This is a genomic window from Corynebacterium tuberculostearicum (genome assembly GCF_046097255.1).
GTDB lineage: Bacteria > Actinomycetota > Actinomycetes > Mycobacteriales > Mycobacteriaceae > Corynebacterium > Corynebacterium tuberculostearicum_J.
In genome coordinates, this window is record NZ_CP175770.1 from 1,417,349 (window position 1) to 1,475,019 (window position 57,671).

Sequence of the window (57,671 nt, forward strand, 5' to 3'; positions counted from 1 at the left end):
AAGATGGCGGCAAGGTTCCACCGCTGTCCCACGTTCCGCGCACCAAGCGTGGTGTGGTGTCCTATTCCGCCCGCGATATTGCCGAGCGCCTCAATGCAAAGGCCATCGTAGCCTTTACTACCTCCGGCGATACCGCTAAGCGCGTGGCTCGCCTGCACTCCCAGCTGCCACTGCTGGCATTTACGCCGGACCCAGCGGTTCGTTCCCAGCTGGCTTTGACGTGGGGTGCTGAGACCTTCTTGAGCCCGCACGTTAAGTCCACCGATGACATGATGGAAGCTATCGATGATGCATTGCTGGAGATGGACAGGTACGAGGAAGGCGACATGATTGTCGTCATTGCTGGTACTCCTCCAGGAATTGCTGGCAACACCAACATGATTCAGTGTCACTTGTTGGGTGAAACCAAGAAGTAGATTTTTGGCACGAGCGCCGCGACCCACCCTTTAACACGTTCCACGGCTCGCGGCGCTTTTCTATATACATTTATACAAATGTAGATTTATATTTACCTCGAGTACACTCAGCGGTTGCTTTCCTGACATGCGGCTGCAGTACTTTTTGGTTGTTCATGTTTCAGCTTCTCTACACATTCAAAGGACAACTGCACAATGACCTAAATCAGGCCGACTTGGCCTCAGTGGCTGCGCTTACCCCCATCCATTTTCATTTAATTGTCAATAAGCGTCGACGGGGATAGGCTGAGTGCATGGCACACGAGCACCACGACCACGATCACTCCAGCACGCCGCTGCGCGCACTCTTGATTGCGCTAGGCATTACCGGCACCGTCTTCTTCGCGGAGCTGATCGGCGGCTGGTTGGCGGGTTCGATGGCGCTGATGGCGGATGCGATGCACATGCTTTCCGACGCTGCGGGGTTGATCATCGCGGTGTTAGCGGTGTTGGTTGGGCGCCGACAAGCATCGGCTCAGGCCACGTACGGCTACCGACGAGTGGAGGTGCTTGCTGCACTGGCGAACGCAGTGATGGTGCTGGCGATCTCGGTGTGGATTGTCGTCGAGGCGGTGCGCCGCCTGCAGAGCCCGGCCGAAGTGCAGGGAAAAACGATGCTGATCATCGCGGTGATCGGCCTGGTGGCGAATGCGCTATCGGCGTGGGTTCTGCACCGGCACCGCAAATCCTCGATCAACGTGGAGGGCGCGTTCTTGCACGTGTTAGTGGATATGCTCGGCTCGATCGCAGTAATCGTGGCCGGCATCGTGGTACTGACCACGGGGTTTGTGGCGGCGGACGTGATCGCCTCCCTAGCGATCGCGGCGATGGTGCTGCCGCGCGCTTGGCAGCTCATGCGGCTTTCGGCGAGCGTGCTGCTCGAGCAAGTCCCGGCGGACTTCGACGCCAGTGCGATCGAGCCCGCGCTGCGGCAGGTCGAGGGCGTTGCTGACATCCACGACCTGCACCTGTGGAGCCTGGACGGCGTGAACGTGCTCACGACCGTGCATATCGTGCGCGACGGCACCGTCGGCACCGGCCCGCTGTTGGATGCCGCCCAGCAGGCCCTGCGCGAACACGGTATCGAGCACTCCACCATCCAGATTGAGCACCCAGAGCACGAATCCCACGAGACGGTGTGCTGATTCCCTTCTAACCTGACTTAGGCCAATTTTGTGCGGAAGTTCGCGGCCGGTGATTACTTGGATGGTGGCAGTGAGGTCGGGCGGGAATGGTACGGCGGCGTGAATGGTTTCGCCGCCAACGACGAGTTGAAAGCTGCGGTATTTCTTGAGTGTTCTCACGAGGCGTTTGATGAAGTGACCACTGCGGGTCTCCATCAGGTGGGTCACGGCTAGTGCTGCCATCACAATATTGAGATGTGCTGTGATCGAGTTTTGTTTCCTCGCATAGATTGGGCGTGCTTTCAGGTCTGATTTCGACATCCGATACGACATTTTCAATGTGGAATAGCCTGCGGTAATGCCCGATAACCTCCTGGGCGGGAAGAGCGGTCAGGTCGGTTTCATAGCTGTCGATTTGGGGTAGTTGGTACCGCGAGTCTGCGTAGTTGGTACCGGTGTTCCGCGTACCCGGTACTGCAAGGGGTTTTCTTTCATAGTTGATGTTGGCGACACCACAATCCGCTGGTGTTGCGTCAACTTCTACTTGGAAGGAGCCGGTCCTTGTGGCTAACTTCAAACAGATCATCGCGATGTGCCTTGATGGTGCTAGCTACGCGCAGATCACACATGCATTGGGATGTTCACGACGAGAAGTATCCCGAGCAAAGAAAGTCATCAACGATGAGGCACTAACTCCAGAGCGTTTCCGTCAGCTCCCACCGGGATGGTTCGATGATCGATTCAGTGATGGCCGGAGTAAGCGGTCGTTGCCCTACGACCAGCCTGATTTTCATGCTCTTGCACGCAAGCTGAAAGGTACGAAGCATGTGACCAGGCATAAGCTGTGGATGGACTACGTGTCGAAGCCTTGTCCGACGGATAAGACAAAGTACCAGTACTCCCAGTTCTGCAGTGGGCTCAATGAGTTTCTGCGTGCCAACGATCTCGTCGAAGTTATCACCCATGAGCCAGGGCAAGAGCTTTATGTCGACTGGGCCGGTGACAAAGTGCCTGTAGTAGATCAGGCCAGTGGTGATACCGTGTTCAAGGCGTCATTGTTTGTCTCGGTCAGCCCGTACTCAGGGCTGATGTACGTTACTGCTGCTGCGAATGAGAAGATGTCGGCGTGGATTGAGTGCCATGTTAAGGCGTTGAATTATCTTGGCAAAGTACCAGCAATCATCGTGCCAGATAATGCTTCTACGGCGACTTATCGGCCGAAGAAGACCTCTACATACCGGATGGTCACTGACCGCTACGCAGCGTTTGCTGACTATTACGGGGTCACGATTGTGCCGACTAGGCCCGGCAGGCCTCGTGACAAGGCAGCGGTAGAGCGTGCCGTGAAAATCGCCTACACCAAAATCCTGGGTTACTTTAGCAACGAGGTCTTCTATAACCTTGATGAGCTTAATGAGGCGATCGCTTGCCGTCTTGCTGTTATCAACGGCGCAATGACGCGGCCTGATGGCTCAACACGGCAGATGCGCTTTGATAAAGAAGAGGCACCAATGATGCGGGATCTTCCGCCGACGCCGTTTACGGAAGTGTCTTATAAGCGGCTTAAAGTCGATCGCAACTGGCACATCACCTGTGACTACCAGTACTACTCAGTGCCATTTCAGCTGGTAGGAGAGTCGGTAACAGTCAGGCTCACCCCGCAACTGGTGAGCGTCTTCAACGGGGAGCAGCTTGTTGCTGAACACACGCGCCTTCACGGATTCAAATACCGGTATTCCACCAACCCTCAGCATGGGCCGCGTGGCGATGATGAAGGCCACAAGGCGCTTACCCGTGATGAGCTTTTGGCCTGGGCCTCGTCGTTTGGGGCAGCAACGCACGCAGTCATAGCGATGATCCTCGACCGCAATAGTGCCGCCGTACCCCGCGGACTCATCCAGGCACGCAACGTGTTGGCCAACCTGGGCAAAAAGCACAACAAAGCCACCCTGGAACCTGCCTGCCAGCAGGTCGTGGACAAGAAGCTGGCCCCAACGATGGCAGTGATCAAACGCCTCCAGACTGACATTGCCCACGCCCAACAACATCCCGGGGAACCAGGGCCAAAAACACAGCCTGTGGCCAAGCGCCAACCACGCCCAAGTACCCCGCTTACCGGCGACGTGGCCGATGCCGTCTTTATCCGGCCTGCTGACCACTACGAAAACTAGAAGGAGTGTGAAAAATCATGAGCAGCATCGACGACGAGATTGTGCGGGCAAAAATGCGCAAGCTTCGTGTATCAACCTTCGCTGACATCTTCTACGAGGTTGTCAACGACGAGGCCTATGCGGATGCGCTACCAGAAGACATCGGGCCTGACCCCCGGAAAGTGGACACGTCGGGGGTTAGCTATGCTGCTCTAGTCAGTGTAGCTGAATTCTCGGCTTCAAAGACGTCAGGAGCTGAAAGATTGCACCAGGAGTGCCGTCGGCGTGTGTTGTAGCGCATGCACCACCGGAAGACTTCTTGGCGGCAGGAGATCGGATTGTCAAAGACTTTCCTGTCACGCAAGATTTCCCGCTTGAGCGTGGCGTTAAACGATTCTGCTAGGGCGTTATCAGCACTCGTTCCTACCGCTCCCATAGACTGGCGCACACCCAACGACGAGCAATAGTTCCTAAAGGCTTGTGAGGTGTACACGCTGCCGTGATCAGAATGGAAAATTGCCCCTTTAAGGCTTCCGCGGACTTTCCTGGCATGGGACAAAGCTTCGATAACCAGTGATACCCGCATGTGATCGGCGAGTGCATGTCCGACAAGTTTGCGCGAGTAGACGTCGATGACCGTGGCCAGGTACATGTTCTTGCCGCCCTTACACGGCAGGTACGTAATGTCGCCTACATAGACGTGGTTTGGCCTGTCAGCTGTGAATCTGCGGCCTACTAGATCTGGCATGACGCGGTGACCAGGCTTACGCCTGGTAGTGACGCATCGGCGGCGTTTGGTAAAGCCTTTAAGTCCCATGGATTTCATGATTCGTGCGACTTTCTTGTGATTTATCGGGCCAAAGCTCGTATCGGCTTTAAGGCTTGCAGCGATGCGTTTAGCACCATAAAGCCCGTATTCATCATCGAAGATGGTCTTGATTCTTGCACCAATAAGAGCATCCGAACACGTCTTTAACCTGCGTTCTTCGCGGGTTTGCACCCATTTGTAGAACGAGGAGCGATTGAGCTTTAACACCTGGCACATCCGCTTAACCGAGAATTCGGTTCGGTGGTCATAGACAAACTGGAAGCGGATCACCAGTGAGTCTCTTCGGCAAAATATTTCGCGGCCTTGCGCAGGATGTCACGTTCTTCGCGCAGCTTTGCGTTCTCTTTTTCTAACTGGCGGATCCGTTCGGAATCATTCGCTGCTTGGACCTTGTCGCGCATGCTTTTTGTGCGGGCACGTTTGCCGGTGCCGTACTTCTTGATCCAAGAATGCAGCGAGGCACGGTTGATACCGAGCTCTGCTGATGCTGAGTTCAGTGAGAGGTCCTCATTGTTTTCGTAGAGGGCCACGGCATCGCGTTTGAACTGTTCGGAGTACCTGGACATGGTGGTAGATTACCTTTCTTCCAGCCCGACTGGGCTGGATATCAGGTGTCCACCAAACAGGGGTCAGGTCCATCTTCCTCGCCGCAGTCGAAGAAGCCTACACACAACGCCAACAGCGCAATATCGCCAAGGCCATCACCCAGGCACAATTCCGATACCCGGATGCAAGCCTGGCTGAAATCACCCGGGCAGAACAACGTGGTATCAACATGCGCCAGCTGAAACGAATCGCAGCAACCAACTGGCGGGAAAACCCGACCAACATACACATCCTCGCACCGACCGGAACAGGCAAGACATACATTGCCTGCGCCATCGGCATCGCCGCATGCAAAGCCGGATATTCCGTGGCGTACTACCGGCTGGATCAACTTGTAGACATGCTGGCGGTCTTCTCACCGACTGACCAAAACTACCTCGATAAGATGCGGAAACTGATCAACGTCGATGTCCTTATCATCGACGACTTTATGACCATCAGCATCAACCAGCGCGGGCAAGAAGACCTAGCCAAGATCATATTCGACCGCGACGGAAGGCTCCCAACACTGATCTCTTCCCAATCAGCTGCCGCCTACTGGGTTGAAACACTGCCAGACAGAGTCGGAGCCGATTCACTCGTAAGCCGCCTCAACAACGGCCACCGAATCCATATCGGAGACTTCGACATGCGTAAAGCCACCGCCCCGACCACCCCAGACGACTAAGACTAACGGCCCGGGCCGACGTACCCCTCGGCCCGGTACCAACTACCCGGAACACGACAGTACCGAGTCCCCAGAACACCGGTACCAAAAACTCGCATCTGACATCATAGCCTTTAATTCCGGCTAGGGCTCGGTGTTTGGCAGCAAGAGCGTAGTTGACCTTCTTGTTCGGGGTGGAAAGATCGAAATAGCGGTTGCGCTTAATGGCGATTTCGCCGTCAACAGCGCGTTTGGCTTTTGCGACTTGCTCTTTGATTCCGCGCAGGCCGCGTCTGGCCCGATCATAGGAGTACTGGAAGTGGGTCACCGTATTCGGGGTTGTGTGTTTGCGCGCATCGCTTGCCGAGGCTTGTGTCCAGATCTGGCCGTGGGCGTAGGCTTCACCAGGGATTTCCCGCCGCCAGGTTTCAATCACCTCAGGCACGGTGGGGTTTCACCGACAAAATGTAGTGCAGACCTGCATCTATCAATGCTTGCTTGTTCGGAGGGTATCAAGTTGTTTGTGTGTGGGGCTAGGTTTATAGGTATTTGTCGAAGCTGTCGGGGTAGGCCACGGCCATTTGGTTAATGGCTTGTTTCCAGCCGGAAACTCGGGCTCCTTCCATGAGTCTGCCGGCTGTTGCTGAGACTCGTTTGCCTTGCTTTGCCCTCTTTGCGGCTCGTTTGTCTTCGATGTTGCAGATCATCAACCATAGCGTCTTGAGCGCTGATTCATTGTTAGTGAACTGCACCCTGTTGTGGGTAGCTTTCCGCAGTTCATTGTTGAATGATTCAATCGAATTCTTCGTGTAAATGACCTTGCTGGCTGCTGGTGGGAACTGGAGAAACGGTACGAAACGCGCCCATGCATCTCGCCAGACTTTGACTGAGCGTGGATACTTTTCTGCCAATTCAGAGGCTTCAAATTCGTCTAAGGCAGCCTTAGCTGTGGACTCGTCCGTGGCGGTGTAAATCTTTTTCAACGCGGCCGATACGCCCCGGCGATCCCCGTAGGCTACCCACCGGTTAGCGGCACGAATCAGGTGCACGATACAGGTTTGCACCATAGAGTTCGGCCACGTTGCCTCAACTGCTTCAGGCAGACCTTTAAGCCCGTCACAGCAGACGATAAAGACGTCCTTGACCCCACGATTGGAAAGATTGGCACATACCTGCGCCCAAAATGAAGCGCCTTCTTCTTTGGCAATCCACAATCCTAAAATGTGTTTGATACCGTCCAGGTCCACGCCGATTGCCATGTACGCAGATTTGTTGACTACTCGGCCGCCGTCGCGGACTTTAATGCGCAGCGCATCCAGGAAAATGACTGGGTAGAACTCATCTAACTGGCGGTTTTGCCAGACCATGACCTCATCGAGGACGGCGTCAGTAACCGCTGAAATCGTCTCATGGGAAATATCAACACGCATCGCCGTTGCCATATGATGCTGGATATCCCTAATTGTCATCCCACCGGCGTACAAGCTAACGATCATGTCATCGACATCAGTCAATCTCCTCGAGCCTTTAGGGACCATAGTTGGCAAGAATGTTCCAGCCCGATCTCTTGGCACATCAACGGTGACTGGCCCGTAGTTAGAATCCACGGTCTTTGGATACGACCCGTTGCGGTGATTGTCTGTTCCAGCAGCAGCTTTAGCGCTCCTGTCGCCAGACTCGTAGCCCAGGTGGGCATCCATTTCAGCGTTGAGTCCCCTGGTAATCGAGGCTTGCAACATGCCGCGAACCAGGTCATTGGCATCCGTTGTGGATGTGCCTAGGTCATCAATCAGCTTCGCGATTTCAGGGTTAGCAAGCAGCTTCTTTTCAATCGCATCAATCTTGGCCTTATCAGCCGGATCTCGTCTCGCCACAGTAGTCATTCTGGTCCATCTCCTTATGCGGGTTAGGTACCCACACACAAACCATCAGACACTCTTTATTCCGAAGCCACTCCGGCGGCGTGGGCCGCGCACAACATGGACCGCAATAAGTTGCCGGACATCAGCCGCGAGATGCTTGGCAGCGACCTTGACGTTGTCATGGCAGCTGGTCACCCGTTCTACGACAATGACCACCAAAAGGTCGATACTCCGGACTACAGCTTTATGTACGAGGAGGACTACGCCAAGCTTTCCGCCGGCGAGACCGACTGGAACTACTTTGAGTCCAACGATGACTTCAAGAAACTGGCGGAAGGCGACGTCAAGCCGGGCCAGAAGTACTGGGGTATCGCACAGGTAGGATCCACCTTGCAGAACTCCCGCTCTGGCGAGACGAAGGAGCCGTACTCTGACCCGCTTAACGACGTCGTGGATCTCCCCACCATGACCACCGGCGCACTCAACGCACTGGGGCAGGATGAGGATGGATTCTCCGTCATGATCGAGGGCGGTGCCATCGACTGGGCTGGACACGGCAATAACCCGGTGCGCGACATCGAAGAGACCCAGGACTTCAACAAATCGGTCGATGCCGCCATCAAGTGGGTAGAGGAGAACTCTTCGTGGGAGGAGACCCTGCTGGTTGTTACCGCAGACCACGAAACCGGCTATCTCTCCGGTGCGAACGAGGCTCCGACTGAGGATAACCCTGAGGCGGATAACCGCTTCAACGCTATGGAAGGTGAGAAGGGCAAGGTTGCTCGCCACGGTTGGTACTCCGGTCAGCACACCAACCAGTTGGTGCCGTTCTTCTTCAAGGGCGCCGGCTCCGAGGACATCATGGCCCGTACCTCTGGAACCGATTCGGTCCGCGGTGACTACATCGATAACACCCTGGTAGCCAACTTGACCTTTGATGAGTGGTGGAACGATGGCACCGGCCAAGCAGAAGAGCCAGAGCAGCCAGAAGACGCTGCCAACCCGTCCGATGACGCTGATGCCGGCAAGGAAGGCAGCAGCAAGGGCTTTGCTGCTGGTCTAGCTACGGGTCTGGGGATTCTGGGCGCAGTTGTCGGCGCCTCGGCTTCCTAGCTACGCAGATGGGCGTGCTTAACATTGACTTGAAGCCCATCTATGAGCAGCTCAAGCGCGTGGGCCTGCGCTAAACAGCATCAGGCACACCGCCTACATAAAGGTCCTGCCCTTTGCCGTGGAAGCGAAGGACAGGACCTTTTCTTAGCGCTGGGAAATCGGGGTCGGCTGGATCTTCCACACCTCGTTCGCGTAGTCCGCGATGGTTCGGTCCGAGGAGAAGCGACCCGAATAGCAGATATTCAGCCAGGCCTTCTTGGCCCATGCAAGATCGTCCTCTTGATACTCCGCGGCCATGCGGTCGCGGGTCTCGCGGTAGTCGGCGAAGTCACCGAGGACGTAGTACTGGTCTTGGGCGTGCTCCCCGAAGCCGTCGAGAAGCGAGGAACGCAAATCGCCGAAGATGCCGGCATTGTCGGCGCCCAGGGTGCCGTCGACTAGCGCATCCAGCGCGCGGGCCAAGCCTGGCACGCTCTGGTAAAGCTCGCCCGGGTTGTACTCGGCGCGCAGCTGCGGCAACTCCTCATTGCGGGCGCCGAAGATATAAGCGTTGTCCTCGCCAACCGCCTCGACGATTTCTACGTTTGCTCCATCCATGGTGCCCAAGGTCAGTGCGCCATTCATCATGAACTTCATATTGGACGTGCCGGAGGCTTCCTTGCCAGCCACGGAAATCTGCTCGGAGATATCAGCGGCCGGGATGATGTGCTCGGCGGGGGAGACGTTGTAGTTCTCTACGAAGACGACGCGGATGATGTCTTTGGTCGCCGGGTCGTTATTGACCAGATCCGCGATGGTGTTGATGAGCTTAATAATCGCCTTGGCGCGGTCGTAGCCTGGCGCGGCCTTGGCACCAAAGATGAAAGTGCGCTTCGGCACGGTTTCGCCCTCGTCCTTGATGCGGAAGTAGAGGTCGAGGACGTAGAGGGCGTTCATCAGCTGGCGCTTGTACTCGTGCAGGCGTTTAATCTGCACGTCAAAGATGGAATCGGGGTCGATTTCAGCGCCTTGGTGGTCGTTTACCCACTGCGCAAAGTCGCGCTTATTGGCCTGCTTGATGGCGATGAGCTGGTGCAGCAGGTCCCCGTCGTCGGCCTTATCGGCGAGTTTGGCCAGCTGGGTGAGGTCAGTAACCCACGCATCGGAACCAGCCTGCTGTGTGAGCAGTTCTGCCAGGCGGGGGTTGCACATCTTTAGCCAGCGGCGCGGGGTGACGCCATTGGTCTTATTGTTGAATTTTTCTGGCCAGAGATCGTGCCATTCGGATAACGTATCGGCCTTGATGATCTCGGTATGCAGGGCGGCGACACCGTTAATGGAGTAGGCGGCGTAGCAGGCGATCCAGGCCATGTGCACGTGTCCGTTGGATACCGGCGCCATGTAGTCAATGCGGCCCTGATCTAGGCTGCGGCGGGCCATATCTTCGCGGAAGCGGCGGTCGATTTCCTCCACCAACTGCCAGATGCGCCAAAACAGCTTTTGGAAGATGGACACTTCCCAGCTCTCCAGGGCCTCTGCGAGCACGGTGTGGTTGGTGTAGGCAAAGGTCTCGGTGACGATCTTCCACGCCGCATCCCAGCTCAGACCATGGTCATCGAGCAAAATGCGCAGGAGCTCTGGGATGGCGAGCACTGGGTGGGTGTCATTGAGCTGGATGGAGTTGTACTGCGCAAAACCGGTGAGGTCCTCGCCGTGCTGGGCAATGTAGTTATCCACCATGGTCTGCAGGGATGCGGAGACAAAGAAGTACTGTTGGCGAACGCGCAGTACCTTGCCCTCATAGGTGGTGTCGTTGGGGTAGAGCACGCGGCAGATATCCATGACGCGTTCGCGATCGACAATGGCCTCCGTAAAGCGCTGGGAGTTGAAGGCATCATAATCGAATTCAGCGATGGGCTCGGACTTCCACAGGCGTAGCGTGCCTACGTTATCGGTTCCGTAGCCGGTGATAGGCATGTCATAGGGAATGGCGCGCACGTCCATGTCATCAAAGTGGACGCGGCGCTGCTCGGAGGCGCGGCGGATGATGAAGTCATAGCCGTTTTCCATCCACGCATCAGGCTGTTCCTTCTGGAAGCCATTCTCAAAGGACTGGCGGAACAGGCCGTAGCGGTAGAGCAGGCCATAACCGGTAACGGGGTAGTCCTGGGTGACAGCGGAATCGAGGAAGCAGGCGGCGAGGCGGCCGAGGCCACCGTTGCCGAGCGCGGCATCGTGCTCGGCTTCGAGAACATCGCTCAGCTCGTGGTCGGCGGCGGTGGCGGCAGCCTTGGCATCGTCAACCAAGCCCAGGTTGGTGAGGTTATTGAGCAGCGCGCGGCCCTGCAGGAACTCCGCGGAAAAGTAGTGCTGCTGGCGGGTCGCAGCATAGGCGGAACGGGTGCGCTCCCAATTATCGGCAATCTGCTCCATGACGGCACCAGATAGGCCCGACCAGAACTTGCGGTAGGAAGCGCTGTGCGGGCTTACACCGGAGGCCGCACGAACATGGGAGGGAACGGTGGATTCGAAAACAGAGTGCCGTGGCTGGCTCATGTGAAACCTTAAGGTAGTGGGAAGTCACGAAACGCCTGCCAGCTTAATAGGATTGGCGCCGCCTTGCAGGGAGGAAATAGGTAAAGGCGCACCGGGTACTTAGGGCTTTGCCAAGTAGGTCAATGCCGCACCATACGCTGCCCGGGTGGAGGCATAGACGGTCGGGGCATAGTCCGGCAGGAAGGTTGCTTGGTGGTTGACCGGTGGGTCTTGCAACTCGTCTTCCGGGGTGCAGCCGATATGCCAGAAGACATAAGGCACGCCCCATGCCTGGGGTAGGTAGCAAAAGTCCTCAGAGGCGGTAGAAGGGGCGGCGATGACCGAATCGGAGCCGAAGGCGGCATCGAAAACCTCGGCCACTGGTGCGTGGGCCGTGGCGTCGTTATCGGTGACCTCGCCGTGAGCGTAGTACTCAAAGGTCGGGTCTTGCTCGCTTCCGGACGCCGCACACTCGGCCTTGACCATGCGCTCGAGGGAGGCATAGACCTTTTCCGCGAGTGCGGGATTGTAGTAGCGCGTATTGAGTACCAACTCGGCGGATTCGGGAATGATGTTGTTTTTATCGCCGGAGTGTAGCTCGCCTACCGAGATGACAAAGAACTCGTGTGGGGCAACTTCGCGGCTCACAATAGCTTGGAGGCGGGTGACGATCATGGCCGCGATATAGGTGGGGTCGATGGAGTTATGGGGCATGGAAGCGTGGGCCGATTTTCCGAAGACGCGGATGTGCAAGGAATCGCAGCCGGCCATGATGGGGCCTGCGGTGTGGCGTACAGTACCGGCGCGGCCGGGCATGATGTGTTGGCCTAGGCAAATATCGGGACGAGGCACTCGCTCGATGAGGTTATCGGCCAACATGTCCTTTGCTCCCACGGAGGATTCTTCGGCCGGTTGGAAAAGGGCGAGGAAGGTGCCGGACCAGGTGCTCCGGGAGGCGTCGAGAAGCGCGCAGGCACCCAGCAGCGCCGTGGTGTGCATATCGTGCCCGCAGGCGTGCATCTTTCCATTAGTGGCGGAATAGGACACGCCGGTGGCCTCTTCCACGGGTAGGCCGTCAAAGTCCGCACGCAGCAAAGCAGTGGGGCCATCGCCGTTGCGGAAGATAGCGACCATACCAAAGCCGCCGATGTTTTCTACTACCTCGCAGTCAAAATCGGCGAGTTTGGCGCGGATGCGACTGGCGGTGCGCTCCTCTTCATGCGAAAGCTCGGGGTGGCGGTGCAGGTCCTCATAAAAGTCCTGCTGCCACCCCAGATCGGCCTCCTGGGAAGTGACGAGCTGGGCGATGCGGGCAGAATCAGACATGGTTTCACACCTTAGGGATTGGGTAGGGTTGGCGCTATGCCGGTTATTCAATTTGATGTTTTGGTTCCCAACGCGCAAGCAGAGCGCGTCGCGGACATCTTTACCACCGCCACCGACAAGCTGGTGGAGAGCGGTTCGCTTTCCTCAGCTGACGTTACCCGCCCAGAGGCACCGCAGTTTCCAGAGGGGTTGGAAGAGCAGCTGCGGCAAAATTATCGCGACGAGCATGAGGACCGCGACCTTGCGGACGCGAGCGTGCACCGCTATGACATCGCGGTGGCGGGCGTGAGTGGCTCGGTTAACCAGCTGGGCATGGTGCTCTCGCGCCTTCTCACCCCGCATGCGGTGCTGCCCAAGGACCACGTATTGCTAGAAGATGAGCTGGCGCATGAGCGGCCCGCAATCTTCCCGTGGTCGCTGTCCATTCGGCCTTAGAGCTGCTTGACGATGTCCCCGGCGGCCGCCGCCAGCTGCTGGGCCAGCGTGCCTTCTTGGCTCAGGGGAGCGCAGTAGGCGTCGGTGTCATGCTCGAAGGAGCCGGCGATAATGCCCACCGGTGTTCCGGATTGTTGCGCGAGATCCGTGATGGTTCCGACTGCCTTGCCGGTCAGAGACTGTTCATCAAAGCGGCCCTCGCCGGTAATGACAAGATCGGCCGAGGCGATCTTTTCCGGAAGCCCCAGTGCTGCGGCCACATGCGTGCCGCCGGACAGGACGCGCACGTGTTCGTCTGAACCCCAGAGGGTGCGCGAGAGCCAGGACAGGCCGATGGGAAGGCCGCCCGCGGCGCCAAAATATGCAGAATCTGCATCGGTGTCGGTAACTTCGCATGCTTGGAGCATGGCGCCGGCCAGCAGCGCTACTTGTTCGCCTTTCGCTCCCTTTTGGGGACCGTACATGGTCGCCGCCTGCACTGGGGTAGCGCGGGTATCTGCCAACAGGGTGAAGTCGAGCATGCCCGCCTTGATATTGAGCTGCGCGGTATCGATGTGGTCGAGCTGAACTAGGGGAGCGCCGCCCTTGGGCAGGGCATAGCCGCGGGCGTCGTGCGCGGCGGCACCGAGTGCGGTGAGGATGCCCATCCCGGCGTCAATGCTGGCGGTGCCGCCTAATCCCAGCACGATCGAGGTAGCGCCACGTGTTTCTGCGTCCGCGATCAGCACGCCGGTGCCATAGGAATCGGCGTGGAGCGGATCAAGGCTGTCCTGCACGGCTGGCAGCCCAGTGGCAGAGGCGACGTCAATGAACGCAGTGGCTCCTGCGAGAACATAGCTTGCCTGAGTCAAGCGGCCAATGGCGTCGGTAGTGGGCAGGGTAATGGTCTCGGCGGATTGTCCGCCGGCCGCTGCTGCCTGCGCGAGGACGGCAGCGGTGCCCTCGCCGCCATCGGCCATGGGCAGGGTGGTCACCGTGGCGTCGGGAAGCGCTTGGCGCACCCCCATAGCAATGCTGGCTGCGGCCTCGGGCGCGGAGGCGGTGCCTTTAAATGAGTCTGGGGCGACAACAATATGCATGCCCGTGATTATAAAGCCCGCCCGCGCTGGGGCACGGTGCGACTTAAGATTCGAACGGTCTACAGAAAATAGTTAACTTTATTGTCGCTGGTAAAAGGCGTTGTATGTCTCCCTAAAGCCTCGAACCTGCTTGCATTATCGGTAGTTTGATAGGAAACTGGTATCTGTTCTTACAAGCCCACAGAATGGAATGCACACCATGTCAGTAGATAGCCAAATCTCTGAGTACTACGACAAATTGCTCAAGCGCAATGCGGGAGAACCGGAATTCCACCAAGCGGTTTCTGAGGTCCTGGATTCGCTGAAAATTGTCCTAGAAAAAGACCCGCAGTACGCGGACTACGGCCTGGTGGAGCGCCTGTGCGAGCCTGAACGCCAGCTCATCTTCCGCGTGCCATGGATCGACGATAGTGGCGACATCCAGGTCAACCGCGGCTTCCGCGTTCAGTTCAACTCCGCGCTCGGCCCCTACAAGGGTGGCCTGCGATTCCACCCCTCGGTCAACCTGGGCATCATCAAGTTCCTTGGCTTTGAGCAGATTTTCAAAAACTCCCTGACCGGCCTGCCCATTGGCGGCGGCAAGGGCGGTTCTGACTTTGATCCCAAGGGCAAGTCCGAGGTAGAGGTCATGCGCTTTTGCCAGTCCTTCATGACGGAGCTGCACCGCCATATTGGCGAATACCGCGACGTGCCGGCCGGTGACATCGGCGTCGGCGGCCGCGAGATCGGCTTCCTCTTTGGCCAGTACCGCCGACTGACCACGCAGCACGAATCCGGCGTCCTCACCGGCAAGGGATTGACCTGGGGTGGCTCCCTGGTTCGTACTGAGGCCACGGGCTTTGGCACGGTCTACCTCACCAATGAGATGATGAAGACGCACGGCGAGTCTTTCGACGGCGCCAAGGTTATCGTCTCCGGTTCTGGCAACGTGGCCATCTACGCCGCAGCCAAGGCCCAAGAGCTTGGCGCTACTGTAGTGGCCATGTCCGATTCCTCCGGCTACATCACCACCCCTAACGGCGTGGACATTGAGCTGCTCAAGGACGTCAAGGAAACCCGCCGTGAACGTATTTCCACCTACGCCGAAGAAGCTGGAAACGGCGTGGAATTCCACAAGGGGGGAAATATCTGGGAAGTGCAGGCAGACGTAGCTCTGCCGTGTGCCACCCAAAATGAGCTCGATGGCGATTCTGCCAAGAAGCTCGTTGACGGCGGCGTGCGTTACGTAGCCGAAGGTGCCAATATGCCGTCTACCCCAGAGGCGGTCCACGTCTTCCAAGAATCCAAGATCAACTTCGCGCCGGGCAAGGCAGCCAACGCTGGTGGCGTTGCTACCTCCGCGCTGGAAATGCAGCAAAACGCATCCCGCGACTCCTGGTCGTTTGATTACACCGATGATCGCCTCCACGCGATCATGTCCAATATCTTTAAAAACATCGATAGTACGGCCAAGGAATATGACCGTGAAGGCGATTACGTTGCCGGTGCAAATATTGCTGGCTTCAAGAAGGTAGCGGACGCCATGTTGGCACAGGGCGTTATCTAGCTGCTCACTTCTTCTTTCAAGCTCCCTTTCTGTGCTGCCTTTGTGTAGTGGAGAAGGGGAGTTTGTGCTGTAAATACGCGCCATAGATTGTGTGAGTGGGTGGGTGGAAGGCGATTGTTTGCACTGGAGGGGAAATCCGCAGTACACACTCGGTGCGTGGCCTCCACGTCTGGCACGTGAGGGCATGTAAAATTCGCAGCATGTACCGTGTCTTTGAGTCCCTAGATGAACTAGTCCAGCACTTGGAAGAGGCCCATAGCCTCCCCATGACCTCTAATTGCATGGTTCCGCGCCATGAAATGCTCGCGCTTCTCGACGACCTCCGAAACGCCCTGCCCGTTGAGATTGATGACGCGCAGGATGTCTTGGATAAGCAGGATGAAATCCTGCACGGCGCCGAAGAGCGTGCGGACCAGACCATCAATGACGCTAATGCGCAGGCTGATGACATCGTGGGCCATGCTCGCGAGGAGGCGGATGCCACGGTCTCCCACGCAGAACAGCATGCCGCCAAGTTGGTAGCTGATGCTGAAGCTCGCGCTCAGTCCATGGTGGAACAGGCCCGCGCGGAAGCAGACCGCACCATCGCTCAGGCCAACGATGAATATGAGCGTTCCGTGGCAGAAGGCCGTGCCGAGCAAGAGCGTATGGTTTCGGAATCTGAAGTTGTGCGCCGCGCTGATGAGGAAGCACACCGCATCGTGGAGTCCGCCCACACTGAGTCCAACCGTCTGCGCAGTGAATGCGATGAGTTTGTAGACGGCAAGCTAAGCGAATTTGAAACCACCCTCAATGGGCTGCTGCGCACCGTAAGCTCCGACCGCTCTGCACTGCGCGGCGGTGCCGGGGTCCGTTCCCGCGGCGGCGACTACCAGCCCTCGGGACGTGCCGGCGGCGTTGCGGGCGGCTCCCGCTACGCAGAAGGCGAGGCCTACGAGCGTCGCTATAACGAGCGCTAAACCTTTAAATTCTTTCTGCCCTTAAGCTTCATTTCCCGGAGGCACCCGGGCTAAGGAGCTTAAGGGGTGAGGGGTGGTTTAGCCCCTTATATCAGGCACGGCCAAAGGCTCTGGTGGGTGGGCAGACGGTTTGTCGTACACCGTCTGCCCACCCACCAGAGCCTTTATGTTTTCCTACCAGCGCAGGCAGTTCAGGAGGTTGCGCGGGAGCGAGGCTGTGTGGTGGGCACTGCCGTATTCGGTGCATGGGGAGCAGCTGTTAACGGCGTGTGTGTGGACGTGGCGCTGCTTTCCTTCCTCGATGTGAGACGCGCAGGCGCGGCGGATTGGACGGCCATACATGCTGCAATGATTGTGGTCACTAATCCAGGGAAAAGGAATGCAACGAGTGCGGTAAAGAAATAGGAAGACAGTGACGTCAAAGAACTATCACTAAAGTTCTGCGGAAAGCACACGGCGCACATACTCACTAGCGCACCTGTGGCAACCAGCATGGTGCCTACAGAAATAAGCGCCGTGGGAATGGTCTCCCGAGAAAACCAGGTAATGGCGCCTGCGCTTAGGGAAAAGATGAGTGCGCCGGTGAGCACCGAAAGGTCCATGCCAGTGGGCAATACCAGGATGGTGCCAGCTATCAAACCAGCAATGATGCTGCAGATGAGTGCAGTAAAGAGGCGAATCCCACTAGCGCCATAGATTCCTGAACGGTCCGGCCGTGGAGTCGCGTGCACGAGCGTGCCGGCAATGGTTAATACCGCGGCAGGAAGGCAGCTAAACACGGCGAATCCGAGTGCGATGCTGCGTGGATCCGTGGAGGCTAGCGCCAAGTGGTAAGTCATGCCTCCACACTAAAGACGGCATTGGCTTGGGCAAAGGCTAATCCGGAAAGGCATAGGCCCTTTTACTTTAAACGACAGACTCTTGACAGAAAGTTTGCCTGTGCTGGCCGCTAGGCGGAGTTTGCGGGGCAAGGTAGACTACCTAGTGTTATGACATCACCATTGAAGTTCGATGTGGGCGAATTGTTGAACGCCCAAGGCGCTGACGCACTGCCGGAGCAACGCACCCAGACCGGCCCCGCACCTGAGAGGATTGGCGTCGAGATGATCGCCATTCCGAAGGGCGAAGAGCTTACCGTAGACGCCACCTTGACCCCACTTGGTGCAGGTGTCTTGGTGGACGCCAACGTATCCGGCCGGCTAACCGGGGAATGCTCCCGGTGCTTGAAGGAACTGCACCCGGAGCTGGACCTGCATGTCACGCAGGTCTTTGCCGCCGATGAATCCTTCGTCTCCGGCGATGATCCTGCAGCCGATGATGAAGGCTCCGGAGATGAGATTCCGGAGATCGAGGATGATGAGCTGAACCTTTTGCAGGCCGTGATCGATGAGGCAGGACTCAACCTTCCCTTTGCGCCGGTATGTGAAGATGGCTGTGAGATTGACACGCCTGAAGGGGTGACCACCGGTATCTCTGGCGAAGAAGAGGAAGACAAGGTCGATCCCCGCTGGGCTGGTTTGGAGAAGTTCCTATGAGCCGCAAAAAGAAGCTAACCGGGGAAGAAGCGCTGGCAGCCGAGTTTGCTGCCGTAGACCACACCCCATTGTTGGAATCGCTTGGCGTGGATTTGCAGCCAGAACACCTGCGCCTAGCGCTTACTCACCGCTCTTTTGCCAATGAGAATGGGCATTTGCCTAATAACGAGCGCTTAGAGTTTTTGGGCGATGCGGTGCTGGGCCTGTCGGTGGCCTCCCAGCTCTACATCACTTATCCCTCTCGTCCGGAATCGGATATTTCCAAGATGCGTGCCTCGATCGTCTCGCGCTACGGACTATCGGATATCGCCCGTGAGATAAACCTCGGCCCGCACATTTTGCTGGGCAAGGGAGAGCAGTCCACTGGTGGCCGCGATAAGGATTCCATTCTTGCCGATACCACCGAGGCAATCTTTGGTGCCATCTACCGCGAGCATGGATTCGAAACCGCGCGAGATGTCATCTTGCGCTTGTTTGCAGAAAAGATCGACAACGCCACTGTGAGTGGTCGCCACCTGGATTGGAAGACCACCTTGCAGGAGCTGTGCGCCGAGCTTAAGGCACCGATGCCGGTCTATTCGGCTACCTCCACTGGCCCAGAACATGATCAGACCTTTAACGCGGTAGCTACCGTCGCTGGTCTGACCGTGGGCAATGGAGTGGGACACAATAAGAAGTTGGCCGAGCAGCAAGCGGCTCAGGAAGCCTGCCAGACTTTGCGCGAGACTCCTCTCTTGGTGCAGGGCACTGCGCATAAAGAAGGCTAAGCATGCCGGAACTGCCGGAAGTCGAGTCCGTCCGCCGGGGTCTTGAGCCCCATGTGGTGGGGCGGACTTTTGAGTCTGTGCACGTCCTGCACCCGCGTGCCAACCGTGGCCAAGATGAGCCGCTCTCCGGTCTTCTTGTCGGTAAAGAGATCGCTGCTGTGGCTCGGCGGGGAAAGTTTATGTGGCTGGAATTTGTGGGCGAAGATTCCATGGATCCTCACCGCGACGTCCTTTTCATCCACTTAGGTATGTCGGGTCAGGTGCGAATCGGCACGACCGATTCGCCGCATCTGCGCATTCGCGCCCAGCTAAGCGGTGGGGTAGAGCTTAGCTTTGTAGACCAGCGCACCTTTGGCTATTGGCTCTATGCACCGTGGGCGAAGATCTCGCACATTGGCATTGACCCGTTGGAACCAGACTTCGACATTGTGGCAACCGCACGGCGCTTGCGGGCCAAGAAGACTGCAGTAAAGACTGCACTATTGGATCAAACCTTGGCTTCTGGAATCGGCAATATCTATGCCGATGAATCCCTGTGGGCGGCACAGATTCCGCCCCGCAAAAGGGCATCGACGTTGCGACAAAAGGATGCCGTGGCTTTGCTCGAGGCGGCCCAAGAGGTCATGACCGCCGCCCTAAAAGTGGGTGGCACGAGCTTCGATTCCTTGTACGTCAACGTGAATGGTGAATCGGGGTACTTTTCGCGGTCTTTGGCCGCGTATGGGCGGGCTGGCCAGCCCTGTCGGCGGTGTGGTACTCCCTTGGAGCGCTGCGTAATTTCAGGACGATCCACCCATTTCTGCCCCCATTGTCAATAAGTTATGGCGCATGGGGTTCACGTTGTGAACCTCAAGGCAGTAAATTATTCTGCATGGATTTTCTTGAAAATGTCGTAACGACATTTAATGACGGCGTCTGGTCGTGGATTCTGCCCTGGCTGCTCATCGCTGCGGGCCTATTCTTCGGCATCCGTACCGCTTTGGTGCAGGTGCGCATGGTGCCAGATATGTTCCGCGCCGTCGTCGAGCGACCCAAGGGGGAAGGTCGCGATGAGGACGAGGACTATGGGGGTATCTCTGCTTTTAAGGCCTTCACTATTTCGGCCGCCTCCCGCGTTGGCACCGGCAACGTGGCCGGCGTGGCTGTGGCCATTTCCGTGGGCGGCCCAGGTGCAGTCTTTTGGATGTGGCTCATCGCCATCCTCGGTGGCGCAACTGCATTCATCGAATCCACCCTGGCGCAGCTGTGGAAGGTGCGCGATGGTGACGGGTACCGCGGCGGCCCTGCGTACTACATGAAGCGCGGTTTGGGCTGGGGCCCGCTCGGTGTTCTTTTCTCCATCGCTATTGCCTTTACCTTTGGCTTGGTCTACAACGCCTTCCAGACCAACGCCATTGCAGATGCGGTGTCCTTCTCCTTTGACCGCGATGACACCATGTTCCGCTCCATCATCGGTGTTGTTATTGCCGTGGTTGCAGGCCTCATTATCTTTGGCGGCGTCAACCGCATTGCCAATATCACCCAGATCATCGTGCCATTTATGGCGGTGGCCTACTTGCTCGTCGGTGGGTTTGTTGTCATCACCAACTTTGACAAGGTGCCGGGAATGATTGGCGATATCGTCGGCCACGCTCTGGGTATTAAGGAAATCGCTGGCGCCGGTCTTGGTGCGGCCATGATGAAGGGTATTCAGCGCGGACTGTTCTCCAACGAAGCTGGTGAGGGCTCTGCTCCGAATGCAGCGGCTACCGCGGCAGTCTCGCACCCGGTCAAGCAGGGCCTGGTGCAAACCCTTGGCGTGTACTTCGACACCTTGGTGGTGTGTACCATCACCGCCTTCATCATCTTGCTGGGACCAGAGATTGCCTACGGCGCCGAAGCAGAAGGCGTCTCCTTGACTCAGGCGGCACTGTCTTCTGAGGTGGGCGACTGGGGCATCCACTTCGTTAGCTTCATCCTCTTCTTCCTGGCTTTCTCCTCCATCCTGGGCAATTACTACTTGGCGGAATCTAACCTGGAATACCTCACCCAGAGCAAGCCTGCGTTGGTGATTTTCCGCCTCGTCGTTCTCTTCTTCGTTTGGTTTGGCGCAGTGGGCTCCCTGCCGCTGGTCTTTGCGTTGGCCGATACCGGTGCGGCAACCATGGTGATCCTCAATATCATCGCCATCGTGCCGCTATCCGGTGTGGCGATTAAGCTGCTCAAGAATTACAACGAACAGCGCAGCCACGGCATTGACCCGGTATTCCACCGCGATATGATGCCGGAACTGAAGGGCGTAGAGTGCTGGGACGGATCCGATCCCGTTACTCGCCGCAGCGAAGAGGATCGCCGCGTATTGCGCGATAAGGGACACCACGACCGCTATTAGAAATTTGGGAGGCCGCATGGCACTGGAGAGAATGACCGCTTTTGTCCATGGGCACGTCCAAGGAGTGGGCTTTCGTTGGTGGACGCGCTCCCGGGCCTTGGAGCTCGGTTTGAGCGGGCATGCCACCAATCTGAGAGATGGCCGGGTGCAGGTGGTAGCGGAAGGCCCGCGGGAGAAATGCGAGGACTTGCTGGGCCTCCTCAATGAGCAGCCGAGTACGACCCGCCGCCCGGGAACGGTGGATCTGGTTGTCGAACAATGGGCTTCCCCTAAGGGCGAATCTGGCTTCATCGAACGTTAACTCGCAGCACAAGCCCGCCGAAGCGAGCCTCTAGGCTCGGCTGGGCAGCTGCGTTCAAGGCTTGCTAAACTTACCCAAATGCACCTGAAATCGCTGACGCTGAAAGGCTTCAAATCATTCGCGTCGGCGACGTCTCTGAAATTCGAGCCCGGAATTTGCGCCGTCGTCGGACCGAATGGCTCCGGCAAGTCCAATGTGGTGGACGCCCTGGCCTGGGTTATGGGTGAGGGAAGCGCCAAGACGCTGCGCGGCGGAAAGATGCAGGACGTCATCTTCGCCGGCGCCGGCGACCGCAAGGCTCTGGGGCGCGCCGAGGTCACCCTCACCATCGATAATGCGGACGGTGCGCTGCCGATCGAATACTCGGAAGTGTCGGTCACCCGCCGCATGTTCCGTGATGGTGCCAGCGAATACGAAATCAATGGCTCCAAAGCGCGCCTGATGGATATTCAGGAGCTGCTATCTGATTCCGGTATTGGCCGCGAGATGCACATCATCGTTGGCCAAGGCAAGCTTTCTGAGATCCTAGAATCGCGGCCTGAGGATCGGCGCTCGTATATCGAAGAAGCCGCGGGTGTACTCAAGCACCGCCGCCGCAAGGAAAAAGCGCAGCGCAAGCTCACCGGCATGCAGGCCAATTTGGATCGCTTGCAGGACCTTACTGATGAGTTGGGAAAGCAGCTCAAGCCTTTGGCCCGCCAGGCTGAGGCCGCGCAGCGCGCCGCCACTGTGCAGGCTGATCTGCGCGACGCCCGCCTGCGGCTGGCAGGAGATAGGGTGGTGCGCCTGCGCAGCAAGTTCCAGGAGGCCGAGCGCGCGGCAGAGGTCTTAGCCGAGCAGGTAGAAGAAGTTACCGCGCAGCTGGAAGAAGCAACAGGTTCGCAGCTAGAAGTGGAAGCCCAGCTAGAGGAGGTAAACCCCAAGGCGGATGCTGCCCAAAAACTGTGGTTCGATCTGTCCACACTTTCCGAGCGCATTTCCGCGACCCTGCGTATCGCGGAGGAACGAGCGGCCAATGCCGGCGCACAGGTGGCCTATTCTGGCCAGGATCCGGATGACCTAGAGGCACGGGCTGCCCGCGCGGACGAAGAACATGCAGAGCTTCTCGCCGCAGCGGAGGAGGCTGCGGAACGCCTGGAGGCTATCCGCGAAGAGGTAGCAGAGCGCCGTGAGGCATTCGAGGCCGCTGAGCGCGAGCACATGGCGCAGCTGCGTGCCATTGCGGATAGGCGCGAGGGCGTCGTCCGCCTCATCGCCGCAGAGGAAAAGGCGGCAGGCCAGGTTACTTCGGCCGAAGAGGAGCTGGTGCGCCAAGAGGAGACCCTGACTTCTACCAAGCAGCGCACCCAAGCCGCCCAGGCAGAAGCCGATGAGGTGGCGGATAAGCTGCAGTCTTTGGCCGGCGAGCGTGAGCCGCTCGAGGAAGCCCATGTGCGGGCGGCCAGTGAATCGGGTGCAGCCGATAAGCGTTTGGAGCAGCTTCGCGACGAGCAACGCGAACGTGAGCGCACCGTCTATACCTTGCGTTCCCGCATCGATACCTTGGCTCAGACTGCGCCGGAAAAGATTGATGTAGGCGAGCAGTTCCAACCGTTGGCCGAGTTCATCACCACCAAGTACGAGACCGCGGTAGCTGCCGCGTTGGGTGCTTTTGCAGAGGCCCAAGCGGGCGAGATTTCTGCCCAGCTCATTGCAGACTTGGAAAAGGGCACGCGCTCCGCGCTTATCGACGTCTCCGTGGCCGCCCCCGCCACTTCCTGGCGCGTGGATGCGACTTTGCCCACAGGCGCCTCGTGGTTGCTCGACCACATTGCAGTAGTCCCAGAAGTCTCTGCAGCGCTGCACCGCCTCCTTGCGGATGTCGTGCTCGTCTCCGATGTCGCGGAGGCGAAAAAGTTGGTCGCCGAGGACCCCCGCCTGCGTGCCGTCACCGAATCCGGCGTGGTGCTGGGTGAAGGTTGGGTAGAAGTGGGCACCGGTGCCTCATCCACCGTTGAGGTTTCCGCTCGCATCGCGGAGGCAGAGGAGCAGTTGGAATCCGCCACGCAGGAGCTGGAAGAACTCTCCGGCACGCTCGAGGGCGCGAAGATCGCTGCGGAGGATGCCCGCGTGACTGCAGCCTCGGCGAAGGCTGCCTTGCGCGAGCACGATACTGAAGTTGATGCGTGGAAGCGCGATCACCAGCGCTTGCTTAAGCAGTACGAGGCCAATAAGAACGAGCACGAGAAGGCCGCGGCGCGGGCGACCGAGATCGAGGTCAAGCTCACCGAAGCCCGCACGCAGCTTGCCGACGCCCGCGATAGGCTCGCCCGCGTCGATGCGGACGAGCAGCCCGACGAGCCCTCTTCGGTGGAGCGCGACGAGGCCTCCGCTGCATTAGAGCAGGTCAAGTCCATGGAAATGGAGGCGCAGGTGGCGGCCCGCTCGGCCCAAGACCACGTGGGTCAGGTAGCGGGTAAAGGCGAGGCGTTGCGTCGCCAAGCGCAGCATGAACGCCAAGCCAAAGCCCGCCACGAGCAGGCCATGGCGCGGCGCAAGGCCCAGGGCGAGTTGGCTGGTGCGGTAGCCAAGCATTCACGCGATCTGGCCGCGCGCGCCACGCAGCTGCTTGAGCGCGCTACCTCTGAGCGCGATGACTACTTTGCGCAGCGCACCTCCCTCAACTCGCAGCTACAGCAGGTCAAGCAACACGTCTCGGCCGCGCGGCAGCAGCTGGACCGGCTGACCAACCGCGCCCATGACTCGGAAATTGCTCGCTCCCAAGCGCAGGTGCGTGTGGACGAAGCGGAAGCCAAGATTGTGGAACAGCTGGGCATTGCGATTTCGGATCTCTTGCAGGACTACACTCCAGGCGAAGATTTCGACCGCGGGGCGGAAAACGCGCGCTTGAAGCAAGCAGAAAAGGACCTCAATTCACTAGGCAAGGTCAATCCGCTCGCGCTGGAAGAATACAAGGCTTTGGAGGAGCGCTATTCCTTCCTTTCCACTCAGTTGGAGGATGTCATCCAAGCTCGCAAGGATCTTGCGGGTGTTATCGAAGATGTAGACGCGCAGATTTTGCAGCTGTTTACCGATGCGTGGCACGACGTCGAAGCAGAATTTCCAAAGGTTTTCCAGACCCTTTTCCCCGGTGGCGAGGGGCGCCTCATCCTCACAGAGCCGGAGGACATGCTCACCACCGGCATCGAGGTGGAAGCGCGCCCACCGGGCAAGAAGGTCAAGCGCCTGTCCTTGCTATCTGGTGGCGAGAAGTCGCTTACTGCCCTTGCGATGCTGGTAGCTATCTTCCGCGCCCGCCCCAGCCCGTTCTATGTCATGGACGAGGTTGAGGCAGCGCTTGATGACGTCAACCTGCGCCGCCTCATTGCCCTCTTCGAGGAGCTGCGTAAAGACTCGCAGCTCATCGTCATTACGCACCAAAAGCCGACGATGGATGTCGCCAACGTCCTCTATGGCGTAACCATGCGCGGCGATGGTGTTACTCGCGTGATTTCGCAGCGCATGAATCCCGCAGGCAGCGCCCCCGGAACGGAGCAAGCCAGCGAGGATGCTACTCGCTTGGGTGTAGATGCTCCCCGCGGTGACGAGGCGGGGAAGTAGCCTGGGGTTCGTCCACTTCCCGCAGGACCCCTTCCCGCTATAGGAGGGGGTTCGGCGTGCCGCGAGCTGAGAAGACTGGCACTATAGAGGCATGAATTCTTTATGGTTATGGATCGGCATTGCGATCGTCGTCATCGTGCTGATTATTCTTCTCGTGGTAATCGGCAAAAAGCGCGGCGACGCCAAGAAGGTGTCCTTTGATAAGCCTGCTGAGGAAGAACCGAAGCAGCTGACCCAGGAGCAAAAGTCCGGCAACTATCAAGCCAAGTCCGGCTTTAACTTCGCTCCTGCTGGCGGCGCTAAGGAAGCGCAGAAAGCCCCGGTTCAGGCGGACAAGCCGGCTCAAGCGCAGCAGGCAGCTAAGGCAGAGCCGAACGCTGCAGAACCGAATGCTACTGATATCGCCAATAAGCAGCTCAGCGGCAAGACCTCGCAGCCGAAGGAAAAGCCGCAGGCGCAGGCTGATAAGCCACAGTCTGCTCAGCCCACGGCCGATGCCGCGGCAAACAAGCCTGTGGCAGAGGAACCAGAAATCAAGCCGGCACCTCAGCAGGAGAAGCCGGCGAAGTCCGATAAACCGGCAGAGCCTACTAAGCCCGCCGAGGTCAAAGCGCCAGCGGAGGAGAAACCGCAGGCGGCAGAATCTTCCGCTGATAAGGCAGATAAACCACAGTCCAAGGGAACTGGCGCTGCGGCGGCGGCTGCTGCTGGTGCGGCAGGCGTAGCGGGTGCGGCAGCTGGGGCGTCGGAAAGCGAAGAATCGCACACGGACCGTACTCCAGAAGCGGCTGAGCAGCCAGAAGCTGCACCCAAGCCGGAAGAGCCGGCAGCTGCCGAAAAGGCGGAAACTCCAGAAGACGTTGTCTCCGTGGAAAATGCCGAGGTAGAAGAGGAGTCCCCAGTCTTCGACGAGGTTGTTGAAGACAATGCTGCGGAAGACATCGAGGAGCGGGTGGACGACCGCGAGGAAGCCGAAGAAGCCGCAGCCGCTGCCGAGGCGCAAACCGGTGCAGCCGAAGCTGCCAAGGAACAGACCGAAGTTCCAAAGGGTGAGCCTGCCCCAGCACCAGCTCCGCAGGATGATATCGCACCCGCCGGTGGGCGTCTTGGCCGTTTGCGCGGGCGCCTTTCGCGCTCGCAAAATGCCATCGGCCAAGGGCTTATGGGAATTTTGTCCGCAGGCGATCTGGATGAAGATGCCTGGGAGGAAGTTGAAGATACGCTCATCATGGCGGATTTGGGTACCAAGTCCACGATGAAGGTGACTGATTCCCTGCGCGAGAAGATTGCAGAGCGCGGCGTTTCCAGCGAGGATGAAGCCCGTGCCATGCTGCGCGAATGCCTGATTGAAGCAGGCCACCCAGAGATGGATCGTTCCATTAAGGCTATGCCGAATGAGGGCAAGCCAGCCATCGTCATGGTCGTCGGCGTGAACGGCACCGGCAAAACCACAACCACCGGCAAGCTTGCTCGCGTGCTGGTATCCATGGGCCACAAGGTCCTTTTGGGTGCTGCCGATACTTTCCGTGCTGCGGCCGCTGATCAGCTTGAGACGTGGGGCCGCCGCGTTGGCGCCGATACCGTGCGCGGCAAGGAAGGTGCCGACCCAGCATCGGTAGCCTTCGATGCGGTAGCAACCGGCGTGGAACAGCAAGTAGATGTGGTCTTGGTCGACACCGCAGGCCGCCTTCACACCTCCACGGACTTGATGGACCAGCTGGGCAAGGTCAAGCGCGTGGTGGAGAAGAAGACCGATGTGGACGAGGTCCTGCTGGTATTGGATGCCACGGTGGGGCAGAACGGCCTTACGCAGGCACGAATCTTCCGCGAGGTAGTAGATATCACCGGTGTGGTTCTTACCAAGCTGGACGGCACTGCCAAGGGCGGAATCGTCTTCCAAGTACAAGAAGAATTGGGTGTTCCAGTCAAGCTTGTGGGCTTGGGCGAAGGCGCCGATGATCTCGCGCCATTCGAAGTTGAAGGCTTCGTCGACGCCCTGTTGGGTGAGAAGTAGCAGCTAACCTTTCTAACTCCCCCTGCATATCGGGTGCCACGTACGTGCACCACGGTGTGCTGGGGGAGTCCTTCGTTTTCATGGGAGAGTTATAGCGTGCAGCAATCTCGCGAATTCTTTTCGCTCTCATCTCGCTGTCAGTTCGCAGACTATGCAAAAAGTCCTATGCAATTGGCGCGGGAATAAGTCCTGCTGAGCGCCTGTGAATTCTCTGCCTGCGAGCGTAATTGTGGCGGTTGTGCTTGCCTTTTATGAATCGGTAGGGAGTGCTGCAATGTGGTTTGACCTTGGTGGGAATGGTAGCCTGAAAGGGCTGTATTTAATGCGAAATTCGCATTAAACCTAGACCAAGGTTCGTGAGGCAAGTATTTCGTGACGCTACTTTATGCAGTCCTCCTCGCGGCGCTGGCAGTGATCTTGGCACCGGTAACCGTAAAGGTTATTGACCGAAAGGCAGGCTATCCACTAGCTGGCCTTTTTCTTATTGCAGCGGTCCTCATCGCCAAGGAATTTCCTGCCATTGCAGCCGGGGAGGAATTAAGTTTCCACGCCACTTGGGTGCGTGATTTCATCGCACCGGGCGTCGACGTAAGTTTTGCTCTCCGCGGGGACGCGTTGAGCATCTTTTTCGCTATGTTGGCGCTGGTCATTGGCGCCGTCGTTTTCACTTATTCGGCGGCCTATCTGCCCAAGAATGAGGGCAACACCAGCTTTTATACCTTGATGACAGCGTTCACGCTGTCCATCTTGTTGCTGGTTCTGGCCAACGATGTGGTGGTTTTGTTCCTTGCTTGGGAGCTAGTCTCCTTGGCTTCGTTTATGTTGATTGCTCGCTCCGGTTCAGGCGGCGAGGCTGGTTCGCAGCGCACACTGATCCTGACCTTTATTGGTGGATTGACCCTGCTGACCGGCTTGGGTATCGCCGCGACGGTGACCGGAACGACTACCGTTTCTGAGATCTTGGCGTCCCCTGTATGGACGGAACGCCCAGGAGTAACGGCAGCCGTAGCCGTGTTGATTGCGGCGTCTGCCTTTACCAAGGCGGCGCAGTTCCCATTCCATTTCTGGTTGCCAGAGGCTATGGCCGCCGCCACCCCGGTATCGGCTTTCCTTCACGCGGCAGCGGTGGTCAAGGCCGGTGTGTACCTGCTTATTCGTTTTTCCACCATCTTCCACGATGTGGCGGTGTGGAATTGGTTGCTCATCGTCGTAGGCATGGGCACCGCGGTGATGTCCGCGGTATTTGCAGTGCAGAAGACGGATTTGAAAAAGCTTACGGCCTATTCCACCGTCTCCCATCTGGGCTGGATTGTTGCCACCATTGGCGTGGGTACCCCGTTCGCTATCGCCGCAGCGTTGGTCCACACTCTGGCGCACGCGCTGTTTAAGTCCTCGCTGTTCATGCTCATTGGCGTCATCGACCACGAGGCTGGGTCGCGCGATATTCGCCGCCTTGGACCGCTGTGGAATAAGATGCCGTGGACCTTCGGTTCCGTAGTAATCGGTGCAGCCTCGATGGCTGCGGTGCCACCGCTTTTGGGCTTTGTGTCCAAGGAAGGAATGCTTACCGCGTTTGAAGACGCCCCGATTGGCGGTGCGGGCCAGGTAATCCTTCTCATCGTTGCCGGTATCGGTGCTTTCTTTACTTTTACTTACTCCGCAAAGATTGTCTTCGGCGCCTTCTTTGACGGACCTCGCGACATGGGAGATGTCCATGAAGCACCAGTGTCGCTGTGGCTACCTGCAGCTTTGCCGGGCTTTATGTCTCTGCCGCTGGTATTTGTGCTCGGGCTCTTTGATTCCCCGATCGATGATGCAGTGGCTGCCGTGGGATTGGAGCATCATTCGCACCTTGCCCTCTGGCACGGGCTCAACGTTCCTTTCCTTATCTCGCTAGTGGTCCTCATCCTCGGTATTGCCGGTATCTTTGCCCGCAAGAAGATGTGGGCAAGCTTTGAAGCCCACGAGTTCATGCCGCGTAGCGGCAATGATTTGCTGTACTCCTTGATGAAGGGCTGCTCCCAGTTGGGGCGCGTCCTAGGCAAGATGTCCGACTCGCATAATCCATCCCGCCACATGCTGCCGATTGTCATTTTGATCATCGTGCTGGCTGCCACCACCCTCATCCGCGATGGCGTCGACGGGGTAGCGCTGCAACCACGGGTGGATGGTCTGGATAACCCATGGGACCTGCTGCCACTGGGCATCATCGCCCTGGCGATGTTTGGACTGGTTCGCACCCAGAATCGTTTGACCGGTGCCATCATGATTGGCATTGCCGGCTCGGGCGTGACCCTGCAGATGTTCCTGCTGGGCGCACCTGACGTGGCGCTGACCCAGTTTATGGTGGAGGCCCTGTCCGTCATCGTCATGATGATGGTGCTGCGCTACCTGCCAGAAACCTTCCATCCGGTGAAGAACAAATCCCGCAAGACCGGCTCCATCGTCATTGCGGTCTTGGCCGGCGTGGCTGCGTTCCTAGGTGTGTGGGGACTCATGGGTCGACACGAGCGCTCCGATTTGGCCATGTGGTACCTGGACAATGCTCCGGACATCACCGGCGGCGACAACGTTGTCGCTACTATCATCGTGGAGTTCCGTGCACTCGATACCTTGGGCGAGCTTTCCGTACTGGGCATGGCTGCGGTGGTTATTGCAGCAATCACTACGACGTTGCCGCGGTTCCCATTCAAGTCGGGTACACGCCCAGCGCCGTTTGGCCAGTCCCAGCTGAACTCCGTGCCATTGCGCAAGGGCGTGCACGTTGTTATCCCGCTGTTGGTCATTATGTCCGTCATCGTTTTCTTCCGCGGGCACAATGCCTCCGGCGGCGGCTTCCCCGCGGCGCTGATCATGGGTGCAGCAATCGGGCTTATCTATCTGTCCCGTGGCTCCGATGAAATTGTTTTCGGCCGCATGACTCCGATTCACCTGACCGGTATCGGCATCATCACCGCCTTGATCGCCGGCTTTGTAGGTTACTTGCACCACGGCATTGGCAATGGTGGCTTCTTGGCTGCAATCCATGCCGAAGCCTTTGGCCAACACTGGACCACCTCGCTCATCTTCGACTTGGGCATCTACCTAGCGGTGCTAGGTATGTTGACCATGGCGATTAACGCGTTGGGTGGCTACCTGCGCCCAGGCACGGAGCGTGACTTCTTGCCATGGGTTCATGATGATGGTTCCGCGCTGCCGACGACTCCACGCATTTCGCTTGAAGACGTCGACGATCCGTACCCAGACCCGATCAACCCTTCGACCGATCCGTTGGCCTTGCTGACGCCTTCGGAAGCAAAGACGAAGAGGAAGAGTAAGCGCTCCGCGGCTATCCGGGGAGGGGAGAAGTAATGATCCTTGCATTGACTATTGCTTTGCTCATCGGCAGTGCTGTCTATCTCATTCAGCAGCGCGGCTTGGTACGCATCGTGCTGGGCATGATGGCCTTTGGCCACGGTGCCAACCTGATGCTGCTGGCTACGGGCGTGTATTCCTACCGCGGAGAGTCCTTCCCATCCCAGGTTCCGCACGATCAGATGGCCGACCCGCTGCCGCAGGCCTTCGTGCTGACCGCCGTTGTTATTTCCATGGCAACCTCGACCATCTTGTTGACGATGGCGGCCATGGGCAAGAACGACGACACCGATGTGGTGGAACCAGTTGATGACAACACCATCGACCATGCCTTTTCGACCTTGGGACGCGACGCCCAAAATCGCCAAATTTTGGAGGAATCCACCAATCAGCTTGACCGAATTGGTCAGGTGGACCACAACACTCCCGTTGCAGAACGCGGGGTAACTGAACAGAAGGAGGATGACAAATAATGGCTGATGCTGTAGCTCAACTCCTTCCGCTATTTCCAGCGGTCCCGCTGATTGCAGCGGCCTTCGCATTGCTGGCACCGTGGCGTGCGGTACGCGATTCCATCATGCTTATCATCCCGGGCGTTGGAATTTTCGCCGGCTTGGGTCTGCTCATCTACACCATGAACAATGGGGTAGTAGCCCATACTGTTGGCCTCTACCAAGGCAATGTGGGTATTCCGTTTGCGGCGGATGCCTTCTCCGCGTTGATGATCATTACTACGATGATCGTCGCGTTTGGTGCCAACTGGTTTGCCATTGTGGGCGGAGAGACTAAGTCTCGCTACTATCCTTCGCTCACCCTGATCTTGATCACTGGTGTGTGCGGCGCATTGCTCACCGCCGACCTCTTTAACTTCTTCGTCTTTATTGAGGTCATGCTTTTGCCGTCTTATGGCCTTATCACCATGTCTGGTACGTGGTCGCGCTTGGCAGCCGGCCGTGCCTTCGTCTTGGTTAACCTTTTCGCCTCCACCTTGTTGGTTGTTGGCGTGGGTTATATGTATTCGGTTACCGGTGCGGTTAACCTGGGCGCGCTGAAGGGCGCAGCGGCAGGCAATGGGCCGGTGACCGTGGCAGCAGGCTTGATCCTCATTGCGATTACCGCCAAGGCCGGCGTGTTCCCCGTGCAGTCGTGGCTGCCACGCACCTACCCAGGGACCTCGGCCGCGGTGATGGGCCTGTTTTCCGGCCTGCACACCAAAGTGGCCGTCTACATGCTCTACCGCCTCTACGTGCAGCTATTCGATCTGGAGCAGCGCTGGAATGTGCTGATCATCGTCATCATGATTATCTCCATGATGATCGGTGCCTTTGGCGGCCTAGCTGAAAATTCCATCCGCCGCGTCCTCGGCTACCAGATGCTCAACGGCATGCCTTTCATTTTGGTCATGCTTGCGTTTACCTCTGATGACCCACGTCGCGCACTGGCAGCTGGCATCATGTACACGATTCACCACATGCTGACCGTTGGTTCGCTGATTTTGGCTTCTGGTGCCATTGAGGAAACCTACGGCACTGGCTTGCTCAGCAAGCTTTCCGGCCTTGCTCGCCGCGACCCCATTATCGCGTGGATTTTCGCTGCCGGTGCATTCTCCGTTGTGGGCTTCCCACCGTTCTCGGGAATGTGGGGCAAACTGATGATTGTTTTCGAGATTGCCCGCGTGGGCGGTGCTTGGGCCTGGATTGCTATCGCGGCCATCATCATCGCTTCCTTCGCTGCCTTCTTGGCCATGCTGCGCGTGTGGCGCAAGGTCTTCTGGGGCAAGGGCCTGCCGGAGGACAAGGTTCCGGATGAACTGGTCATCCGCAAAAAGCTCATGGCCCCATCCGCCGCTCTCATCCTTGGTTCGCTGTGCATGTTCATCTTCTCCGGCATCGTCCTCGATGTCGTGGATGCTGCAGCGGAGCAGCTTTTGGACACTAACGCATATACTGAAACCGTCTTGGGCGACGAGCCGATTGCCGTTCCCAATATCGATGAAATCCAGGAGGGCCGTTAAATGAACGCAATTGTGTATGCATTGTGGCTCATCAAGGAGATTTTCGTCGCCGGCATTAGCTTGGCACTGGCGGCCTTCAAACCGGATAACGAATATAACCCGGTTATCATTCGTTACCCACTGCGCGTGACTAGCGCCTGGGAGATCTTCTGGTTTACGTCTTCCATTACCGCAACCCCGGGCACGCTCTCGCTCGGTTTGCGTGAACCGCCCCGCAAGGGTCTGCCCCGCATCGTGCTGGTACAGGCCGTCCAAGGATCTGACCCAGCGGGAATCGTCGCTGATCTTGCCGATATGGAACAGCGCCTCGCCCTGCGGGTTAAGGACATCGATTACGGAGTCCCGGGTCAAGGGGAGACTACAGAATTGGATGAGGCTTTCTACGAGTATCCGCTCGAGTCCGTCGGTCGTTATATGCGCTCGCCAGACTTGGCTCGGGCGGAGGACACTCCGCTTTCAGAAAGCGAAGCGGACGTCGAAAAGCCAAAGCGCCGCGCCCGCAACGTACAACGCAGAAAGGAGACCGAGCGATGATTGACTTTGCCACATTGTCCCCGTTCGGCTGGGTCGTATTTGTATGCGTATTCATCATGGGCATCGCCACGTGGTGCGGCGTGCTGCTGGCGCTTCGCACGCGCGATGAGCTCACCCGCGCCATTACCTCGGATATCGTTTTCTACGGCATGATCTGCATGTATTTAGCGTGGTCGATGACGAATAATGCCCCGATGGCGTATTACATTGCACTCCTCGGAGCCATTGCCGCCGGTGTGCTACCGACGCTATCGATGGCCCGCATTATTTCGAAGGGTAGGCGATAAACCATGGCCATCTCTGAAATTATCGCTTCGGTCCTGCTTATTATCGCTACCCTCTTGGTGGTCGCTACGGTGGTGTCTCTGTGGCGAGCGCCTGATGCCTTGACCCGTGCCAACCTGCTGGGCCCTACCGTGGGACTTGCGGTGCCGCTGATCATCGTGGCCAAGCTAGTCGTGGACTTTGGCCGCGATGGCTTTTCGCTGTGGCTGCTCATCCAGGCACTGATCGCCTGCTTCGGTGTATGGATCATCGGCTCGGTAGGTTCCTTTTATCTGGGCCGCTCCATCTATGGCGTAACCGTCACCGACGTCAAGCACGCCAAGCACACCAATAAGGAAGTTCAGACCGTGCAAGCAGAGGAAGACGATATCTAGTCCTCTCCAGCTCCTTCTGGCGGCGAGCCTTTTCTGCTCCTGTGCGTAGCTGCGGGGAGAACAGAACAGCTCGCCGCTTTTCTGGTTGCACAGTGGGGTCTTCTGAGCCCACCAGCGCCCTGGATTCACAATGTGGAAAAAGTTGCACAGCAATTGCTGTGCTCGGGCTAGAATGGATGCACGTTATTCGGTGCCTCTAGACCCGCCCCGAAGAGTTAGCAAGGAGTAACAATGAAACTCATCACGGCCATCGTTAAGCCCTTCACCCTGCCGGAAATCCGTCAGGCTCTGGAGCAGCAGGAAGTACGCGGCCTCACTGTTACTGAAAGCCAGGGCTTTGGGCAGCAGCGTGGACACAGCGAGGTATACCGCGGAGCAGAATACGCCACTGACTTTGTGCCCAAGGTTAAGCTGGAGGTTGTTGCGGCCGATGACCACGTTGAAGACATCATTAATGCCATCGTGGATGCTGCCTACACGGGCAAGATCGGCGACGGCAAGCTGTGGGTAACCCCAGTTGAAGATGCCATTCGTGTGCGCACTGGCGAGCGCGGCGAGGCGGCACTTTAAGCCCGCATGCATACCGCCGCACAGATTCGCGCCGAGGCCCATGCCTCGGCGCTTCGTGTATTGCGCAGTCTCGAGCTTCCTCCAGGAACCGCGCTCGCTGCCACCGGTTCCTTTGCCCGCAATGAGATGACTCCGTACTCGGATATTGATGTCATCCTCATCTATCCGGAAGGCCACGAGCCAGATCCGGCTCTGGTGGAGCAGCTGTGGTATCCCGTGTGGGATGCCAAGTACCGCCTGGATTATGCCCTGCGCACCCCACAAGAGTGCGGGGCGATTGCCGCCGAGGATGCCTCTGCCGGCTTTGCCCAGTTGGATTTGGCCTTTGTAGCAGGGCGCAAGGTCCTGGTGGATGAGGCGCGGGCGCAATTGCTTGCGGCGTGGCGGCGCCAGCTGCAGCGCGGCTTTGATGATTTCTTGGATACCGCGATTACTCGGTGGAAACGTTCGGGCGCGGTGGCAGCGATGACGAACCCGGACCTGAAGAATGGGCGCGGGGGACTGCGCGATATTCAGCTCTTGCGCGCGATGGCCTTGGGTAACCTGTGCGACTTTCCAGATTTGGACGTTGAGCAGCGGCTGCTTCTCGACGCCCGCACGCTCCTGCACGTCACAGCCCGGCGCCACCGGGACATACTGGATCCCGAGTTCGCCGCGGACGTAGCGGCGGATCTGGGTTTTGAAAGCCGCTACGCACTGACGGCAGCTTTGGTCAGCGCTGCGGCCACGGTCAATAAGGCGGTGGAGCGCGGCCTTGCAACCGCCCGTGGGGTGCTAGGCCGTAATGCTTCAGCGACCGGCCGGGGCCGGCGCCGCCCGCTCGATGTGGACGTCGTGGCTGAGACCGGCAGCATTTTCCTTTCGCGCAAGCCAAATGTAGAGGACCCGTGGCTTCTCACCCGCGTGGCGGCTGCCGCGGCGCGCACGGGATATATCATCGCCGAGACCACGTGGCACCAGCTTCAAGATCTGCCCGAGCTGCCGCCACGCTGGCCGCGGGCAGCGGTGGATGATTTCTTCGCTATTTTGTCCTCCCCGCGATGCACGCCGCGTGTCATACAGGACTTGGACCGCTATGGCCTATGGGAACGCTTAGTCCCAGAATGGGGGCATGTGCGCGGCTTATTGCCGCGCGAGCGCAGCCACGTCCATGCAGTGGACCATCATCTCATCGCTACGGTTACCCGCTGTGCGGAAATGCGTACCTCGGTGGCTCGTCCGGATTTATTGCTTTTGGCGGCGCTTTACCATGACATAGGCAAGGGCTACGGGCGCCCTCATGCGCAAGTAGGTGCGGAGATGATTACCCGCCAGGCAGCCCGTATGCGGTTGAGCGTCGCCGATAGGTCGCGCGCCCAAACCCTGGTGGCAGAACATACCACCTTGGCGCGGTTAGCGGCGACGATGGACCCGGCTTCCGATGCCGCTCGCGATGCCCTCTTGGCTGCCGCGCATTATGACCAGCTGACTATATCCCTGTTAGCGGTGTTGGCTGAGGCTGATGCCCAATCGACCGGGCCTGGCGTGTGGACACCGCGAGTGAAGCAAGCACAGAAGCTGATCGTCGCGCGGGCACTCGAGGCGCTCAAACCGCGTGTTCTCGACCGTCCTGCTGTGCATGTACCGCTATCTAGCGAAGGCGTTGCGCTCACAGTGGATTGGGAAGACCAAGAAGTCAGCGTGTCGTGGTGCGGTACCTCTCAAGGGGAGCTAAAGCGCATCTTCGCTTTGCTATCGGCGCTGGGGTGGACCATCGTGCGGGCGAATATCGTTCGCGAGGAGGACGGTGCCTATAAGGCGGAGTTCTTTATCCGCACGGTGCAACAGACCCTAAAGGAGGCAGCGCAGGAGATAAGGTTTATTCAGTCCTATAACTCACGAACTTATACGGAGCTGCCGGCCATTGCGGGAGAGGTGACCACTGCGGCATTCGATGTGGGCGGCATTTTGGTCATCCGGACGGTTGAGCGCATCGGCGCTTTAGGGCACTTGGTAGAGGCATTGCCGGACTTTGTATGGCTGCGCCATGAGATTATGGGCGCGACGATGATCGTCAATGTGTACCTTGCCGGGCAGGTTTCTCGCGCTACCGTGGTGGGGAATGTGACCAGGGCCCTGGCTAGGGACTAAGATTGAATAGTTGAACTTTAGATCGATCTAAATTAAGGGAGCGCATCCGTAGTGTTTGACTCACTATCAGACCGCCTACAGTCAGCCCTGGCGGGCCTGCGCGGTAAGGGCAAACTGACCGAGGCTGATATCAATGCCACCGCTCGCGAGATCCGCCTCGCGCTGCTGGAAGCCGACGTGTCTTTGACCGTCGTCCGTGGTTTTATCAAGCGCATCAAGGAACGTGCCCGCGGCGCGGAAGTCTCTGAGGCGCTCAACCCGGCGCAGCAGGTAGTCAAGATCGTCAATGAGGAGCTCATTGAGATCCTTGGTGGCGAAACCCGCCGCCTGAACTTGGCTAAGAACCCGCCGACGGTGATCATGCTCGCCGGCCTGCAGGGTGCTGGTAAAACCACCCTGGCCGGTAAGTTGGCCAAGCACCTAGCTAAGCAGGGCCATACCCCGATGCTGGTGGCCTGTGACTTGCAGCGTCCAGGCGCGGTGCAGCAGCTGCAAATTGTCGGCGAGCGCGCTGAGGTGCCGACTTTCGCACCGGATCCGGGAACCTCCCTAGACTCCAACGAGCATGAAATGGGTACCTCGCACGGGGACCCGGTGGACGTCGCCAAGCAGGGCATTGCTGAGGCTAAGCAGAAGCAGCACGATGTGGTCATCATCGATACCGCTGGCCGCTTGGGCATTGATGAGACCCTGATGACGCAGGCTCGCAATATCCGCGATGCCGTCAACCCGGACGAAGTCCTTTTTGTCATCGACTCGATGATCGGCCAGGACGCCGTGCAGACGGCCGAGGCCTTCCGCGATGGCGTGGACTTTACCGGCGTCGTTCTCACCAAGCTGGACGGTGACGCCCGTGGTGGTGCGGCCTTGTCTATCCGTGAGGTCACCGGCAAGCCCATCATGTACGCCTCTACCGGTGAGAAGCTCGATGATTTCGATGTCTTCCACCCGGAGCGCATGTCCAGCCGCATTCTGGGCATGGGTGATTTGCTCTCCCTTATCGAGCAGGCTGAAGCAACCCTGGACCACCAGAAAGCTGAGGAGGCAGCCTCTAAGCTGGGCTCTGGCGAGCTGACGCTCAATGACTTCCTTGAGCAGATGCTGATGATCCGCAAGATGGGCCCCATCGGCAACCTGCTGAAGATGATGCCCGGCGGCAAGCAGATGAATGAAATGGCCGCCATGGTGGATGAAAAGCAGCTGGACCGCATCCAGGCGATTATTCGCGGTATGACGCCGCAGGAGCGCGAGGATCCGAAGATTCTCAATGCTTCGCGCCGCAAGCGCATTGCTAATGGTTCTGGTGTTAGCGTTTCCGAGGTCAACCAGCTCATTGAGCGCTTCAACCAAGCTAAGAAGATGATGTCCAAGATGGCCGGCCAATTCGGCATGGGCGGCATGGGTGGTCGCTCCGCTACCAAGAAGAAGCCCAAGGGCCGCAAGGGCAAGAATGGCAAGCGAAAGAAGGGCAAAGGCGGCGGCAACCGCGGCCCGAAGATGCCGGGCGGTATGCCGGGCATGGGCGGAATGCCAGGAATGCCCGGTGGCGGCGGTATGCCGTCCATGGAGGAGCTGCAAAAGCTCCAGCAGCAAATGGGCGGCGGCGGTGGCATGCCAGGTATGCCCGGCATGCCAAAGATGCCGAAGGGAATGGAAAATATCGATCTCGACAACCTGGACTTTGGCAAGGGTAAAAAGTAGTTTTCCCAGCCTTAAAGCATAAAGAAGGAGGCTTCCGCGTTGCTGCGGGAGCCTCCTTCTTATACGCTTGCCGACGCCGCCCTAAGCCCCAGCGCGCCTTCGCATGAGGCGCCTTCGCCCTCGGGGCTTGTGCACGACCGAGCTATGGCCTAGACGGCATCGTCTTGTGCAGCGTTGGGGTAGGGGACGGGGTTGGCATGCTGCTTGCCGGCGTTGGTAGGTGCTGCGGGTGCTTGCTCTACGGCTCCTGCAGCCTGCTCCGGTGGAATATCCGGGGCTTCCTGCTGGACTTTTTCCCCGTTGAGGAAGGGCTTTAGGGCCTCGCGAATCATCGGCATTGCTGATTCCGCAAAAGCGTTGGTGATGTGGTGCATGTCGCGGTAGACCATCGTATTGCCGATGATGACCGGGCAGTCACCATTGGCATCGCAGAACCACGGAGCGGTATCGATCGAGAGCATATTCTGGTACTCCGACAGCACGACTGCACCGGGGTCATAAGGCTGGTAGACCTGCTCAAAGCGCATGCCGCAGCCGTAGGCATCTTCAGTAGCGACGTAGCACTCATCAAACTCGCGTGGACGGCCTTCTTCGTCGAATCCCCACGGGTTATCGCGGAAGCCCAAGAAGGGAATATCGCGTTCGGCCAATTCCTCCCAGAATGCCTGGTAGCCGGCGGGCACGGCATCGGGGCCGGTGCCAAATTCATTTTGCGGGCGAGTGGTATTTGAGATAACCAAGGCCGGGTTCGCCTCTTCGATGCGATCCATGACCAGCTTGCCCCACTCGGCACACTCTGGGGTCACGGTGACATCGTCACCCAATTCAATCGGGCAGCCCTGGCGCAGCAGTGGTACCAGCTTAAAGCCCATTTCCTTGCCTAAGCGGTCCAGCGGGGCAGAATACTGCTCCGCGTGGGAACCGCCGACCAAATAGACTTCCTTCTCTGCGTTGGGGTCACCGAAAATGCAGGGGGTCTTGCCGTCCTTGCGGGTTTCGAAGAAGAAGTCAGCGGGCTGGCTATCTGGCACGAAGCACCAATTTGTCGCTACTGGTGGCTGGATTCCGCCGGCCAGAATCGGATCAGGCTTGACCTCCACGTTATCCGGCGGGGTGATGTCGTTGATGAACGTCGTTGCGCCGGGGTAGAGGGCAGGATCCAAAAGCTCCGCATCAGCATCATCAAGGGTGCGCATCCACAGTGGCTGGATAGCCAAGAGGCCGACAACAGCCGCAGCGACTACGACGCCGCCCACACCGCGGGCGGCACCGGCGGGTTTCTGCAAGGTCGAAAGGCCCTTACGTACCGGCAGATCCTCGGCCGTGGGGCGCTTGCGATGCTGGCGCAGGGGCTTTTCCAAAAAGCGGTGCGTGAGGTCCGCCAACACTAGCGAAATGACGATAATGATGACGCCCAACCACCACGACGGGGTTTCTTGACCCAGGTAGGAGGTGGACAAAATGAGCAATGGCCAGTGCCACAGGTAGAGCGGGTAGGCTACATCGCCCAGCCAGCGCGCTTGCTTGGAGGCCATGGCCTTGGAAATCTTGCCACCGCCGCCCAAGATAATGAGCACGGCGCCGCCTAGTGGCAAGAGGGAAAGCGGGCCAGGATACGCAGTGGTATCCGCGATGATGGCACCAGTAAAGATGAGCATCAGAAGGCCCAGGCCGGTAAAGAGGTCATAGAGGCGGGCTGGAATCTTCCAGGAGGAACCGTAGATGGCCAAGACCGCGCCCAAGGTCAACTCCCAAGCGCGCGACCAAGTGGAATAGTAGTTCTCCGGAGTTCCGTAGAGGCCGTGGCGCGAAGCATAGGCGAAGGAGGCGATGGTGACCACGATGAGGATCGGGCCAGCAATCTGGTTGACCGTGGGGAAGCTGCGCTTGCCCAAAGGCTGCTGCTTCGGCCGGAACTTCATGATGGCAGCCAAGATGAGCGCGAAGGCAATGCCCATGATGTAGAACTGACCCTGCACGGCCATGGACCACATGTGCTGCAGCGGCGAGGTATCGGCCGCGGCCGCCGTGTAGTCGGCGTTTTGTTCCGCTAGCTCCCAGTTCTGGTAATACAGCATGGTGGCTGTAATCTGCTGGGTGAGCTCGGTGCGCATGAGCTGCGGGGTGAAAATTCGCACTAGAATGTAGGTCACACCGATGACCAGAACCAAGCTCGGCACTAGGCGTCGCAAGGTGCGCCAGATGGGCCACCATGGGTTCAGCGAGGCGTTGGGCTTGCTTGCGTAGCGCAGCTGGGAGCCCAAGAAGAAGTAGCCGGATAGCAGCAGGAATACGTCGACGCCGCCGGATACCCGTCCGACGAATACGTGGTAGATAACTACTAGGCCGATGGCAATACCGCGCAGGCCATCAAGGTCATAGCGGTACCGGAAATTTCGCGGTGATTCTTTAGTCATAAACTGTCTTTTCGTGCGCCTATGCCTGAATGGTGGGGCGGAAGGCGCGCCATACATATGAAACGAAATGTCTATATTCGGCCCTTAAGGGTACTCTGCTTCAGTATCGCAGGCATAACGAACCTGCGTGCGTGGCGTAGTAATTTTTGAAAATGCAGCTACTCGCGCTAAAATATTTCAGGTTGTCTGCTCGGATTTCTGAGCTAGATAAACTGAAGAACGTAATATTCTGCGTAGCACCGTTTCCGTCCACGGTCGGCCGGTATGTCACGCGCAGATAAAATCCAAGGGTTGAACCGGCGCACAATCTAGTGCGCGTCTGTACTGCCCAGTGACTAGTAAAGGAGCCAACATGGCTGTCAAGATCAAGCTGCAGCGCCTGGGCAAGGTCCGCGCTGCTGAGTACCGCGTTGTTATTGCTGATGCCCGCACCCGTCGTAACGGCAAGGTCATCGAGAACATCGGTATCTACCACCCGAAGGAAGAGCCTTCCCTCATCCAGATCGATTCCGAGCGTGCACAGCACTGGCTGTCCGTTGGCGCACAGCCAACCGAGCCGGTTCTCGCTCTGCTGAAGGTCACCGGTGACTGGCAGAAGCACAAGGGCCTGCCGGGCGCAGAGGGCACCCTGAAGGTTGCTGAGGAGAAGAAGTCCAAGCTGGAGATCTTCAACGAGGCACTGGCTGAGGCTAACAATGGCCCGACCATCGAGGCCATCACTGAAAAGAAGAAGAAGGCCAAGGAAGAGGCTGAGAAGAAGGCTGCTGAGGAAGCTGCTGCTGCAGAGGCTGCCGCTGCTGCCGCCGGCGAAGCTGACGCTGAGGCCGAGGAGAAGGCTGAGGAAGCCTCTGAGGAGTCCGCAGAGTAATCTGCCTCCCTCGTTAAGCGCATAGCGCTTTAGCTTCGGGCCCCGCCGCTACGATCACTGGTCGTAGTAGCGGGGCCTTTATTTTTCGCGGAAGAACGCCGGCACACTATAGCGACCGCGCACGCTAGTCCTTGCCGGGGCTGCGTACGCGGTCGCTACTGGCGGTGACGCGCTAGGAAACTTGCGGCATCCATGTCGGGATATGCCAGTTCGCCTTTAGTTCTGTGGCTTGTAGTTGGAGTAGCGGCTGTAGACGTTAGAGGGTTGCTTAAAGTCCATGCCGCGCAGGGCGCCTGCAACAACCGGTGTGAAAAGCTCGAGGATCTGCTCGCGTGGAAGCTGCGACATAGGGCCGTTGATGGCAAGCACGGTAAATCCATGAATAGCCGACCAGGCCAGCAGAGCATTTTGCAGGAAATACGTAGGCTCAGTGGTATTGTCCAGTGCTTCGGCGTGGCGGGACAACAGGGCAAAGAAATCGCGAATCTGCTGTAGGTGATCCATCTTCGGATCATCTTCCGTATTGGGATCGACGCCAAGCATGAAACGCAGTGCCTTCCACTCCAGCATGCAGCGGAAGAAATTGGTCTCATCCAAGGCAAACTCGAGGTAAGCGTAACCAATTTGCATAAGGTGCTCTGGAAAATCTAGGCCCTCTGCAGTCTCGGTAGTCTCGTGTAAACGCCGGACCAACTCATCGGTGGCAAGTTCGGCGACCTTGTCGTGCAGTTCTTCTTGGTCCTTGAAGTGGCGGTATGCGGAGGTAGGGGACACTCCTGCTTCGCGGGTTACCGCACGAACGGTAATTGCTTCGGGGCCGCTTCTTTTGCCTAGTTGAACAGCGATACGGAGCAGCTCATCGTGGAGGTTTCCATGATGGTAGGGCTTATTGTGCGTTTCCATAAAACTCATTTTATCACCAAAACTTATGTGCATATAAATTATTTGGTTAGCATGGTGAGCAGCAAAATTGCGGGGGTAGAAGGGTCGCCGCTCTCCGGCGTGGCCTCGACTTTATGCACCTCATATGCAGGAAGGTGCACGATAGAGCCGGGGGTGAGCGGGATGGTTTCACTGCCGTAGCTGAAGTTAAGCTCACCGCGCAGCGCCTGCACGGTGATGGGATGTGCGGCCTTATGGTTGGGCAGGGACTGTCCAGGCGCAAAGCTAAAGAGAATGAGGTTGGCACCATCGGCGCTCAAGACGCGCTGTACGCCCGGGCGCGGGCGGTGCGGATCGGTATCAGGCGCGATGTCCAGCAGGTTTAGCGCGGACATTACGGAATCCTCGCCTGAATGAGAAGCCGCGCCAAACGTGTCCGGGGAGTTGGTCGGTAGATCGCTCATAAGCCCACTTTAACGGCAACAATACTCAAAATCTGGGTTTGCTTTCCAAAGCGCCAAAATTCATGACTGACAAGGGCAAAGAGGTCTGTGTTGTAGACTTTCCGCTATGGAATTGATGATTGGTCGCGTGATTAAATCACACGGCGTGAAAGGTGAAGCGGTAGTAGAAGCCACTACGGATGAACCGGAGGTGCGCTTTGCGGTAGGGGAAGTGCTTCATGGCACGCAGGGCAAGAAGGAGCACACACTAACTATCAAGGCGGTCCGCAGCCATAAGGGAAGGTTGCTCATTACCTTCGAAGAGATCAAAGACCGAACAGTGGCGGATAGCCTCCGCGGTACCAAGTTCTTTGCCGCTCCGCTAGACAGTGATGATGATGGCTTTTATGACCATGAGCTGGAAGGGCTTCGCGTTCTTTTAGCTGGCAAGGAAGTCGGTAAGGTCACATCGGTCATCCACGGCGGAAGCCAGGATTTGTTGGAGGTAGAACTCGACAACAGCAAGGAGGCGCTCATTCCCTTCGTGCATGCCATTGTTCCTGAGGTGAACCTTGAGGCCGGAACGTGCACCATCGATCCACCGGAAGGACTGCTTGACCTATGAGGCTTGACGTCATCACCATCTTTCCGGAGTACCTAGACCCGTTGCGGCATGCGCTTTTGGGAAAGGCCATTGAACAAGGTCGCCTTGAAGTAGGTGTGCACGACCTGCGGCAGTGGGCTACGGATGCGCATAAGTCCGTCGATGATTCGCCGTTCGGTGGCGGCCCCGGCATGGTTATGAAGCCGGAGGTATGGGGGCCAGCGCTCGATAGCGTCGCCGCACAAGAAAGTGCGCCCAACTTAGAATCGGCGCTGCCCCATCTGAACCGTCCACGCCACGATGAACTAGAAGGGGTAGAGGCACAAGCCTATACGGTTGATGCCACGGCCGATGAGGATAGCGACCTCCCACTGCTTATCGTGCCGACGCCAACGGGAAAACCGTTTAGCCAAGCAGATGCGCGGGCGTGGTCCAATGAGGAGCACATTGTTTTTGCCTGCGGGCGTTATGAGGGCATCGATCAGCGCGTGGTGGATGACGCCGCTCGGCGCTACCGCGTGCGCGAGGTTTCCATCGGCGATTATGTGCTGATCGGTGGGGAAGTGGCAACGTTGGTGATTGCAGAGGCCGTAGTGCGACTCATCCCCGGTGTGCTGGGAAATAAGCGCTCTCATGAGGAAGATTCCTTTTCTGATGGTCTCTTGGAAGGCCCGAGCTATACCAAGCCGCGAGAGTGGCGTGGCCTAGCCGTGCCGGACGTGCTCACCTCGGGAAACCACGGTTTGGTAGACACATGGCGGAGGGAACAGGCATTGCTGCGCACGTGGCAACGCCGTCCCGAACTTTTGGAGGCGGCTGAGCTCGATAAGGACGACAAGGCTTTCATCGCGCAGTTGGAACAAGAAGCCAGCACACAGGGTGAAGGCTAATGGAGGTAAGCGCCGATCTTTCCGTGCTCATAGAGCCCAAGAAGTGGGAGAAAAGCCTCGAAGCATTGCCAGAGGCGCTGCGGGCACGGGGCTTTGAGCCGCTAAGCATTTTCGCTCTCCAGGTAGCGGAGGAATGCACTGAAAGCAGCCCGCTAGCGCAGGAATATCGCTTCAGATTTGGCCAGTGGCCACAAGGAATACCGGTGTGGCGGCTCATCGTAAACGGAAAGACCACGCAGCCCCTGGCCACGGTGGCTTCCTTAGTAGCAGACTGCTTGCCGCCGGCAGCCTCGTGGGTAGGCAGTGCGGAAATCGGTTTTACGGAGATGGGGCTTGGTGCCCCGGCGGTGTGGCGGGCGGATTCTGGGTTATAAGCGGAATCTAGACAATTATTTAGCGCTTTTTCATGCCTAAACTGCAGCGCATATGCCTTCTAAGGTTATAGTGAAGGGGACATTCCCTCCAGATTCCTATTCCCAAGGTGGTCCCTTAAATATGACGGCTCCCAATGGCAATAACTACGGTGGATATAACCAACAGCCGCCCCAGTACAATCAGCAGTATTATTCCCAGCCGCAGCAAAGCGGTGGCGTAGGTGGCGCCACGATCGCCGCGATTATCGCAGCCATTGTGGCGGTTATCGCGGTGGCAGCCATGGTCATCATGTTCGTGACCAATAACAAGGACGATGCATCGACTAGCGCGGCCGCCGATAGTCAATTCCAGCAGGCTGATGCCAATAGCGGCTCCGGCTCCGGATCTAGCAAGCACTCCGGTTCCTCGTCTAAGGACGATGCTGAGGATGAGGATGAAGATTCCAGCCCGGTCACGGTGACCAAGACCAAGGACGCCCCAGCACCAGCGCCGGCACAGGCTGGTTCCGCTGGCTCTAGCAATGGACATTCCTGGGGTGATTTCCCTAACTATTATGCGACTGGACCGACTTCCAGTCCTTTTGCTCGCAACGTCTATACCGCTTTTATGAATAACTGGGTTGCAGGCGGCGGCACCAACGTCACCTTGAGTGTCCATTCGCCGACCACCGGTGGTACCTACACCATGTACTGCTCCGGTAGTTCCGCCCGGGTTACTTGCACCGGCGGCGATAGAGCCCGCGTGGTTATCCACTAGGCCTGCGGCGCACCTTCCTCCTTTCCTTTCCGGAAAGGGGGTTTTGCGTTGAAGGGGGCGTCGGCAAGCGAAGGCGGTAGAGGGGTCGTGCGGTAAATTGGGTGGGTCTAATCCCAAACCTCGAGAAAGAGTGAGGAGACCACGTGAATATTGCGGCCACTATCGCCGCCGAGCTCAACGTTAAGGAATCGCAGGTTTCTACCGCGTTGCAGCTGCTTGCGGAGGGCAATACAGTGCCCTTTATCGCCCGCTACCGCAAGGAGGCCACCGGCGGGCTGGATGATTCCCAGCTGCGTACCGTTGAAGAGCGCGCGAACTACTTGAAGGAACTGCAGGAGCGCAAGGAGACCATCCTTGCGGCGATTGAAGAGCAGGGCAAGCTTAGCGACGCCCTCAAGGAGCAAATCCTTGCCTGCGAAACCAAAGCGCGCCTAGAGGATTTGTATCTGCCGTATAAGAAGCGCCGCAAAACCAAGGCCGATATTGCCCGCGAAGCCGGCCTAGAGGAGCTGACCGATAAGCTCATTGCGGATCCCAACGCCGCTCCAGAAGAGCTGGCACAGGGGTTTGTTACCGAGGGCTTTGAGGACACCAAGAAGGCCCTCGACGGCGCCCGCGCCATCTTGGTGGACCGTTTCGCGCTCGATGCGGATCTGGTGGGTGAAGTGCGCGAGCGTATGTTCACTGAAGGCTCCATGGGCGCGCACGTTGTTGAGGGCAAGGAAGCCGAAGGCGCGAAGTTTAAGGATTACTTCGATTTCAACGAGCCCTTCCACAAGCTGCCTTCGCACCGCATTTTGGCGCTGTTGCGCGGCGAGAATGAGGGAGTGCTGCAGCTACAGCTAGATGCCGGCGATGACGCCGACTACGAGGATGTAATTGCCTCCCGCTTCGAGCTGGATCGCTCCTCCAAGTGGCTTGCCGACGCCGTCCATTGGGGCTGGCGCACCAAGCTCTATATTTCCTCCAGCCTGGACGTTCGCATGCGGCTGAAAGAGATTGCGGAGGAAGGCGCGCTGAAGATCTTTGCCACCAATTTGCGCGACGTGCTGCTCGCGGCACCTGCTGGCCAACGTTCCACCATCGGCTTGGATCCGGGTTACCGCAATGGTGTGAAGTGCGCGGTAGTGGACAAAACCGGCAAGGTGCTCGACACCGCCATTGTCTACCCGCATCAGCCGCAAAATCAGTGGAGTCAAGCAGTTCAGACGCTGTCGACCCTGTGCGCCAAGCATTCTGTAGACCTTATGGCCATCGGCAACGGCACCGCCTCCCGCGAGACCGAGAAGCTTGCTCAGGAAATTGCGGACCTAATTAAACAGGCCGGCGGCCAGCGACCCACGCCCGTCGTGGTTTCCGAGTCCGGCGCCTCGGTCTATTCCGCCTCGCCGCTTGCGGCGGAGGAATTTCCCGACATGGATGTCTCACTGCGCGGCGCGGTTTCCATCGCTCGCCGCTTGCAGGATCCTTTGGCTGAGTTGGTCAAGATCGATCCGAAGGCCATTGGTGTGGGGCAGTACCAGCACGACGTTAACCAGACGGCGCTCGCCCGCACCCTCGATGGCGTCGTGGAAAGTGCGGTAAACGGCGTGGGCGTAGATCTCAATACCGCTTCCGTCCCGCTGCTTGAGCGCGTAGCTGGTGTCAATTCCACCATCGCCGCCAATATCGTGGCCTACCGCAATGAACACGGTTCTTTCGCTTCCCGCAAGGAACTGAAGAAGGTACCGCGTCTTGGACCTAAGGCCTTTGAGCAGTCTGCGGGCTTCCTCCGCATCAACGGCGGTACCGATCCACTGGATTCCTCTGCCGTACACCCAGAGGCCTATCCTGTCGTCTCCCGCATCGCGGAGAAGACGGGCCTGGGTATTTCTGAACTTATTGGCAATACCCGCGTACTCAGCACGCTGGCGCCAGCAGACTTTGCAGACGAGATTTTCGGCATTCCTACGGTGACCGATATCATCGCCGAGCTAGATAAGCCCGGACGCGATCCGCGCCCTGAGTTTAAGACCGCCACCTTTAAAGAAGGCGTACATAAGGTCTCCGATCTCACCCCGGGCATGATTCTTGAGGGCACGGTGACCAACGTGGCGGCATTTGGCGCCTTCGTGGATGTCGGAGTCCATCAGGATGGCCTCGTCCACGTTTCTGCCATGAGCCACAAGTTTGTCTCCGATCCGCACGAGGTCGTGCGCTCTGGCCAGGTGGTCAAGGTGAAGGTCATGGAGGTTGATGTGGAGCGCCAGCGCATCGGCCTCTCCCTGCGTTTGGATGATGAACCGGGGCAGCCGGCTCCCAAACGCCGCGGTGATTCCCCACGCGGTTCCGCCAAGTCCGGCGGCAGGGGAGAAGGAAAGCGCTCCGGCCACAAGTCCGGCCGCGGATCCCGGGGCGGTTCGCGCGGCCGCACGGGTGGTGCGGGCAGCGCCGGCGGTGGTGGAGCCATGGCCGATGCTCTGAAGAAGGCAGGTTTCTAGGTTCCTTGCACTGCGGTGAGGAACCTTGGGCAGAGCAAGCAAGCTTGCGATATGAGAATTTGGTTCCGGCTGGCGTATGTGGAAAAATAGTGCACCGTTCTATGTAACGGGCACGAACCGGTTAGGCAGTACGCCGCTAGGGTCCTCTGTCCCAAACTGAAAAGGAATATTGGCATGTCCAACATTATTGACAAGGTCGATGCAGCACAGCTGCGCGACGATATCCCGTCCTTCCGCCCAGGCGATACCCTCGACGTTAACGTAAAGGTTATCGAGGGCAACAACGAGCGTGCACAGCTCTTCAAGGGCATCTGCATCCGTCGCCAGGGCTCCGGCATCCGTGAGACCTTCACCGTTCGTAAGGTCTCCTTCGGTATCGGCGTTGAGCGTACCTTCCCGGTTCACTCCCCGAACCTGGAGTCCATCAAGGTCTCCCGCCGTGGCCGCGTCCGCCGTGCGAAGCTCTACTACCTGCGTGATCTGCGCGGCAAGAAGGCTCGCATCAAGGAGCGTCGCTAGTACTAGCGCGCTGCGCGCCAGCTTCCCCTTGCGCCCCACTGTGGGCGCAAGGGGATTTTTAATACCCAATTGCGCTTATTCCAAAGTTAGAAGCATGATCTAAACGGAAAGTTCACTGTGAATCCCCCTGCAGCGAGGGGGATAAGACCGGAAACGGTGCGTGGGGTTGCTAGGATCTAGCGCGTGAATAAAGACAGCATCTCGCAGGAACAGCCGCCAGAAGGCGAGGGGGCCCACCCAGTACAGGGCGAGGCCGCCCAGCAAGGCAAAGAGGCGACTAAGAAGAAAGAAATGCCGTGGCTGCTGGAAACCCTTCTGGTAGTAGCGACGGTTCTCGTGATCGTCGGACTATTCCAGAACTTTATCGGCCGGCAGTATGTGATCCCGTCGGGTTCGATGGAGCCGACTCTCCACGGCTGCGAGGGCTGCACGAATGACCGCATCTTTACGGAAAAGATCTCTTACTACGGTGACGGCGAGCCAGAACCAGGCGATGTCGTTGTATTTAAAGGCACTGAGGACTGGAATTCCAGCTACGTCTCACCGCGCTCGTCCAATCCGATCATTCATGGCGTGCAGGATGCGTTGAGCTTCGTATCTTTGGCACCGCCAGACGAAAATACTCTGGTCAAGCGCGTGGTTGCTACCGGCGGACAGACGGTGTCCTGCCAGGAGGGCGATCCTGCCGTCATGGTAGATGGCAAGCCCATCGAACAAGACTATGTGCAAGACCCGCCAACGTACCCGGTAGATGAGTCGACCGGCTCGGAGGCCTGCGGTGGTCCGTACTTTGGTCCCGTCGAGGTACCGGAGGGCAATATCTGGGTGATGGGCGATAACCGAACTGCTTCGGCCGATTCTCGTTACCACATGACCGATAAGTTCCATGGCACGGTTCCAGTAGAAAACGTCCGCGGCAAGGTGAAATTCGTATTCTGGCCGTTTACCCGCATTGGTGGGGTCGATGACCCGGACATTCAGGAATAAGCCTTCCTCCCAACGCCTGCGCACCCGGGATTTTCTCATCCCCGTGGTGGCAGGCTTTGTCCTGCTAGTGCTCCTGCAGGCGCTAGTGGGGCGGATGTATGTCATTCCTTCTGCTTCGATGGAACCCACCCTGCACGGGTGTGCCGGCTGCAAAAATGATCGCATTGCCGTGCAAAAGGTCAGCTACTACTTCACGGACCCCAAGCCTGGGGAGGTTGTGGTTTTTGAAGGGCCCGAGTCGTGGAATAACGAGTTTGAGGTCAATCGCTCGTCCAATATTTTTGTGCGCGGCGCACAAAATGCCTTGGCGGCCGTAGGGCTGCTTCCTAATGGGGAAAATATCCTGGTAAAGCGCGTTATTGCTACCGGCGGGCAGACGGTGAGCTGTCAGGCTGGCGACCCTGCGGTCATGGTGGACGGAAAGCCTATTGACCAATCCTTCGTTCTCGATCCACCGGAGATTCCCGTAGACCCCAGCGTGGGCTCGCAGGAGTGCGGCGGCGAGTATTTTGGCCCGGTCACCGTCCCCGAAGGAAACCTTTGGGTGATGGGTGATAATCGCACCAACTCTCTCGATTCCCGTGCGCACTTGGGCGACCACCTGCAGGGCACCGTGCCCGTAGACAATGTCCGCGGGCGCGTCGAGGCCGTCATTTTGCCGCTTTCGCGTTGGGGCGGGGTGGAGCATCCGGAAATTTCGCATGCGGCGGCTTAAACAGCGACGCACCTACGAGGTCGCATTGAGCAAGGCCGGTTTAGGTCCGGTAGCCGGCGTGGATGAGGCTGGGCGCGGTGCCTGCTGCGGACCGATTACCATCGCAGCCTGTGTCATGCCCGATCGACCGATCAAGGAGTTGGCACAGCTTACAGATTCAAAGAAGCTAACTCCCAAACAGCGCGAGAAGCTCTTTCCTCTCATTAAAGACAAGGCTGTGGACTGGTCTGTGGTGCATATTGGTGCGGGGGACATCGATAAGCGCGGCATCCAACACGCCAATATTTCCGGCATGCGCAGGGCGGTTGCGCGCCTGGAAGCGCGTCCGGGCTATGTGCTTACCGACGCCCTCTTTATCCCCGGCCTCACCCAACCCCACCTGCCCATTATTGGCGGCGATGCGGCCGCACGGTGTATCGCCGCGGCGAGTGTATTGGCCAAAGTCAGCCGCGATCACCTGATGCACGAACTGGATGTGCGGTACCCCGGATACGGGTTGGCCAGCCATAAGGGGTATGGGACCAAGGCGCATGAGGCCGCAATTGCGGCGCTAGGAGCGTGTCCGGAGCACCGGATGAGCTACGAGAATGTCCGTCGCGCTCATGCGGAGTTTGCCGCGCGTGCCTAGCTAAAATCTAGCCTTTCTCGCGCTAAGCTATAGCGAGCTAACCCACAACCTGGAGGTCCACCGTGAGTGCAGAGGAACTCGATAACTACGAGGCTGAGGTAGAGCTGTCCCTCTACCGCGAGTACCGGGACGTTGTCAGCCAGTTTTCCTATGTCGTTGAAACTGAGCGGCGCTTTTATCTGGCTAATGCGGTAGAGCTCATTCCGCATACCTCTGGGCCTGATGTCTACTACGAGGTGCGCATGTCCGATGCTTGGGTATGGGATATGTACCGCTCCGCGCGCTTTGTGCGCTACGTCCGCGTTATCACCTACAAGGACGTCAACATCGAGGAGCTGGATAAGCCGGAATTCATGATGCCGGAATAGTTTTGTCAAGCCGGCGCACGCGGCGCCGCGCCCTAGCTGTGGATAACAGAGTTGCAGAGCCTAGTTATCCACAGCTAGGGTCTTTTTGCTTTTGCGTCCCTTGTGTAAGCCTTACCAGCTGCGGTGTTCTGTGCTGGCCAATGAATTTCCCAACGCACAAGGATAAACCGCAATGCACTTTAATTCAGAACACCGCTTGGCCACGAAGAAGCCTCGCCATAAACAAGTCTTAGGCAAAAGGGGAGAGGCCTTCGCAGCGCGCTATCTGCGCGAGCGCGGGGCAGAAATCATCGCTGCCAACGTCTCTTATCGGGTGGGAGAAATCGATCTCATCGCCCGAGAACCTAACGGAACCATCGTCTTTGTCGAGGTTAAGACCCGCGCCAATTCCAACTACGGGGTAGCTGAGGCCGTAACCCCGCAGAAGCTCGCGCGCCTGCGCAAAGCCGCGGCGCAGTGGCTTGATGGAAAGCCACTGTCTGAGGTGCGATTCGACGTCATTGCCTTGGTCGCGCAGGGGCAAGGATTCGTGCTGGAACACTTCAAGGGGGTCGAAGATGGCTCTAGGTAATTGTTTGACCATGTCCCTCAACGGAGTCTTAGCCCAGTTGGTTGACGTGGAGGCGAACGTCGGTCACGGGCTGCCGGGCATTCACGTTGTAGGCCAGACGGATACCGCAATCTCCGAATCCCGGGACCGGATCAGGACCGCAGCCTTTAATTCCCATCTTCCCTGGCCCAAGACCAAAGTGGTGGTCTCCATGTCCCCGGCTTCGCTTCCCAAATCCGGGTCCCACTTTGACCTACCCATAGCGCTTGCGATCCTCGCGGCACAGGCGGAGGCCGACTTCCCGTCTTATGGCAGTACTCCCTCGCCCGCCCAACGTCTCCAGCGCACCTTGGTCCTGGGCGAGCTCGGTCTCGACGGCTCCGTTCGGTCTGTAGCAGGCATTATCCCCGCTCTTCTCGCCGCACGGGAACAGGGAATAACAACTCTTATCGTTCCGCCTGGCAATGCCGCAGAGGCCACATTGGTGCCGGACATGGACGTACTCGTTGCGTCGTCGTTGAAGGAAGCCTTCAGCTGGGCTTGCAGTAACCGTGGGCTGCCGCAGGCTGGAAGCTTTTCGGGGTCGCTCAGCCCCGCGCCTGCGGCGGCGTCGCGACTCGACTTTAGCGATATCGCTGGTCAATCCAATGCCAAATGGGCTGCCGAGGTTGCTGCTGCCGGCGGCCACCACTTGATGATGATCGGGCCGCCTGGGTCTGGAAAGTCCATGATCGCCTCGCGTCTGCCCACCATCCTGCCTACGCTTACCCCAGATCAGCAGATAGAAACCACTGCGATTCATTCGCTAACCGGAACTCCAGGTGAGGTTATCGAACGCGCCCCATTCATTGCCCCGCATGCCTCGGTAACTCGGGCCGCATTACTTGGCGGCGGTTCCGGTCATCCGCGACCTGGTGCGGTGAGCTTGGCTCACAATGGTGTGCTCTTTCTCGACGAGGCCAGTGAAGTAGCCGCGCCGGTACTCGATGGATTGCGTGCACCGCTGGAGGAAGGACACGTGCGGTTGGCGCGCTCGCGCCGCGAGGTTACCTATCCTGCTCGCTTCCAACTGGTCATGGCGGCAAACCCGTGCAGGTGTGCGGCCGAAGACCCGTCCAAGTGCAGGTGCAATCCGCATGAACGCATGAACTATCTATCCAACCTCTCCGGTCCGCTGCGAGACCGTCTGGATATGGTGGTCACGCTAACGGGGCAGGCGGCAACTATTAACGCGGAGGGAGAAGAGGAATCCGCAGTTATCGCCGAGCGCGTCGCCGCTGCCCGTGAACGTGCCGCCGCGCGCTGGTGGGCGGATGGCATCACCGCGCGCACCAATGGGGAAGTGCCTTCGTCCTATTTGCGCCGAAAGAGGCCAGCCGCCGAAGCCGCGATGGTAATGCTGTCCGCTTATTTGGCAGATGGCGAAATATCCCAGCGCGGAGTGGACCGCGTATTGAAGCTCTCCTGGACCCTGGCGGATCTAGCAGGAAAGGCGCAGCCGGACCTGGATGAAGTGGGGCGCGCGCTCGATCTGCGCGGCTCAATTAATGTAGGGAGGCTCGCGGCATGAGCGAACTCGACCTCTCTACTCCGTATGCGACCTGGGTATACCTCAACCGAGTGGTGGAAGGCCCCTCTGCTGCTCTGCAGGCCTTGCTAACGCAGTACCCAGCAGAGGAAATCGCCCACGGAATCTATCACCGTGCTGACTGGATTGGTCCGCTTTTGGCGCGCACGGCCTCTCGCTATGACTGGTTGCGGCAAGCCGAAGACATGGCGGCAGCCGAAAGGGTTGGGGCACGGCTCATTACGGCAGAAAGCCCAGAGTGGCCCACAGAAGAGTTTGACTCTGCATTCGGCTTCTATCAGCACAGCGGGGAGGCCCCAGCTACTTTTGATGACCAAGCATTGCCACCGCATAGCCTGTGGGTGCGCGGTGCGCCATTGCAAGCAGAGGTTGCTCAAGCTGTAGCCATCGTCGGAACTCGTGCTATTTCTCGCTATGGCTGGCAGGCCACCCAAAACGTCGTGTCCGGATTGGTTCAGCATGAATGGACTCCAATATCTGGCGGCGCGCTGGGAGTGGATACCGTCGCGCACGAAACAGCGTTGCACAACAACGGGCGCACGGTAGCTATAGCAGCGTGTGGCATCGATAGGGATTACCCAGCCCGCAATGCCAACTTATTTGCCAAGATTGCAGATAACGGCTGCATCGTTTCTGAATTCGCACCGGAAACCGCGCCGAAGCGCCACAGGTTCTTAACACGCAATCGCTTAGTGGCAGCATTGAGCCACGGCACGGTCGTTATGGAGGCGGCATTTCGATCGGGCGCATTGAACACCCTCAACTGGGCAGAAGCGCTTGGGCGCGTTGCGATGGCGGTGCCCGGGCCGATAACTACTAGCGGTTCGTTGGGCTGCCACCAGTGCATTCAAGAAGGCCGCGCACAGTTGGTTACCAGTGCTGATGAAATTCGCGCTCTAGTAAGTCGCGCCGGGGAAGTGGACCCAGGCGCACAGTACGAAATCAATTTTGCGGCAACCATGACCCAACGCCTCTCCCGCAATGAGTTACGCGTCTTTGACGCGACGCCACCGCTAGGACAGGAGAAAGCAACGGCAGAAGACATTGCCCGCGAAGCGGGATTTCGTTTACCGCTGACAGTTCACTTACTACTGGCACTGGAAAAGATGTGCGTTGTCGTCCGCCATGGCAATACCTGGGCGCGCCGGGAAACAGAATAAAAGCGAGTACACTGCTGTGGCATGAGTGAAGATGGAAAGTCCGCGAAGGCTCCGAAAGTTGAGGGGCAGATGGCTGAGGCCATTGAGGACTTCGCGGATTTCCAACTACATGTCAAAGGCCGCGCAGAAGCGACGGTGCGCGGGTATCGCTCCGACTTGCGCGACCTTGCACGCAGCGTGCCTACCTTCGCGGAGTTTGACCTCAACAGCCTGCGCCAATGGTTGGCAGAAGCTGTTACAGAAGGAAAGTCGCGTTCCACCCTGGCACGGCGCACCGCGGCAGCGAAGGGTTTTTCTACTTGGGCAGTGCGCGAAGGGCACCTTAAGCGAGACGTTGCTGCCCGACTAGTTACGCCCAAAGTGGGGCGTCACCTTCCCACGGTTCTCGCTCCTGAGCAGGCCGGCGAGCTTATGGGCAATGCGGTCTCTGCCGATGAAGTCCACTTCCTTCGCGATAGCGCCATCCTGGAGTTGCTCTATGCCTCCGGTATGCGCGTGGCGGAGTTGGTCCGGCTGGACCTAGGCGATATTGATTTTCAACGCGGTACCTTGCACGTTACCGGTAAGGGCAATAAGCAGCGTGTAGTGCCTTTCGGGCACGCAGCGGAAGACGCCCTAAAGCAGTGGATTGACAAAGGCCGTGGAGAAATCGCTGCGGCCGATACTGAAGCGGTTTTTGTTGGCAGCAGGGGAGGGCGCATCGATCAACGCCAGGTGCGCCGCATTGTAGAAAAGGCCGCCAAAGTCACTGGTACACAGGGGCTTACCCCGCACGGGGTGCGCCACTCTGCCGCAACCCACCTTTTAGAAGGCGGGGCAGATTTGCGCGTAGTGCAAGAACTACTGGGGCACTCCTCGCTTAATACCACGCAGATTTATACCCACGTGTCCGCGCAGCGCTTGCAACGCGTATACGGCCAAGCCCATCCCCGAGCCTAAAGCGGTTTGAGGCGAATTGCCGGCATATCCAGCAGGGTTAAAGGGTCTATGTAGGTATCCTTTGCGATGAGTGCGCCCCAGTGCAGTCCGGGATAGCCATCGACGGGATTGCCTAAACGGCCAATAACTTGGCCCTCGCGGACTTCTTGGCCCTGCTTTACGGAGCCGTGCACGGGCTGATACGTCGTTCTCACTCCATCCGCGTGAGCAATGGAGACAACTGGTTTGCCGGCCACCGTGCCCACAAAGGCGACTTCGCCATCTTCGGAGGCTACCACCGGTGAGCCCACCGATAGGGCCATGTCGACGCCGCGGTGGCCAGGGCTCCACTTTTGTTCTGGGGCGTCGAATCCGCGTAGTACCCGCGCCGGGCTAGGTTTGCCGGAAGCAGGGTCGACATAGGCCGTGGCCGGTGGGCAAGACAGAATAAGAAGCGAAAGAAGGGTGAGGAAAGTAGTGGGGAGGAAGGTGGGGCGTCGGCAAGCGGGAAATGCGGAGGGGGAAAGAAAGTGATTCATGGGCACAGTGTCTGCCGGAGACAAGCATTTGGGAAGTCCGTTCCTTTTAGCTGTGGACAACTTGGGTTGCATGATGTGGTTGAGCTGGTTGTGACGATTGATGCAAAGTGGCTGCGGCGAAGTTGTGGATAAGCTGTCTTCGGTTTGGAAAAACCAGCGTATAGGGATTATTCTTTGGGGCAGCAGTGTGTCCACCTCGTGGAGGCATTGACTACGCGCGGCGAAGTTGTCGCTTCCTGCTGGAAGGAAGAGACAGCCTGACGGTTGACGTGGTCCTTGGAAACAAGGTGTCAGCGGGGCCTTCGTTGCTAGGGTGCGGAATAAAACACCGCACAATTGGAAAACCGAAAGACAAGATAAAAAGAAAGCGAGCGAATCATGGCAGTTGTAACCATGCGCGAGCTCCTCGACGCTGGTGTGCACTTTGGCCACCAGACCCGTCGCTGGAATCCGAAGATGCGTCGTTTCATCTTCACCGACCGTAACGGCATCTACATCATCGACCTGCAGCAGACGCTGACCTACATTGACGAGGCTTACGAGTTCGTCAAGGAAACCGTTGCACACGGCGGCACCATCCTGTTCGTTGGTACCAAGAAGCAGGCTCAGGAAGCAGTTGCTGAGGAAGCAACCCGCGTCGGTATGCCTTACGTCAACCACCGCTGGTTGGGCGGCATGCTCACCAACTTCCAGACCGTTTCCAAGCGTCTGAAGCGCATGAAGGAGCTTCAGGCAATGGACGAGCGTGAGGACGGCTACAAGGGCCGCACCAAGAAGGAAGTTCTCATGCTCAACCGTGAGCGCGCCAAGCTCGAGCGCGTTCTGGGTGGCATCTCCGATATGGCCAAGACCCCATCCGCACTGTGGATTGTTGATACCAACAAGGAGCACATCGCGGTAAAGGAAGCTCACAAGCTGAACATCCCGGTTGTTGCCATCCTGGACACCAACTGCGACCCGGACGACGTTGACTTCCCGATCCCGGGCAACGACGACGCCATCCGCTCCACCAAGCTGCTCTCCGGCATCGTTGCCTCCGCTGTTGAGGAAGGCAAGAAGGCTCGTGAGGAGCGTCAGCTGGCTGCAGCTAAGGAAGCTGCCGGCGACTCCGCTGAGAAGGAAAAGCGTGACGCTGAGGAAGCTGCCGCAGCTTCCGACCCGGCCTCCGCGGAAAAGTCTGAGGAAGCATCCGCAGACAAGGCCGAGAAGTAGTCTTAACTTCTCGCTAGGAATCTTCCTTACCTGCGTTTAACTGAATACCCCACGCACTTTTGGTGTGGGGCAGCAAGGGAGTAATTCCTGCCCAAGGCTGTTTACCAACCCCCGCCACCGTGCTTTAACGGCGGCGGGGGTTGGTTTTATCTATGCTGGGTTCTGCTGAAGCCAGCTCCACCTTTACGCAGAGGTGGGAAAGGGGTGGTTTCTGCCACCCTAAAGCGGCGCGATTTCACCGCGTCGACTACGCTGTTTGAACGAACACTGTTTGATTTTCAAGGAGGATCGCCCCAACTATGGCGAACTACACTGCTGCAGACGTCAAGGCACTGCGCGAAGCTACCGGCTCCGGCATGCTCGATTGCAAGAAGGCTCTGGAAGAGTCCAACGGCGACTACGACAAGGCCGTTGAGTACCTGCGCATTAAGGGCGCTAAGAACGTCTCCAAGCGCGCTGACCGTGAGGCTACCGAGGGCCTCATCGCAGTTTCCGGCAACACCATGGTCGAGATCAACTGTGAGACCGACTTCGTTGCTAAGAACGAGGCTTTCAAGACCTTCGCAGCCAAGATTGCT

General features: G+C 58.2%; 51 protein-coding genes and 1 pseudogene (2 of these 52 running past the window's edge). 42 read left to right on the forward strand and 10 right to left on the reverse strand.

Going from position 1 to position 57,671, the window contains the following annotated elements:
* From pyk to istA, 4 genes are all read left to right on the forward strand, one after another.
* Positions 1-416, forward strand: the 3' end of a protein-coding gene (gene pyk / locus ACKFRY_RS06775; RefSeq protein ID WP_100067822.1) for a pyruvate kinase. The gene continues 1,000 nt to the left of window position 1, outside the view; the window shows 416 of its 1,416 coding nt (coding positions 1,001-1,416); its start codon lies beyond the left edge, outside the window; the stop codon is at positions 414-416.
* A gap of 293 nt (positions 417-709) precedes the next feature.
* Positions 710-1,600 (forward strand): cation diffusion facilitator family transporter, encoded by an 891-nt coding sequence (locus ACKFRY_RS06780; protein ID WP_005324622.1) that lies wholly within the window; start codon positions 710-712, stop codon positions 1,598-1,600.
* Between the two features lie 30 nt (positions 1,601-1,630).
* Positions 1,631-1,813 carry a hypothetical protein gene (locus ACKFRY_RS06785; protein ID WP_005324624.1) on the forward strand — a complete coding sequence of 61 codons (183 nt, stop codon included), beginning with the start codon at positions 1,631-1,633 and terminating at the stop codon, positions 1,811-1,813.
* 329 nt (positions 1,814-2,142) lie between these two features.
* Positions 2,143-3,750, forward strand: a complete 1,608-nt coding sequence (gene istA / locus ACKFRY_RS06790) for an IS21 family transposase (protein WP_150851611.1) — start codon at positions 2,143-2,145, stop codon at positions 3,748-3,750.
* Positions 3,751-3,931: 181 nt separating this feature from the next.
* On the opposite strand, the gene ACKFRY_RS06795 is transcribed toward istA, so the two are convergent.
* A protein-coding gene (locus tag ACKFRY_RS06795; protein WP_100067808.1) for an IS3 family transposase occupies positions 3,932-5,124 on the reverse strand; the annotation gives its coding sequence in 2 pieces (ribosomal slippage) (positions 3,932-4,845 and positions 4,845-5,124; 1,194 coding nt in all).
* A 71-nt stretch (positions 5,125-5,195) separates the two neighbouring features.
* On the opposite strand from ACKFRY_RS06795, the pseudogene ACKFRY_RS06800 reads away from it, so the two are divergent.
* A pseudogene (locus ACKFRY_RS06800) lies at positions 5,196-5,831 on the forward strand (ATP-binding protein); the annotation flags it as partial.
* 518 nt (positions 5,832-6,349) lie between these two features.
* Here the strand turns inward: ACKFRY_RS06800 and ACKFRY_RS06805 are convergent.
* The gene (locus ACKFRY_RS06805; RefSeq protein ID WP_408922528.1) at positions 6,350-7,693 is read right to left on the reverse strand and encodes an IS256 family transposase; all 1,344 of its coding nucleotides are present in this window, start codon (positions 7,691-7,693) and stop codon (positions 6,350-6,352) included.
* Between the two features lie 96 nt (positions 7,694-7,789).
* On the opposite strand from ACKFRY_RS06805, the gene ACKFRY_RS06810 reads away from it, so the two are divergent.
* Positions 7,790-8,785, forward strand: a complete 996-nt coding sequence (locus ACKFRY_RS06810; RefSeq protein WP_408922529.1) for an alkaline phosphatase — start codon at positions 7,790-7,792, stop codon at positions 8,783-8,785.
* A gap of 144 nt (positions 8,786-8,929) precedes the next feature.
* On the opposite strand, the gene ACKFRY_RS06815 is transcribed toward ACKFRY_RS06810, so the two are convergent.
* Both ACKFRY_RS06815 and ACKFRY_RS06820 read right to left on the reverse strand, forming a co-directional pair.
* Positions 8,930-11,320, reverse strand: a complete 2,391-nt coding sequence (locus ACKFRY_RS06815; RefSeq protein WP_408922530.1) for a glycogen/starch/alpha-glucan phosphorylase — start codon at positions 11,318-11,320, stop codon at positions 8,930-8,932.
* Between the two features lie 99 nt (positions 11,321-11,419).
* Positions 11,420-12,625 (reverse strand): amidohydrolase, encoded by a 1,206-nt coding sequence (locus tag ACKFRY_RS06820; protein WP_408922531.1) that lies wholly within the window; start codon positions 12,623-12,625, stop codon positions 11,420-11,422.
* A gap of 36 nt (positions 12,626-12,661) precedes the next feature.
* Between ACKFRY_RS06820 and ACKFRY_RS06825 the strand changes: the two genes are divergently transcribed.
* A complete protein-coding gene (locus ACKFRY_RS06825; protein WP_005328799.1) occupies positions 12,662-13,060 on the forward strand; it encodes a hypothetical protein in 399 nt (132 codons plus the stop codon).
* Here ACKFRY_RS06825 and ACKFRY_RS06830 read toward each other — a convergent pair.
* Positions 13,057-14,139 carry a glycerate kinase gene (locus tag ACKFRY_RS06830; RefSeq protein WP_408922082.1) on the reverse strand — a complete coding sequence of 361 codons (1,083 nt, stop codon included), beginning with the start codon at positions 14,137-14,139 and terminating at the stop codon, positions 13,057-13,059. The two genes, ACKFRY_RS06825 and ACKFRY_RS06830, sit on opposite strands and share 4 nt — an antisense overlap.
* A gap of 199 nt (positions 14,140-14,338) precedes the next feature.
* Between ACKFRY_RS06830 and gdhA the strand changes: the two genes are divergently transcribed.
* Positions 14,339-15,685, forward strand: a complete 1,347-nt coding sequence (gdhA, locus tag ACKFRY_RS06835; protein ID WP_040425289.1) for an NADP-specific glutamate dehydrogenase — start codon at positions 14,339-14,341, stop codon at positions 15,683-15,685.
* Positions 15,686-15,885: 200 nt separating this feature from the next.
* Positions 15,886-16,644, forward strand: a complete 759-nt coding sequence (locus tag ACKFRY_RS06840) for a DivIVA domain-containing protein (RefSeq protein WP_005328793.1) — start codon at positions 15,886-15,888, stop codon at positions 16,642-16,644.
* Positions 16,645-16,835: 191 nt separating this feature from the next.
* Here the strand turns inward: ACKFRY_RS06840 and ACKFRY_RS06845 are convergent, their stop codons facing one another.
* Entirely contained in the window at positions 16,836-17,483 is a 648-nt protein-coding gene (locus ACKFRY_RS06845; protein ID WP_005328791.1) for a hypothetical protein, read from the reverse strand.
* A gap of 150 nt (positions 17,484-17,633) precedes the next feature.
* Between ACKFRY_RS06845 and ACKFRY_RS06850 the strand changes: the two genes are divergently transcribed.
* From ACKFRY_RS06850 to ffh, 16 genes are all read left to right on the forward strand, one after another.
* A complete protein-coding gene (locus ACKFRY_RS06850) occupies positions 17,634-18,179 on the forward strand; it encodes a DUF177 domain-containing protein (RefSeq protein ID WP_005328789.1) in 546 nt (181 codons plus the stop codon).
* A complete protein-coding gene (gene rnc / locus ACKFRY_RS06855; RefSeq protein ID WP_005328787.1) occupies positions 18,176-18,946 on the forward strand; it encodes a ribonuclease III in 771 nt (256 codons plus the stop codon). Before ACKFRY_RS06850 ends, rnc begins: the two co-directional genes overlap by 4 nt.
* Positions 18,947-18,948: 2 nt before the next feature.
* Positions 18,949-19,764, forward strand: coding sequence for a bifunctional DNA-formamidopyrimidine glycosylase/DNA-(apurinic or apyrimidinic site) lyase (gene mutM, locus ACKFRY_RS06860; protein ID WP_408922532.1), 816 nt, complete (start codon positions 18,949-18,951; stop codon positions 19,762-19,764).
* 53 nt (positions 19,765-19,817) lie between these two features.
* On the forward strand, positions 19,818-21,317 hold the full coding sequence (locus ACKFRY_RS06865; RefSeq protein WP_005328783.1) for a sodium:alanine symporter family protein: 1,500 nt from the start codon (positions 19,818-19,820) through the stop codon (positions 21,315-21,317).
* Between the two features lie 16 nt (positions 21,318-21,333).
* Positions 21,334-21,618 (forward strand): acylphosphatase, encoded by a 285-nt coding sequence (locus tag ACKFRY_RS06870; RefSeq protein WP_034668477.1) that lies wholly within the window; start codon positions 21,334-21,336, stop codon positions 21,616-21,618.
* A gap of 78 nt (positions 21,619-21,696) precedes the next feature.
* The gene (gene smc, locus ACKFRY_RS06875) at positions 21,697-25,218 is read left to right on the forward strand and encodes a chromosome segregation protein SMC (RefSeq protein ID WP_408922533.1); all 3,522 of its coding nucleotides are present in this window, start codon (positions 21,697-21,699) and stop codon (positions 25,216-25,218) included.
* A 91-nt stretch (positions 25,219-25,309) separates the two neighbouring features.
* Positions 25,310-27,232 (forward strand): signal recognition particle-docking protein FtsY, encoded by a 1,923-nt coding sequence (gene ftsY / locus ACKFRY_RS06880; protein ID WP_408922085.1) that lies wholly within the window; start codon positions 25,310-25,312, stop codon positions 27,230-27,232.
* Between the two features lie 372 nt (positions 27,233-27,604).
* Positions 27,605-30,583: a DUF4040 family protein gene (locus ACKFRY_RS06885; RefSeq protein WP_408922534.1), complete on the forward strand. Its 2,979-nt coding sequence runs from the start codon at positions 27,605-27,607 to the stop codon at positions 30,581-30,583.
* Positions 30,583-31,059 (forward strand): sodium:proton antiporter, encoded by a 477-nt coding sequence (locus tag ACKFRY_RS06890; RefSeq protein ID WP_250410016.1) that lies wholly within the window; start codon positions 30,583-30,585, stop codon positions 31,057-31,059. Before ACKFRY_RS06885 ends, ACKFRY_RS06890 begins: the two co-directional genes overlap by 1 nt.
* Entirely contained in the window at positions 31,059-32,600 is a 1,542-nt protein-coding gene (locus ACKFRY_RS06895) for a monovalent cation/H+ antiporter subunit D family protein (protein WP_408922535.1), read from the forward strand. Before ACKFRY_RS06890 ends, ACKFRY_RS06895 begins: the two co-directional genes overlap by 1 nt.
* Positions 32,601-33,134: a monovalent cation/H+ antiporter subunit E gene (locus ACKFRY_RS06900; RefSeq protein ID WP_408922536.1), complete on the forward strand. Its 534-nt coding sequence runs from the start codon at positions 32,601-32,603 to the stop codon at positions 33,132-33,134.
* Complete coding sequence (locus ACKFRY_RS06905) at positions 33,131-33,421, forward strand: cation:proton antiporter (RefSeq protein ID WP_005328765.1); 291 nt, start codon at positions 33,131-33,133, stop codon at positions 33,419-33,421. Before ACKFRY_RS06900 ends, ACKFRY_RS06905 begins: the two co-directional genes overlap by 4 nt.
* Positions 33,422-33,424: 3 nt before the next feature.
* Entirely contained in the window at positions 33,425-33,793 is a 369-nt protein-coding gene (locus ACKFRY_RS06910) for a Na+/H+ antiporter subunit G (RefSeq protein ID WP_005325266.1), read from the forward strand.
* Positions 33,794-34,024: 231 nt separating this feature from the next.
* Positions 34,025-34,363, forward strand: coding sequence for a P-II family nitrogen regulator (locus tag ACKFRY_RS06915; RefSeq protein ID WP_005325265.1), 339 nt, complete (start codon positions 34,025-34,027; stop codon positions 34,361-34,363).
* A gap of 6 nt (positions 34,364-34,369) precedes the next feature.
* A complete protein-coding gene (locus ACKFRY_RS06920) occupies positions 34,370-36,493 on the forward strand; it encodes a [protein-PII] uridylyltransferase (RefSeq protein WP_408922537.1) in 2,124 nt (707 codons plus the stop codon).
* A gap of 51 nt (positions 36,494-36,544) precedes the next feature.
* Positions 36,545-38,194, forward strand: a complete 1,650-nt coding sequence (gene ffh / locus ACKFRY_RS06925) for a signal recognition particle protein (protein ID WP_005325263.1) — start codon at positions 36,545-36,547, stop codon at positions 38,192-38,194.
* Between the two features lie 149 nt (positions 38,195-38,343).
* On the opposite strand, the gene ACKFRY_RS06930 is transcribed toward ffh, so the two are convergent.
* The gene (locus ACKFRY_RS06930) at positions 38,344-40,611 is read right to left on the reverse strand and encodes an acyltransferase family protein (protein WP_408922538.1); all 2,268 of its coding nucleotides are present in this window, start codon (positions 40,609-40,611) and stop codon (positions 38,344-38,346) included.
* A gap of 352 nt (positions 40,612-40,963) precedes the next feature.
* Between ACKFRY_RS06930 and rpsP the strand changes: the two genes are divergently transcribed.
* The gene (gene rpsP / locus ACKFRY_RS06935) at positions 40,964-41,479 is read left to right on the forward strand and encodes a 30S ribosomal protein S16 (RefSeq protein ID WP_005325261.1); all 516 of its coding nucleotides are present in this window, start codon (positions 40,964-40,966) and stop codon (positions 41,477-41,479) included.
* A gap of 216 nt (positions 41,480-41,695) precedes the next feature.
* Here the strand turns inward: rpsP and ACKFRY_RS06940 are convergent, their stop codons facing one another.
* Together ACKFRY_RS06940 and ACKFRY_RS06945 are read right to left on the reverse strand one after the other, a co-directional pair.
* Complete coding sequence (locus tag ACKFRY_RS06940; protein WP_234447297.1) at positions 41,696-42,382, reverse strand: TetR/AcrR family transcriptional regulator; 687 nt, start codon at positions 42,380-42,382, stop codon at positions 41,696-41,698.
* Between the two features lie 38 nt (positions 42,383-42,420).
* A complete protein-coding gene (locus tag ACKFRY_RS06945) occupies positions 42,421-42,825 on the reverse strand; it encodes a cupin domain-containing protein (protein WP_005325256.1) in 405 nt (134 codons plus the stop codon).
* A gap of 106 nt (positions 42,826-42,931) precedes the next feature.
* Here ACKFRY_RS06945 and rimM point away from each other — a divergent pair, with 106 nt between their 5' ends.
* From rimM to ACKFRY_RS07015, 14 genes are all read left to right on the forward strand, one after another.
* On the forward strand, positions 42,932-43,429 hold the full coding sequence (gene rimM, locus ACKFRY_RS06950; RefSeq protein ID WP_250408289.1) for a ribosome maturation factor RimM: 498 nt from the start codon (positions 42,932-42,934) through the stop codon (positions 43,427-43,429).
* Complete coding sequence (gene trmD / locus ACKFRY_RS06955) at positions 43,426-44,298, forward strand: tRNA (guanosine(37)-N1)-methyltransferase TrmD (protein ID WP_408922539.1); 873 nt, start codon at positions 43,426-43,428, stop codon at positions 44,296-44,298. The genes rimM and trmD overlap by 4 nt, the downstream gene beginning before the upstream one ends.
* A complete protein-coding gene (locus ACKFRY_RS06960; RefSeq protein WP_005328746.1) occupies positions 44,298-44,672 on the forward strand; it encodes a hypothetical protein in 375 nt (124 codons plus the stop codon). Before trmD ends, ACKFRY_RS06960 begins: the two co-directional genes overlap by 1 nt.
* Positions 44,673-44,793: 121 nt before the next feature.
* A complete protein-coding gene (locus tag ACKFRY_RS06965) occupies positions 44,794-45,429 on the forward strand; it encodes a hypothetical protein (protein ID WP_408922540.1) in 636 nt (211 codons plus the stop codon).
* A gap of 143 nt (positions 45,430-45,572) precedes the next feature.
* Positions 45,573-47,909 carry a Tex family protein gene (locus tag ACKFRY_RS06970; protein WP_408922541.1) on the forward strand — a complete coding sequence of 779 codons (2,337 nt, stop codon included), beginning with the start codon at positions 45,573-45,575 and terminating at the stop codon, positions 47,907-47,909.
* A gap of 174 nt (positions 47,910-48,083) precedes the next feature.
* Positions 48,084-48,428 (forward strand): 50S ribosomal protein L19, encoded by a 345-nt coding sequence (gene rplS / locus ACKFRY_RS06975; RefSeq protein ID WP_005325245.1) that lies wholly within the window; start codon positions 48,084-48,086, stop codon positions 48,426-48,428.
* A gap of 183 nt (positions 48,429-48,611) precedes the next feature.
* A complete protein-coding gene (lepB, locus tag ACKFRY_RS06980; RefSeq protein ID WP_005325243.1) occupies positions 48,612-49,415 on the forward strand; it encodes a signal peptidase I in 804 nt (267 codons plus the stop codon).
* On the forward strand, positions 49,393-50,130 hold the full coding sequence (gene lepB / locus ACKFRY_RS06985) for a signal peptidase I (RefSeq protein ID WP_005325241.1): 738 nt from the start codon (positions 49,393-49,395) through the stop codon (positions 50,128-50,130). The genes lepB (ACKFRY_RS06980) and lepB (ACKFRY_RS06985) overlap by 23 nt, the downstream gene beginning before the upstream one ends.
* Positions 50,117-50,758 (forward strand): ribonuclease HII, encoded by a 642-nt coding sequence (locus tag ACKFRY_RS06990; RefSeq protein ID WP_005325240.1) that lies wholly within the window; start codon positions 50,117-50,119, stop codon positions 50,756-50,758. Before lepB (ACKFRY_RS06985) ends, ACKFRY_RS06990 begins: the two co-directional genes overlap by 14 nt.
* A gap of 62 nt (positions 50,759-50,820) precedes the next feature.
* On the forward strand, positions 50,821-51,126 hold the full coding sequence (locus ACKFRY_RS06995) for a DUF2469 domain-containing protein (RefSeq protein WP_005325239.1): 306 nt from the start codon (positions 50,821-50,823) through the stop codon (positions 51,124-51,126).
* 172 nt (positions 51,127-51,298) lie between these two features.
* Positions 51,299-51,697 carry a YraN family protein gene (locus tag ACKFRY_RS07000; RefSeq protein WP_408922542.1) on the forward strand — a complete coding sequence of 133 codons (399 nt, stop codon included), beginning with the start codon at positions 51,299-51,301 and terminating at the stop codon, positions 51,695-51,697.
* Positions 51,684-53,246, forward strand: coding sequence for a YifB family Mg chelatase-like AAA ATPase (locus tag ACKFRY_RS07005; protein WP_040425282.1), 1,563 nt, complete (start codon positions 51,684-51,686; stop codon positions 53,244-53,246). The genes ACKFRY_RS07000 and ACKFRY_RS07005 overlap by 14 nt, the downstream gene beginning before the upstream one ends.
* Entirely contained in the window at positions 53,243-54,424 is a 1,182-nt protein-coding gene (gene dprA / locus ACKFRY_RS07010) for a DNA-processing protein DprA (RefSeq protein WP_408922543.1), read from the forward strand. Before ACKFRY_RS07005 ends, dprA begins: the two co-directional genes overlap by 4 nt.
* A gap of 21 nt (positions 54,425-54,445) precedes the next feature.
* A complete protein-coding gene (locus ACKFRY_RS07015) occupies positions 54,446-55,363 on the forward strand; it encodes a tyrosine recombinase XerC (protein WP_250412598.1) in 918 nt (305 codons plus the stop codon).
* Here the strand turns inward: ACKFRY_RS07015 and ACKFRY_RS07020 are convergent.
* Positions 55,360-55,881, reverse strand: coding sequence for a M23 family metallopeptidase (locus ACKFRY_RS07020; RefSeq protein WP_408922544.1), 522 nt, complete (start codon positions 55,879-55,881; stop codon positions 55,360-55,362). The two genes, ACKFRY_RS07015 and ACKFRY_RS07020, sit on opposite strands and share 4 nt — an antisense overlap.
* Before the next feature lie 378 nt (positions 55,882-56,259).
* Here ACKFRY_RS07020 and rpsB point away from each other — a divergent pair, with 378 nt between their 5' ends.
* A complete protein-coding gene (rpsB, locus tag ACKFRY_RS07025; RefSeq protein ID WP_408922545.1) occupies positions 56,260-57,093 on the forward strand; it encodes a 30S ribosomal protein S2 in 834 nt (277 codons plus the stop codon).
* 299 nt (positions 57,094-57,392) lie between these two features.
* Positions 57,393-57,671: the start of a translation elongation factor Ts gene (tsf, locus tag ACKFRY_RS07030; protein ID WP_005325225.1), read on the forward strand. It continues 534 nt past the right edge of the window; only the first 279 of its 813 coding nucleotides appear in the window; it begins with the start codon at positions 57,393-57,395; the stop codon falls past the right edge of the window.

Coding starts and splice junctions, on each gene's coding strand:
- smc (WP_408922533.1), top strand. CDS start 21,697: ATGCACCTGAAATCGCTGACGCTGAAAGGCTTCAAATCATTCGCGTCG.
- ACKFRY_RS06940 (WP_234447297.1), bottom strand. CDS start 42,382: ATGGAAACGCACAATAAGCCCTACCATCATGGAAACCTCCACGATGAG.
- ACKFRY_RS06920 (WP_408922537.1), top strand. CDS start 34,370: ATGCATACCGCCGCACAGATTCGCGCCGAGGCCCATGCCTCGGCGCTT.
- ACKFRY_RS07005 (WP_040425282.1), top strand. CDS start 51,684: ATGGCTCTAGGTAATTGTTTGACCATGTCCCTCAACGGAGTCTTAGCC.
- rimM (WP_250408289.1), top strand. CDS start 42,932: ATGGAATTGATGATTGGTCGCGTGATTAAATCACACGGCGTGAAAGGT.
- ACKFRY_RS06850 (WP_005328789.1), top strand. CDS start 17,634: ATGACATCACCATTGAAGTTCGATGTGGGCGAATTGTTGAACGCCCAA.
- ACKFRY_RS06945 (WP_005325256.1), bottom strand. CDS start 42,825: ATGAGCGATCTACCGACCAACTCCCCGGACACGTTTGGCGCGGCTTCT.
- gdhA (WP_040425289.1), top strand. CDS start 14,339: ATGTCAGTAGATAGCCAAATCTCTGAGTACTACGACAAATTGCTCAAG.
- ACKFRY_RS06905 (WP_005328765.1), top strand. CDS start 33,131: ATGATTGACTTTGCCACATTGTCCCCGTTCGGCTGGGTCGTATTTGTA.
- ACKFRY_RS06915 (WP_005325265.1), top strand. CDS start 34,025: ATGAAACTCATCACGGCCATCGTTAAGCCCTTCACCCTGCCGGAAATC.
- rnc (WP_005328787.1), top strand. CDS start 18,176: ATGAGCCGCAAAAAGAAGCTAACCGGGGAAGAAGCGCTGGCAGCCGAG.
- dprA (WP_408922543.1), top strand. CDS start 53,243: ATGAGCGAACTCGACCTCTCTACTCCGTATGCGACCTGGGTATACCTC.
- rpsP (WP_005325261.1), top strand. CDS start 40,964: ATGGCTGTCAAGATCAAGCTGCAGCGCCTGGGCAAGGTCCGCGCTGCT.
- rpsB (WP_408922545.1), top strand. CDS start 56,260: ATGGCAGTTGTAACCATGCGCGAGCTCCTCGACGCTGGTGTGCACTTT.
- rplS (WP_005325245.1), top strand. CDS start 48,084: ATGTCCAACATTATTGACAAGGTCGATGCAGCACAGCTGCGCGACGAT.
- ACKFRY_RS06830 (WP_408922082.1), bottom strand. CDS start 14,139: ATGCATATTGTTGTCGCCCCAGACTCATTTAAAGGCACCGCCTCCGCG.
- ACKFRY_RS06825 (WP_005328799.1), top strand. CDS start 12,662: ATGCCGGTTATTCAATTTGATGTTTTGGTTCCCAACGCGCAAGCAGAG.
- ACKFRY_RS06990 (WP_005325240.1), top strand. CDS start 50,117: ATGCGGCGGCTTAAACAGCGACGCACCTACGAGGTCGCATTGAGCAAG.
- ACKFRY_RS06820 (WP_408922531.1), bottom strand. CDS start 12,625: ATGTCTGATTCTGCCCGCATCGCCCAGCTCGTCACTTCCCAGGAGGCC.
- ACKFRY_RS07015 (WP_250412598.1), top strand. CDS start 54,446: ATGAGTGAAGATGGAAAGTCCGCGAAGGCTCCGAAAGTTGAGGGGCAG.
- ACKFRY_RS06900 (WP_408922536.1), top strand. CDS start 32,601: ATGAACGCAATTGTGTATGCATTGTGGCTCATCAAGGAGATTTTCGTC.
- ftsY (WP_408922085.1), top strand. CDS start 25,310: ATGAATTCTTTATGGTTATGGATCGGCATTGCGATCGTCGTCATCGTG.
- trmD (WP_408922539.1), top strand. CDS start 43,426: ATGAGGCTTGACGTCATCACCATCTTTCCGGAGTACCTAGACCCGTTG.
- ACKFRY_RS06865 (WP_005328783.1), top strand. CDS start 19,818: ATGGATTTTCTTGAAAATGTCGTAACGACATTTAATGACGGCGTCTGG.
- ACKFRY_RS06895 (WP_408922535.1), top strand. CDS start 31,059: ATGGCTGATGCTGTAGCTCAACTCCTTCCGCTATTTCCAGCGGTCCCG.
- ACKFRY_RS06930 (WP_408922538.1), bottom strand. CDS start 40,611: ATGACTAAAGAATCACCGCGAAATTTCCGGTACCGCTATGACCTTGAT.
- ACKFRY_RS07000 (WP_408922542.1), top strand. CDS start 51,299: ATGCACTTTAATTCAGAACACCGCTTGGCCACGAAGAAGCCTCGCCAT.
- ACKFRY_RS06810 (WP_408922529.1), top strand. CDS start 7,790: ATGGACCGCAATAAGTTGCCGGACATCAGCCGCGAGATGCTTGGCAGC.
- mutM (WP_408922532.1), top strand. CDS start 18,949: ATGCCGGAACTGCCGGAAGTCGAGTCCGTCCGCCGGGGTCTTGAGCCC.
- ACKFRY_RS06870 (WP_034668477.1), top strand. CDS start 21,334: ATGGCACTGGAGAGAATGACCGCTTTTGTCCATGGGCACGTCCAAGGA.
- ACKFRY_RS06845 (WP_005328791.1), bottom strand. CDS start 17,483: ATGACTTACCACTTGGCGCTAGCCTCCACGGATCCACGCAGCATCGCA.
- ACKFRY_RS06965 (WP_408922540.1), top strand. CDS start 44,794: ATGACGGCTCCCAATGGCAATAACTACGGTGGATATAACCAACAGCCG.
- ACKFRY_RS07020 (WP_408922544.1), bottom strand. CDS start 55,881: ATGAATCACTTTCTTTCCCCCTCCGCATTTCCCGCTTGCCGACGCCCC.
- lepB (WP_005325241.1), top strand. CDS start 49,393: ATGACCCGGACATTCAGGAATAAGCCTTCCTCCCAACGCCTGCGCACC.
- ACKFRY_RS06840 (WP_005328793.1), top strand. CDS start 15,886: ATGTACCGTGTCTTTGAGTCCCTAGATGAACTAGTCCAGCACTTGGAA.
- ACKFRY_RS06805 (WP_408922528.1), bottom strand. CDS start 7,693: ATGACTACTGTGGCGAGACGAGATCCGGCTGATAAGGCCAAGATTGAT.
- ACKFRY_RS06890 (WP_250410016.1), top strand. CDS start 30,583: ATGATCCTTGCATTGACTATTGCTTTGCTCATCGGCAGTGCTGTCTAT.
- ACKFRY_RS06960 (WP_005328746.1), top strand. CDS start 44,298: ATGGAGGTAAGCGCCGATCTTTCCGTGCTCATAGAGCCCAAGAAGTGG.
- ACKFRY_RS06910 (WP_005325266.1), top strand. CDS start 33,425: ATGGCCATCTCTGAAATTATCGCTTCGGTCCTGCTTATTATCGCTACC.
- ACKFRY_RS06815 (WP_408922530.1), bottom strand. CDS start 11,320: ATGAGCCAGCCACGGCACTCTGTTTTCGAATCCACCGTTCCCTCCCAT.
- ACKFRY_RS06780 (WP_005324622.1), top strand. CDS start 710: ATGGCACACGAGCACCACGACCACGATCACTCCAGCACGCCGCTGCGC.